Origin of the sequence: Nocardioides sp. Root1257 (assembly GCF_001425175.1) — a bacterium.
In the GTDB taxonomy this organism is placed as follows: Bacteria; Actinomycetota; Actinomycetes; order Propionibacteriales; family Nocardioidaceae; genus Nocardioides.
Genome location: NZ_LMDV01000008.1, coordinates 448,886 through 502,393 on the forward strand (window position 1 = coordinate 448,886; position 53,508 = coordinate 502,393).

At 70.3% G+C, this 53,508-nt stretch carries 65 protein-coding genes (2 of these 65 only partly in view); 48 read left to right on the plus strand and 17 right to left on the minus strand.

The genetic code is table 11. From position 1 onward, the window contains the following. The 8 genes from ASC77_RS10250 to ASC77_RS10285 form a co-directional block, all read left to right on the plus strand. Window positions 1–1,063, plus strand: the 3' portion of a protein-coding gene (locus tag ASC77_RS10250; RefSeq protein WP_056151786.1) for an RDD family protein. It extends 92 nt beyond the left edge of the window; the window shows 1,063 of its 1,155 coding nt (coding positions 93–1,155); its start codon lies off the left edge, out of view; the stop codon is at window positions 1,061–1,063. A 40-nt stretch (window positions 1,064–1,103) separates the two neighbouring features. Then, window positions 1,104–1,514, plus strand: a complete 411-nt coding sequence (locus ASC77_RS10255; protein WP_056151789.1) for an SRPBCC family protein — start codon at window positions 1,104–1,106, stop codon at window positions 1,512–1,514. 67 nt (window positions 1,515–1,581) lie between these two features. Beyond that, a complete protein-coding gene (locus ASC77_RS10260) occupies window positions 1,582–2,139 on the plus strand; it encodes a dihydrofolate reductase family protein (RefSeq protein ID WP_056151792.1) in 558 nt (185 codons plus the stop codon). Window positions 2,140–2,189: 50 nt separating this feature from the next. Next, window positions 2,190–3,806: an AMP-binding protein gene (locus ASC77_RS10265; protein WP_056151795.1), complete on the plus strand. Its 1,617-nt coding sequence runs from the start codon at window positions 2,190–2,192 to the stop codon at window positions 3,804–3,806. 40 nt (window positions 3,807–3,846) lie between these two features. Next, window positions 3,847–4,341: a SigE family RNA polymerase sigma factor gene (locus ASC77_RS10270; RefSeq protein WP_056151798.1), complete on the plus strand. Its 495-nt coding sequence runs from the start codon at window positions 3,847–3,849 to the stop codon at window positions 4,339–4,341. After that, on the plus strand, window positions 4,338–5,639 hold the full coding sequence (locus ASC77_RS10275) for a hypothetical protein (protein WP_056151802.1): 1,302 nt from the start codon (window positions 4,338–4,340) through the stop codon (window positions 5,637–5,639). The genes ASC77_RS10270 and ASC77_RS10275 overlap by 4 nt, the downstream gene beginning before the upstream one ends. Window positions 5,640–5,648: 9 nt before the next feature. Continuing rightward, complete coding sequence (gene larE / locus ASC77_RS10280) at window positions 5,649–7,064, plus strand: ATP-dependent sacrificial sulfur transferase LarE (protein ID WP_056151804.1); 1,416 nt, start codon at window positions 5,649–5,651, stop codon at window positions 7,062–7,064. A 44-nt stretch (window positions 7,065–7,108) separates the two neighbouring features. Next, window positions 7,109–7,507, plus strand: coding sequence for a cold-shock protein (locus ASC77_RS10285; RefSeq protein WP_056151806.1), 399 nt, complete (start codon window positions 7,109–7,111; stop codon window positions 7,505–7,507). Window position 7,508: 1 nt separating this feature from the next. Here ASC77_RS10285 and ASC77_RS10290 read toward each other — a convergent pair whose 3' ends face one another. Then, window positions 7,509–8,867: an MFS transporter gene (locus ASC77_RS10290; RefSeq protein WP_056151809.1), complete on the minus strand. Its 1,359-nt coding sequence runs from the start codon at window positions 8,865–8,867 to the stop codon at window positions 7,509–7,511. A gap of 51 nt (window positions 8,868–8,918) precedes the next feature. Here ASC77_RS10290 and ASC77_RS10295 point away from each other — a divergent pair, with 51 nt between their 5' ends. Then, window positions 8,919–9,713, plus strand: a complete 795-nt coding sequence (locus ASC77_RS10295; protein WP_056151813.1) for a DUF3027 domain-containing protein — start codon at window positions 8,919–8,921, stop codon at window positions 9,711–9,713. Between the two features lies 1 nt (window position 9,714). Here ASC77_RS10295 and ASC77_RS10300 read toward each other — a convergent pair whose 3' ends face one another. Beyond that, window positions 9,715–10,029 (minus strand): DUF2530 domain-containing protein, encoded by a 315-nt coding sequence (locus tag ASC77_RS10300; protein WP_235547571.1) that lies wholly within the window; start codon window positions 10,027–10,029, stop codon window positions 9,715–9,717. A 35-nt stretch (window positions 10,030–10,064) separates the two neighbouring features. Between ASC77_RS10300 and ASC77_RS10305 the strand changes: the two genes are divergently transcribed. From ASC77_RS10305 to ilvA, 8 genes are all read left to right on the plus strand, one after another. Continuing rightward, the gene (locus ASC77_RS10305) at window positions 10,065–11,513 is read left to right on the plus strand and encodes an NCS2 family permease (protein WP_056151815.1); all 1,449 of its coding nucleotides are present in this window, start codon (window positions 10,065–10,067) and stop codon (window positions 11,511–11,513) included. Between the two features lie 104 nt (window positions 11,514–11,617). Next, on the plus strand, window positions 11,618–12,067 hold the full coding sequence (locus ASC77_RS10310; RefSeq protein WP_235547572.1) for a MarR family winged helix-turn-helix transcriptional regulator: 450 nt from the start codon (window positions 11,618–11,620) through the stop codon (window positions 12,065–12,067). Between the two features lie 12 nt (window positions 12,068–12,079). Further along, on the plus strand, window positions 12,080–13,345 hold the full coding sequence (locus ASC77_RS10315; RefSeq protein ID WP_056151820.1) for an MFS transporter: 1,266 nt from the start codon (window positions 12,080–12,082) through the stop codon (window positions 13,343–13,345). 242 nt (window positions 13,346–13,587) lie between these two features. Beyond that, window positions 13,588–13,962, plus strand: coding sequence for a 30S ribosomal protein S12 (gene rpsL / locus ASC77_RS10320; protein ID WP_028636428.1), 375 nt, complete (start codon window positions 13,588–13,590; stop codon window positions 13,960–13,962). A 1-nt stretch (window position 13,963) separates the two neighbouring features. After that, window positions 13,964–14,434, plus strand: a complete 471-nt coding sequence (gene rpsG, locus ASC77_RS10325) for a 30S ribosomal protein S7 (protein WP_056151822.1) — start codon at window positions 13,964–13,966, stop codon at window positions 14,432–14,434. 80 nt (window positions 14,435–14,514) lie between these two features. Further along, entirely contained in the window at window positions 14,515–16,626 is a 2,112-nt protein-coding gene (fusA, locus tag ASC77_RS10330; RefSeq protein ID WP_082574623.1) for an elongation factor G, read from the plus strand. A gap of 69 nt (window positions 16,627–16,695) precedes the next feature. Further along, a complete protein-coding gene (gene tuf, locus ASC77_RS10335) occupies window positions 16,696–17,889 on the plus strand; it encodes an elongation factor Tu (RefSeq protein WP_056151825.1) in 1,194 nt (397 codons plus the stop codon). A gap of 226 nt (window positions 17,890–18,115) precedes the next feature. Next, window positions 18,116–19,372: a threonine ammonia-lyase IlvA gene (gene ilvA, locus ASC77_RS10340; RefSeq protein ID WP_056151828.1), complete on the plus strand. Its 1,257-nt coding sequence runs from the start codon at window positions 18,116–18,118 to the stop codon at window positions 19,370–19,372. 3 nt (window positions 19,373–19,375) lie between these two features. On the opposite strand, the gene ASC77_RS10345 is transcribed toward ilvA, so the two are convergent. Beyond that, window positions 19,376–20,719: an aspartate aminotransferase family protein gene (locus ASC77_RS10345; RefSeq protein WP_156391024.1), complete on the minus strand. Its 1,344-nt coding sequence runs from the start codon at window positions 20,717–20,719 to the stop codon at window positions 19,376–19,378. Window positions 20,720–20,736: 17 nt separating this feature from the next. On the opposite strand from ASC77_RS10345, the gene ASC77_RS10350 reads away from it, so the two are divergent. Both ASC77_RS10350 and trmB read left to right on the plus strand, forming a co-directional pair. Continuing rightward, window positions 20,737–21,189, plus strand: a complete 453-nt coding sequence (locus tag ASC77_RS10350) for a hypothetical protein (protein WP_056151834.1) — start codon at window positions 20,737–20,739, stop codon at window positions 21,187–21,189. Between the two features lie 22 nt (window positions 21,190–21,211). Further along, window positions 21,212–21,943, plus strand: coding sequence for a tRNA (guanosine(46)-N7)-methyltransferase TrmB (trmB, locus tag ASC77_RS10355; RefSeq protein WP_056151837.1), 732 nt, complete (start codon window positions 21,212–21,214; stop codon window positions 21,941–21,943). Here the strand turns inward: trmB and ASC77_RS10360 are convergent. Next, window positions 21,928–22,935: a LacI family DNA-binding transcriptional regulator gene (locus ASC77_RS10360; RefSeq protein WP_056151840.1), complete on the minus strand. Its 1,008-nt coding sequence runs from the start codon at window positions 22,933–22,935 to the stop codon at window positions 21,928–21,930. The two genes, trmB and ASC77_RS10360, sit on opposite strands and share 16 nt — an antisense overlap. Window positions 22,936–22,982: 47 nt before the next feature. Between ASC77_RS10360 and ASC77_RS10365 the strand changes: the two genes are divergently transcribed. Further along, window positions 22,983–24,341 (plus strand): GH1 family beta-glucosidase, encoded by a 1,359-nt coding sequence (locus ASC77_RS10365; RefSeq protein WP_056151843.1) that lies wholly within the window; start codon window positions 22,983–22,985, stop codon window positions 24,339–24,341. Between the two features lie 15 nt (window positions 24,342–24,356). Here the strand turns inward: ASC77_RS10365 and ASC77_RS10370 are convergent, their stop codons facing one another. The 3 genes from ASC77_RS10370 to ASC77_RS10380 all read right to left on the minus strand — a co-directional run bounded on the left by ASC77_RS10370 (window position 24,357) and on the right by ASC77_RS10380 (window position 27,759). After that, a complete protein-coding gene (locus ASC77_RS10370; protein ID WP_056151846.1) occupies window positions 24,357–25,280 on the minus strand; it encodes a carbohydrate ABC transporter permease in 924 nt (307 codons plus the stop codon). Further along, window positions 25,277–26,239 (minus strand): carbohydrate ABC transporter permease, encoded by a 963-nt coding sequence (locus ASC77_RS10375; RefSeq protein ID WP_056151851.1) that lies wholly within the window; start codon window positions 26,237–26,239, stop codon window positions 25,277–25,279. Before ASC77_RS10375 ends, ASC77_RS10370 begins: the two co-directional genes overlap by 4 nt. 167 nt (window positions 26,240–26,406) lie before the next feature. Beyond that, a complete protein-coding gene (locus tag ASC77_RS10380; RefSeq protein WP_235547573.1) occupies window positions 26,407–27,759 on the minus strand; it encodes an ABC transporter substrate-binding protein in 1,353 nt (450 codons plus the stop codon). Between the two features lie 473 nt (window positions 27,760–28,232). On the opposite strand from ASC77_RS10380, the gene ASC77_RS10385 reads away from it, so the two are divergent. Together ASC77_RS10385 and ASC77_RS10390 are read left to right on the plus strand one after the other, a co-directional pair. Continuing rightward, window positions 28,233–28,736, plus strand: coding sequence for a SigE family RNA polymerase sigma factor (locus ASC77_RS10385; protein WP_056151856.1), 504 nt, complete (start codon window positions 28,233–28,235; stop codon window positions 28,734–28,736). Then, the gene (locus ASC77_RS10390; RefSeq protein ID WP_056151859.1) at window positions 28,733–29,851 is read left to right on the plus strand and encodes a hypothetical protein; all 1,119 of its coding nucleotides are present in this window, start codon (window positions 28,733–28,735) and stop codon (window positions 29,849–29,851) included. Before ASC77_RS10385 ends, ASC77_RS10390 begins: the two co-directional genes overlap by 4 nt. On the opposite strand, the gene ASC77_RS10395 is transcribed toward ASC77_RS10390, so the two are convergent. The 3 genes from ASC77_RS10395 to ASC77_RS10405 are packed head-to-tail and all read right to left on the minus strand — an operon-like array spanning window position 29,841 to window position 31,546. Then, complete coding sequence (locus tag ASC77_RS10395; protein WP_056151862.1) at window positions 29,841–30,272, minus strand: VOC family protein; 432 nt, start codon at window positions 30,270–30,272, stop codon at window positions 29,841–29,843. The two genes, ASC77_RS10390 and ASC77_RS10395, sit on opposite strands and share 11 nt — an antisense overlap. 9 nt (window positions 30,273–30,281) lie before the next feature. Next, on the minus strand, window positions 30,282–30,731 hold the full coding sequence (locus ASC77_RS10400) for a helix-turn-helix domain-containing protein (protein ID WP_235547575.1): 450 nt from the start codon (window positions 30,729–30,731) through the stop codon (window positions 30,282–30,284). An 8-nt stretch (window positions 30,732–30,739) separates the two neighbouring features. Beyond that, the gene (locus tag ASC77_RS10405; RefSeq protein ID WP_056151868.1) at window positions 30,740–31,546 is read right to left on the minus strand and encodes an RDD family protein; all 807 of its coding nucleotides are present in this window, start codon (window positions 31,544–31,546) and stop codon (window positions 30,740–30,742) included. A gap of 24 nt (window positions 31,547–31,570) precedes the next feature. Here ASC77_RS10405 and ASC77_RS10410 point away from each other — a divergent pair, with 24 nt between their 5' ends. After that, window positions 31,571–32,566 (plus strand): stage II sporulation protein M, encoded by a 996-nt coding sequence (locus ASC77_RS10410; RefSeq protein ID WP_056151872.1) that lies wholly within the window; start codon window positions 31,571–31,573, stop codon window positions 32,564–32,566. Window positions 32,567–32,678: 112 nt separating this feature from the next. Here the strand turns inward: ASC77_RS10410 and ASC77_RS10415 are convergent, their stop codons facing one another. The 7 genes from ASC77_RS10415 to ASC77_RS10445 are packed head-to-tail and all read right to left on the minus strand — an operon-like array spanning window position 32,679 to window position 39,424. After that, complete coding sequence (locus ASC77_RS10415; protein WP_056151875.1) at window positions 32,679–33,965, minus strand: DUF58 domain-containing protein; 1,287 nt, start codon at window positions 33,963–33,965, stop codon at window positions 32,679–32,681. Between the two features lie 2 nt (window positions 33,966–33,967). After that, on the minus strand, window positions 33,968–34,936 hold the full coding sequence (locus ASC77_RS10420) for an AAA family ATPase (protein WP_056151877.1): 969 nt from the start codon (window positions 34,934–34,936) through the stop codon (window positions 33,968–33,970). Beyond that, window positions 34,933–36,069, minus strand: a complete 1,137-nt coding sequence (locus ASC77_RS10425) for a DUF4350 domain-containing protein (protein WP_056151882.1) — start codon at window positions 36,067–36,069, stop codon at window positions 34,933–34,935. The genes ASC77_RS10420 and ASC77_RS10425 overlap by 4 nt, the downstream gene beginning before the upstream one ends. Continuing rightward, window positions 36,066–36,665 (minus strand): DUF4129 domain-containing protein, encoded by a 600-nt coding sequence (locus ASC77_RS26985; RefSeq protein WP_056151884.1) that lies wholly within the window; start codon window positions 36,663–36,665, stop codon window positions 36,066–36,068. Before ASC77_RS26985 ends, ASC77_RS10425 begins: the two co-directional genes overlap by 4 nt. Next, window positions 36,662–37,765 carry a hypothetical protein gene (locus tag ASC77_RS26990; protein WP_162249815.1) on the minus strand — a complete coding sequence of 368 codons (1,104 nt, stop codon included), beginning with the start codon at window positions 37,763–37,765 and terminating at the stop codon, window positions 36,662–36,664. Before ASC77_RS26990 ends, ASC77_RS26985 begins: the two co-directional genes overlap by 4 nt. Window positions 37,766–37,793: 28 nt before the next feature. Next, a complete protein-coding gene (locus ASC77_RS10440; RefSeq protein WP_056151889.1) occupies window positions 37,794–38,297 on the minus strand; it encodes a carboxymuconolactone decarboxylase family protein in 504 nt (167 codons plus the stop codon). Continuing rightward, window positions 38,294–39,424 carry a dihydrodipicolinate reductase gene (locus tag ASC77_RS10445; protein WP_056151892.1) on the minus strand — a complete coding sequence of 377 codons (1,131 nt, stop codon included), beginning with the start codon at window positions 39,422–39,424 and terminating at the stop codon, window positions 38,294–38,296. Before ASC77_RS10445 ends, ASC77_RS10440 begins: the two co-directional genes overlap by 4 nt. Window positions 39,425–39,902: 478 nt before the next feature. Here ASC77_RS10445 and rpsJ point away from each other — a divergent pair, with 478 nt between their 5' ends. From rpsJ to ASC77_RS10570, 25 genes are all read left to right on the plus strand, one after another. Further along, window positions 39,903–40,211: a 30S ribosomal protein S10 gene (rpsJ, locus tag ASC77_RS10450; protein WP_008360994.1), complete on the plus strand. Its 309-nt coding sequence runs from the start codon at window positions 39,903–39,905 to the stop codon at window positions 40,209–40,211. A 10-nt stretch (window positions 40,212–40,221) separates the two neighbouring features. Then, window positions 40,222–40,881, plus strand: a complete 660-nt coding sequence (gene rplC, locus ASC77_RS10455; protein WP_056151896.1) for a 50S ribosomal protein L3 — start codon at window positions 40,222–40,224, stop codon at window positions 40,879–40,881. Then, the gene (gene rplD / locus ASC77_RS10460; RefSeq protein ID WP_414813181.1) at window positions 40,878–41,585 is read left to right on the plus strand and encodes a 50S ribosomal protein L4; all 708 of its coding nucleotides are present in this window, start codon (window positions 40,878–40,880) and stop codon (window positions 41,583–41,585) included. The genes rplC and rplD overlap by 4 nt, the downstream gene beginning before the upstream one ends. Next, window positions 41,582–41,887, plus strand: coding sequence for a 50S ribosomal protein L23 (gene rplW, locus ASC77_RS10465; RefSeq protein ID WP_056151898.1), 306 nt, complete (start codon window positions 41,582–41,584; stop codon window positions 41,885–41,887). The genes rplD and rplW overlap by 4 nt, the downstream gene beginning before the upstream one ends. A 28-nt stretch (window positions 41,888–41,915) precedes the next feature. Next, window positions 41,916–42,752, plus strand: a complete 837-nt coding sequence (gene rplB, locus ASC77_RS10470) for a 50S ribosomal protein L2 (protein ID WP_056151903.1) — start codon at window positions 41,916–41,918, stop codon at window positions 42,750–42,752. 5 nt (window positions 42,753–42,757) lie between these two features. After that, complete coding sequence (rpsS, locus tag ASC77_RS10475) at window positions 42,758–43,039, plus strand: 30S ribosomal protein S19 (RefSeq protein WP_056151906.1); 282 nt, start codon at window positions 42,758–42,760, stop codon at window positions 43,037–43,039. Then, complete coding sequence (gene rplV, locus ASC77_RS10480; protein WP_082574625.1) at window positions 43,036–43,476, plus strand: 50S ribosomal protein L22; 441 nt, start codon at window positions 43,036–43,038, stop codon at window positions 43,474–43,476. Before rpsS ends, rplV begins: the two co-directional genes overlap by 4 nt. Continuing rightward, complete coding sequence (gene rpsC / locus ASC77_RS10485; RefSeq protein WP_056151909.1) at window positions 43,476–44,315, plus strand: 30S ribosomal protein S3; 840 nt, start codon at window positions 43,476–43,478, stop codon at window positions 44,313–44,315. Before rplV ends, rpsC begins: the two co-directional genes overlap by 1 nt. Window positions 44,316–44,318: 3 nt before the next feature. Next, a complete protein-coding gene (gene rplP / locus ASC77_RS10490; protein WP_056151911.1) occupies window positions 44,319–44,738 on the plus strand; it encodes a 50S ribosomal protein L16 in 420 nt (139 codons plus the stop codon). Beyond that, the gene (gene rpmC / locus ASC77_RS10495; RefSeq protein ID WP_056151915.1) at window positions 44,738–44,983 is read left to right on the plus strand and encodes a 50S ribosomal protein L29; all 246 of its coding nucleotides are present in this window, start codon (window positions 44,738–44,740) and stop codon (window positions 44,981–44,983) included. The genes rplP and rpmC overlap by 1 nt, the downstream gene beginning before the upstream one ends. After that, window positions 44,980–45,249 (plus strand): 30S ribosomal protein S17, encoded by a 270-nt coding sequence (gene rpsQ / locus ASC77_RS10500; RefSeq protein WP_056151918.1) that lies wholly within the window; start codon window positions 44,980–44,982, stop codon window positions 45,247–45,249. The genes rpmC and rpsQ overlap by 4 nt, the downstream gene beginning before the upstream one ends. Window positions 45,250–45,317: 68 nt before the next feature. Continuing rightward, window positions 45,318–45,686 (plus strand): 50S ribosomal protein L14, encoded by a 369-nt coding sequence (gene rplN, locus ASC77_RS10505; RefSeq protein ID WP_056151920.1) that lies wholly within the window; start codon window positions 45,318–45,320, stop codon window positions 45,684–45,686. Window positions 45,687–45,704: 18 nt separating this feature from the next. After that, the gene (rplX, locus tag ASC77_RS10510) at window positions 45,705–46,055 is read left to right on the plus strand and encodes a 50S ribosomal protein L24 (protein ID WP_156391085.1); all 351 of its coding nucleotides are present in this window, start codon (window positions 45,705–45,707) and stop codon (window positions 46,053–46,055) included. After that, the gene (gene rplE, locus ASC77_RS10515) at window positions 46,055–46,645 is read left to right on the plus strand and encodes a 50S ribosomal protein L5 (RefSeq protein ID WP_056151926.1); all 591 of its coding nucleotides are present in this window, start codon (window positions 46,055–46,057) and stop codon (window positions 46,643–46,645) included. Before rplX ends, rplE begins: the two co-directional genes overlap by 1 nt. A 1-nt stretch (window position 46,646) precedes the next feature. After that, the gene (locus ASC77_RS10520; protein WP_056151931.1) at window positions 46,647–46,832 is read left to right on the plus strand and encodes a type Z 30S ribosomal protein S14; all 186 of its coding nucleotides are present in this window, start codon (window positions 46,647–46,649) and stop codon (window positions 46,830–46,832) included. Window positions 46,833–46,901: 69 nt separating this feature from the next. Beyond that, complete coding sequence (rpsH, locus tag ASC77_RS10525) at window positions 46,902–47,309, plus strand: 30S ribosomal protein S8 (protein ID WP_056151934.1); 408 nt, start codon at window positions 46,902–46,904, stop codon at window positions 47,307–47,309. 29 nt (window positions 47,310–47,338) lie between these two features. Continuing rightward, window positions 47,339–47,878, plus strand: coding sequence for a 50S ribosomal protein L6 (gene rplF / locus ASC77_RS10530; RefSeq protein WP_056151937.1), 540 nt, complete (start codon window positions 47,339–47,341; stop codon window positions 47,876–47,878). Window positions 47,879–47,880: 2 nt separating this feature from the next. Then, the gene (gene rplR / locus ASC77_RS10535; RefSeq protein ID WP_056151939.1) at window positions 47,881–48,264 is read left to right on the plus strand and encodes a 50S ribosomal protein L18; all 384 of its coding nucleotides are present in this window, start codon (window positions 47,881–47,883) and stop codon (window positions 48,262–48,264) included. Window positions 48,265–48,301: 37 nt separating this feature from the next. Then, window positions 48,302–48,922 (plus strand): 30S ribosomal protein S5, encoded by a 621-nt coding sequence (gene rpsE, locus ASC77_RS10540; protein ID WP_056151942.1) that lies wholly within the window; start codon window positions 48,302–48,304, stop codon window positions 48,920–48,922. Next, complete coding sequence (gene rpmD / locus ASC77_RS10545) at window positions 48,922–49,104, plus strand: 50S ribosomal protein L30 (protein WP_028644811.1); 183 nt, start codon at window positions 48,922–48,924, stop codon at window positions 49,102–49,104. Before rpsE ends, rpmD begins: the two co-directional genes overlap by 1 nt. Before the next feature lies 1 nt (window position 49,105). Next, window positions 49,106–49,546, plus strand: coding sequence for a 50S ribosomal protein L15 (rplO, locus tag ASC77_RS10550; RefSeq protein WP_056151945.1), 441 nt, complete (start codon window positions 49,106–49,108; stop codon window positions 49,544–49,546). A gap of 165 nt (window positions 49,547–49,711) precedes the next feature. After that, complete coding sequence (secY, locus tag ASC77_RS10555) at window positions 49,712–51,016, plus strand: preprotein translocase subunit SecY (RefSeq protein ID WP_056151948.1); 1,305 nt, start codon at window positions 49,712–49,714, stop codon at window positions 51,014–51,016. Further along, on the plus strand, window positions 51,016–51,591 hold the full coding sequence (locus tag ASC77_RS10560) for an adenylate kinase (protein WP_056151951.1): 576 nt from the start codon (window positions 51,016–51,018) through the stop codon (window positions 51,589–51,591). The genes secY and ASC77_RS10560 overlap by 1 nt, the downstream gene beginning before the upstream one ends. 16 nt (window positions 51,592–51,607) lie before the next feature. Next, entirely contained in the window at window positions 51,608–52,426 is an 819-nt protein-coding gene (gene map / locus ASC77_RS10565) for a type I methionyl aminopeptidase (RefSeq protein WP_056151953.1), read from the plus strand. A 146-nt stretch (window positions 52,427–52,572) separates the two neighbouring features. Next, window positions 52,573–53,508, plus strand: the 5' portion of a protein-coding gene (locus tag ASC77_RS10570; RefSeq protein ID WP_056151956.1) for a TerC family protein. The gene runs 60 nt beyond the window's last position; the window shows 936 of its 996 coding nt (coding positions 1–936); the start codon lies at window positions 52,573–52,575; its stop codon lies off the right edge, out of view.

A 53,508-nucleotide genomic window follows, 5' to 3' on the forward strand; every position in this document is an offset into this window, starting at 1 on the left:
CGACGCCGCCGCAGCGGTCGTGCTCGTCCAGGTGCTCATCCAGCCGGGCCACGTGTGGGCCGGCGTGGCAGCGATCCTCGGCGTCGTGCTCGTCGTGGGTGCGGTCTTCGCGGTGCTGCTCGGACTGACCGGCAGCTCGCCCGGGATGGCGGTCTCCGCGATCCGCGTCGTCCACGAGGGCAGCGGTACGCCGATCGGGGTCCGCGCCGCGCTGCTGCGCCAGCTGATCCTGGGCGTCGCCGCGCTGCCCACCCTGGGACTCGGGATCGCGACCCTGGCCTGGACCGCTGTGATGGATCCCGCCGGCCGCCGCCGGGGCTGGCACGACCACGTCACCCACTCCGTCGTCGTGGACGTGCGTCCCGTGCCCGAGGAGGAGCCCGAGCCGGACGTCGGCCCCCGTCACGTCGTCAACCTCACCGCGCTCCGGCTGGTCCCCGCCCCGCCTCCCGAGCAGGTCAGCGCCACCGCCCGGGTGTCCCGACCGGCCAGCCCGCCGCCGGTCGGTCCGCCCGCCCAGGCGCCGGTCCCCAAGCACGCCGCCGTCGCGACCGCTCCCGCGCCCGCGCCTAGCCCGCCACCGGTGGAGCAGCCGACCCCCGAGCCGATCCAGGAGCCGGTCCGGGAGCCTGTCGCGTCGGGGCGCCAGCAGCTCGGCTACCCCCTGGTGCCCGAGCCGCGACCCGACGCCGAGCCCGTCGGCGGTGCGCACGCCGCACGCGCCGTACCCCCGACGTGGCGGGTCAGCTTCGACACCGGGGAGTCCTTCGAGGTGGAGGGGCTGGCCCTGGTCGGCCGGCGTCCCGAGGGCCGCCCCGGCGAGCAGGTGCGCCACCTCGTCGAGCTGCCGTCGACGGACATGTCCCTGTCCAAGACGCACGCGCAGGTGCAGGTCGCAGCCGACGGCGCGCTGGTGGTGATGGACCGCGGATCGACCAACGGCTCCTTCCTGGTCCGCCAGGGCGTGCCGCGCGGGCTCCCGCCCGGCAAGGCGGCGACGCTCGTGGACGGCGACCACGTCCGGTTCGGCGATCGCGAGATGACCGTCGTACGCGACGGCTGAGGGGCTCCCGGCCGCGATCGAAACGCTCTAGATTGCGGTCATGACCTTCGAGTACGAGCGCACCGTGACCACCACCGCGTCGCCGGCCGACGTCTGGGCCCTGTGGAGCGACATCGGCACCTGGCACTGCTGGGACCCGTCGATCGAGCGGGTGGCGATGGAGGGTCATTTCGCCGAGGGCGCGGCGGGCACGATGGGCCTGGCGGGCGGCATCGAGGCGCCGTTCGTGCTCGACGTCGTGGAGCCGGGTGCCCGGTTCGTCGACCGGCTCACCATCGGCGACCTGGTGATCAGCATCGACCACGTGGTCGCTGCGGCCGACGGGGGTGCGGAGGTCACCGTCCGGACGGTCGTCAACGGGCCCGGCGCGGACGACGTCGGGCCGATGGTCACCGGCGACACCCCCAAGGCCCTCGAGGCGCTCGTCGGCATGGCGGAGCAGAAATCCTGAGCGGACCTGTCGTAGCAGCCCTTGCCCGTTCGTGGAGAGGGCGAGAGAACCGACGAGAGGAATCCCCATGCGCACCCTGGTCACCACCCACTTCATCTCGCTCGACGGCGTCGCGGAGGCGCCCGGCGGCGAGCCCGGCTACCGGCACAGCGGCTGGACGACGGACTTCGAGCCGGACCCCGCGCAGTACGAGCGCAAGGGCCAGGAGCAGGAGGAGGCGACCGCCTTCCTGATGGGCGGGCGCTCGTACGACGCGTTCGCCGAGGTCTGGCCGACGATGGACTACTTCGCCGGCTGGAACGCGATGCCGAAGTACGTCCTCTCCAGCACCGTCACCGACCCGCAGTGGAACAACACGTCCGTGCTGTCCTCGCTCGACGACGTCGCGGCGCTCAAGGAGACCGACGGCGGTCCGATCTTCGTGCAGGGCAGCATGCTGCTGACCCAGAACCTGCTCAAGGCCGGCCTCGTCGACGAGATGCGGCTGATGGTCTTCCCGGTCGTCCTCGGCAGCGGCCGCGGGCCGTTCCCCACCGACGCCGAGGACAAGGTCACGCTGCGGCTCGTCGACTCCACGACGTACGCCAACGGGGTCCAGTACCAGGTGCTCCGCACCCAGGGTTGAGTCTCCGCACGCAACGTTGAGCCAACGTCGCCGGGCGTAGGTTCGGTCGCATGGAGTCGTATGCGAAGGGTGAGTCCGAGCCGGCGCTCCTCGAGGAGACGATCGGCGCCAACCTCGAGCGGACCGTCGCGGCGCATCCCGACGGCGAGGCGCTCGTGGAGTTCGCGAGCGGGCGACGCTGGACCTGGGCCGAGTTCGACCGCGACGTCGACGCGGTCGCGCGTGGCCTGATGGCCGCCGGCCTGGAGAAGGGCGACCGAGCCGGCATCTGGGCACCGAACTGCGCCGAGTGGACCCTCACCCAGTACGCCGCGGCCAAGGCCGGCGTCGTGCTGGTCAACGTCAACCCGGCGTACCGCACGCACGAGCTCGCGTACGCCGTCAACCAGTCCGGCATGAAGCTGCTCGTCGCGGCGACCCGCTTCAAGACCAGCGAGTACCGCCAGATGGTCGAGGAGACCGCGGGGGAGTGCCCGACGCTGGGTCGCACCGTCTACCTCGACACCGACGACTGGGCGGAGCTGGTGGCGAGCGGCGAGCAGCTGCCCGACGGTGCGCTGGCCGAGCGGATGGCGACGCTGGCGCCGACCGACCCGATCAACATCCAGTACACGTCCGGCACCACCGGCCGGCCCAAGGGCGCGACGCTGAGCCACCGCAACATCCTCAACAACGGCTACTTCACGACCGAGCTGATCAACCTCGGACCCGACGACCGGCTCTGCATCCCGGTGCCCTTCTACCACTGCTTCGGCATGGTGATGGCCAACCTCGGCTGCACCTCGCACGGCACCACGATGGTGATCCCGGCGCCCGGCTTCGACCCCGAGATCACCCTGCGTGCGGTCGCCGAGGAGCGGTGCACCGGGGTGTACGGCGTGCCGACGATGTTCATCGCGATGCAGCACCACCCGACCTTCGCCGACCACGACCTCTCGTCGCTGCGCACCGGGATCATGGCCGGCTCCATCTGCCCGGTCGAGGTGATGAAGCGCTGCGTCAACGACATGCACATGGCGGAGGTCTCGATCGCCTACGGCATGACCGAGACGTCGCCGGTGTCCTGCCAGACGCGCGCGGACGACGACCTCGAGCGCCGTACCGCGACCATCGGACGGGTCCACCCGCACGTCGAGATCAAGGTGGTCGACCCGGTGACGGGGGAGACGGTCGAGCGCGGCAAGCCCGGAGAGTTCTGCACCCGCGGCTACTCCGTGATGCTCGGCTACTGGGACGACGACGAGAAGACCGCCGAGGCCATCGACGCCGACGGCTGGATGCACACCGGCGACCTCGCCGAGATGCGCGAGGACGGCTACTGCAACATCGTGGGCCGGATCAAGGACATGGTCATCCGCGGTGGCGAGAACGTGTACCCCCGCGAGATCGAGGAGTTCCTCTACCAGCACCCCGACATCGAGGACGTGCAGGTGATCGGCGTCCCCGACGAGAAGTACGGCGAGGAGCTCTGCGCCTGGATCAAGATGCGCTCCGGCGCCGACCCGCTCGACGCCGGCGCCGTCCGCGAGTACGCCACCGGCAAGCTCGCGCACTACAAGATCCCGCGCTACGTGCTGGTCGTCGAGGAGTTCCCGATGACCGTCACCGGCAAGATCCGCAAGGTGCAGATGCGCGAGGAGAGCGCCCAGACCCTCGGACTCTCCTGAACCCCCACCCGAACCGTGCCCGTCCTGCGTCAATAGGGGCGTGGAGGACTTCGAGGCCTGGGTGCACGCGCGCGGCGGCGCGCTCGCCCGTACGGCGTACCTCCTGACCGGCGACGTCCACCTCGCCGAGGACCTGGTGCAGGACACCCTCGCGCGGGTCGCCCAGCACTGGCGCAAGGTCGGCGAGGAGCCGGACGCCTACGCCCGCCGGGTGTTGCACAACCTCGCGATCGACCGGTGGCGCCGACGGTCCGTGCGTCCGCGCGAGGTCGGCGGAGCGCACCCCGAGATCGGGGCCACCGGGCCCGACGTGGAGCGTCGTCTCCTCCTGCGCGACGCCCTCCTCCGGCTGACCCCGAAGCAGCGGGCGGTGCTCTCGCTGCGGTTCTACGAGGACCTGACCGAGGTCCAGACGGCGGCCGTCCTCGGCTGCTCGCCCAACACGGTGAAGTCCCAGACCCGGACGGCGCTCGAGCGGCTGCGCGTCCTCGCGCCCGACCTGCTCGCCGAGCTCACCGAGGAGGCGCGGTCATGACCCAGGACCTGCACGAGCAGCTCGACGACCTGGTCGTCGCCGTCCCGACGTACGTCGTGCCCGACGCCCGCGCCGCCTGGACAACGGGGGCACGGCGGCGTACCCGTCACCGGATCGCGGTCGGCGCCACGGCGATCGCCGTCTTGGCCGTCCTCGCCAGCGCCGTGTCGTGGCTGCCCCACACCCTCGACCCGGCTCCCGCCGACCCGGACGGTGCCGGCGTCGACGGCTACCCCACGCGCGTCGACGACCCCTGGCTGCACCGGGACCTCCCCAGCCAGGCCGGTGCGTTGGCCGGCCTCGTCCGGGGCGGGAACGGGACGGTCGGCGCGGTGTCCCCGCGCGGCCGCGTCTGGGACGTGCCGCAGGACACAGGGCTCCACGACTTCCCGGTGGCGCTGTCGGCCGACGGCACGAAGCTCGGGTACCTGGAGGCGGACGACCGGTTCGTGCTGCGCGACCTGGTGACCGGGGAGACCACGGTCGCGCAGGGTGTCGACGACGGCAGCCTGGCTGGCTCGGGGTCGGTGGGGGCGCCGTACGCGGTCCGGCCGGGGCCTTGGGGCTACTGGTCGCCGGACGCCACCCACCTGTTCGTCGATGGAGGTGCGGTCGCCGAGGGCGACGCCACCGGTGCGCTCCTCATCGACGCCGACGGCGCCACGACCGGGGTGTCCGGCCCGGCGATGCGCGGCGACCGCCGGCTCTCTCCGGCCGGGTGGACGTCGGACGGCAACCTGGTCTGGCTGGCGATGAACTCAGACGGCGGCACGGCCGCGCGTGCGACGGTCGTCGTCACGACGACGAGCGGTCAGGAGGTGCGCCGCGTGCCGCTCCAGCTCCACGCCGCCAAGGGTTCGAGCCCGATGTACGGGTACGTGTCGCCCGCCGGCACCCGGATCGTCCTGGTCGGAACCCCTGACGTGTCTGCGCCGGTCTTCTCCCTCGCCGACGGACGGCAGGTCGGTGAGGTCGTCGCAGAGCTCCTCCAGTGCCCGGTGTCCTGGGCGGGCGAGAGTCCTCGGCCCGCGTTCCAGGGGAGCAACGTGGTCGCCGTGCGCGACGGCGGAGGACGTCCGCTGATCACGGTCGACCCAGCCTTCGGGGCGACCTGTGCGACCTGGGCCAGCGACGCCCTGTCGGGGGACGCCCGTCGAGGCGTGGTCGGCCGGGTGCTCGGGTCGAGCAACGCGTGGGCCGCCTGGCACTGGCAGGAGATCGGCCTCGGACTCCTGGTGCTGGGCGTCGCCCTGCTCGTCTTACGACGCCGCCGAAGGCGACTGGTGCCCACCTCCTAGGCTGAGCACATGGCAGATCAGCTGGTCGTGGGCTTCGACCTCGACATGACGCTGATCGACACCGCGCCCGGCTTCCGCGACGTGCTGACGGCGCTGGGCGGCGAGCTCGGCGTCGAGTTCCCGGTCGAGGAGATGACGAAGCAGCTCGGGCCACCGCTCGACCTGCTGCTGGAGCCCTATCTCGACCCCGAGGCGATCCCGGCCGCGGGTGACCGGTTCCGCACGCTCTACCCCGACCACGCGATCGTCGGGACGCCCGCCTTCCACGGCGCCCACGAGGCGATCGCCGCCGTACGCCGGCACGCGGGCCGCGTCGTGGTCGTGACCGGCAAGTTCCCGGCGAACGCCCAGCTCCACCTCGACCACCTCGCCTTCGACGTCGACCACCTCGAGGGCTGGGTGTGGGGTGTCGGCAAGGCCGACGCGCTGCGCCGCGAGGGGGCGTCGATCTACGTCGGCGACCACGTGCACGACGTCGAGGGGGCGCTCGCCGCCGGCGCCCTCAGCGTCTCGGTGCTCACCGGTGGCTGCACGCGCGAGGAGCTCGAGGCGGCCGGCACCCAAGTCGTCCTCGACAGCCTCGAGGACTTCCCGGCCTGGCTCGACGACCACCTGCTCGACCTGCGCCTGGCCGCCCTCGACGCGGACCTGAAGCAGCGCGGCTCGGTGCTGGTCGCCTACAGCGGCGGCGCCGACAGCGCCCTGCTGCTCGCCGCCGCCGTCCGTGCCCTGGGCGCCGACCAGGTCGCCGCCGCCACCGGATACTCCCACTCGCTGCCGATGTCCGAGCGCGACCCGGCCCGCGAGTTCGCCGAGAGCCTCGGCGTCGAGGTGCTCACCCCGGAGACGCACGAGATGGAGCGCGAGGGCTACCGCGCCAACGCCGGTGACCGCTGCTACTTCTGCAAGGCCGAGCTGCTCGACGTGCTCACCCCGATCGCCGCCGAGCGCGGCCTCGCCCACGTCGCCACCGGCACCAACGCCGACGACCTCGTGGCCGGCTTCCGGCCCGGCATCCGCGCCGCGGCCGAGCGCGACGCGATCACGCCGCTCGCCGACGCCGGCCTCACCAAGGAGCAGGTGCGGGCCGCCTCGCGGCGCTGGGACCTCCCCACCTGGGACAAGCCCGCCGCCGCCTGCCTCTCGTCCCGGATCGCGTACGGCGTCGAGGTGACGCCGCACCGCCTCGGTCGCGTCGAGCGTGCCGAGGTCGCCGTCCGTGCCGCCCTGGCGGACGCCGGCCTGACCAACCTCCGCGTCCGCGACCTCGGCGACCGCGCCTCGGTCGAGATCGACGCCGCTCTCCTGCCGCTGGCCGCCGAGGTCGAGGCCGGGCTGCTGGACGCCGTACGTGCGGCCGGTTTCGACGGGGCCTCCGTCGACCCCCGCGGATTCCGTTCGGGATCCATGAACGAGTCCCTCTAGACTGCACGCCGCAGCATCCGAGCAACGAAGAAGAGGTCAGACCCGTGCCCACTGGCAAGGTGAAGTGGTACGACGCCGAGAAGGGATTCGGCTTCCTGTCCCAGGAGGACGGTCCCGACGTCTACGTGCGCGCCGAGGCGCTCCCGGAGGGCGTCGCCGCTGGTCTGAAGGCCGGCACGCGGGTCGAGTTCGGGATCGCGCAGGGTCGCAAGGGCGACCAGGCGCTGCAGGTGCGCGTCCTCGACCGGCCGGCGTCGGTCTCGCGCAACCAGCGCGACGCCAAGCGCAAGAAGCCCGACGAGATGGCCACCATCGTCGAGGACCTGATCCGCCTGCTCGACGGCGTCGGCGAGGCCTACCGCCACGGCCGGCAGCCCGACCGTCAGGCCGCCAAGCCGGTCGCGAGCCTGCTCCGCGCCGTCGCCGACGAGCTGGAGTCCTGACCTAGTTGCCCGTCCGCACGTCCCGGTTCATCCGACGGGGCGTGCGTGCCAGCACGAAGACCGACCACGCGACGAGCACGGCGGTCGCCACCCCGAGGCCGAGCCGGGGCGGGTCGATCGGCATCCCGATGCCGATGAAGCCGCCGATCACCCACGCCAGCTGGAGGGTGGTGTCGCTGCGCGCGAACGCGCTGGCCTGCACGCGGTGGGGTACGTCGCGCTGGATGGTCGCATCGAGGGAGAACTTCGCGAGCGCCTGACCGAGGCCCGCGACCAGGCCGAGCAGGGCGAGCGCGAGCACGCCGTAGAAGACGAAGCCGAACGTCACCACGGCGACGTCGGCGACCAGGACTGCCGACACCGTCACGGCCGGGTTGATCCGCTTCAGCACCGACGCGGCGATGACGCCGAGGAAGTTGCCGGACGCGGCGCCGCCGACGACCAGCGCCGTCAGGAGCTCGGTGCTCCAGCCCTCGATCGGGTTCTCGCGCAGCTGGAACGCCATGAACATGATGAGGAAGCCCGACATCCACCGTGGCCCGCAGTTCGCGCGCAGCGCGTAGGCGACGGCCGGCGGGATCCGGACGCTGCCCTGCCGGGCCCGTCCCTCGGCGCTCCCGCGGAGCACCAGGTCTCCCTCGCCCTCGCTGGAGTCGACGCGCGACGGCAGCCGGACGGCCGCGATCGTCGCCGCCACGAAGAGCAGGAACGCGTAGCGCAGCACCCACTCGGGTCCCGCCAGCGAGGCGAGCCCGGCGATCGGCCCGGACACGGCGACACCCACGATCCCCGACATCGAGACCCGGCCGTTGGCCTTGACCAGCGTGAAGTCCCGGGGGAGCAGCCGCGGTACGGCGGCGGCCCGCGTCACGCCGTACGCCTTCGACGCGACGAGCACGCCGAGCGCGGCCGGGAAGATCCAGGGGGAGTCCGTGACGACGGCTCCGGCGAGCACCCAGCAGAGGAAGGCGCGGATCGCCATCGTCGCGCCGATCGCCCAGCGGCGGCCGTGCGCGAAGCGGTCCAGGAACGGACCGAGGAGCGGCGCCACGATCGCGAACGGCAGCATCGTCAGGCCGAGGAAGAGCGCGACCTGACCGCGCGCCTCGCCCGACGGCACCGTGAAGAAGAGGGTGCCCGCGAGCGAGATCGCCACCGCGGCGTCGCCGGCGGTGTTGAAGAAGTGCATCTGGATCAGCCGGGAGAGCCCGGACTCGCCGGCTCCCTGGGCCTCGGCGGCGCGCCGCGCCTGCCGCATCGTGTAGCGACCGGCCCGTCCGGTCGCCCGTGCCGCACCCCCGAGCCCCCGCGTGACCCGGGCCCCACGACCCGTGGTCGGGGGACTGCCGGGCTCGTTCATGGGCCCATCCTGCCCGGTCGGACCAGCCCCGACCTGACATCGACGGGCCCGATGCGTCATGATTTCACTGTGATCACCATCGCGCGCCCGAAGTCCGACTCCGCCACCGTGGCGGCGGTCGACCTCGCCCGCGCCGCCCTCGTCGAGGAGGTCGGCGCTGCCGACGTCGGCGAGCACCTCGGCCACGTGGTCGAGGGGGAGCGGGTCGTCACCCACCTCTTCGCCTGCAACCGCGCCGGCTACGTCGGCTGGCAGTGGTCCGTCACGGTCGCCCGGGCCAGCCGCACCAAGGACGTCACGGTCGACGAGATCGTCCTGGTGCCCGGCGACGGCGCGATCGTGGCTCCGTCGTGGGTGCCCTACCGCGAGCGGATCAAGCCCGGCGACCTGTCGCCCGGCGACCTGCTGCCCGTCGACGACGAGGACCCGCGGCTGGTCCCGACGTACTCCTTCGGCGACGACCCGCTCGACGCCGACGAGAAGGCACAGGTCCGCGCCGTCGCGAAGGACCTCGGCCTCGGCCGGGTCCGCACCCTCGCGCCCGAGGGTCGCGAGCTCGCCGCGCAGCGGTGGTACGACGGCGACGGCGGCCCCGACGCCCCGATCGCGCGCTCGGCCCCGGACCAGTGCACGACCTGCGGCTTCCTGGTGCGCATCGCCGGGCCGCTGTCCGAGATGTTCGGCGTCTGCGCCAACGGCGACGCCAACGACGACGGCCGCGTCGTGTCGTTCGACCACGGCTGCGGCGCGCACTCCGAGGTGCGGCTGGCCAAGAAGCACGAGCCGCTGCCGCCGCCCGTCCCGGTCATCGACACGATGACGCCGGACGACGTCGAGACGTTCTGAGCTAGACGGGCTCCTCGCCCTCGATCTCGGCGATCGCGGCGTCCCGCTCGGTGCGCGCGACCCGGCGGCGCCGGCAGTACTCGAGCCCGATCAGGCCCAGGCCGACGCCGGCCATGCAGGTCCACAGCCACCACAGCCGACCGGATTCGTCGAGGCGCCCGTAGAACGGGAGCAGGGCGAGGAAGCCGATGAACCACAGGGCGGTGCCGACCTCGACGGTGCGTACGCCGTCGACGTCCAGCGGCTCGACGTCCGCGATGAAATAGGTGCGGTTGCCGAACTCGTGCTGCAGCGGCTGCGCGTCGTCGTACTCCACGCGAGACACGCTAGTCGACGCCTGCCGGGTCTGGAATGCTGCGCCCCGTGAGCACAACGAACACCACCTCAGCGAACGGCCTGGACCGTTACTTCAAGATCACCGAGCGCGGCTCGACGGTCGGCCGGGAGGTCCGCGGCGGCCTCGTCACGTTCTTCACGATGGCCTACATCATCGTGCTGAACCCGCTGATCCTCGGCTTCGCCACCGATGAGGACGGCAAGGTCCTGGGCGGCGGGACCGAGCCCAACCTCGCCATGATCGCCGCCGGCACCGCGCTGGTCGCCGGCATCATGACCATCCTGATGGGCGTCGTCGCCAACTACCCGTTGGCGCTCGCGACCGGACTCGGTCTGAACGCGTTCGTCGCCTTCTCGATCGCCAGCCAGATGACCTGGGCCGACGCCATGGGCCTGGTCGTGATCGAGGGCCTGGTGATCCTGGTGCTGGTCCTGACCGGCTTCCGGGAGGCGGTGTTCCACGCCGTGCCCGCCCAGCTCAAGGTCGCGATCTCGGTCGGCATCGGACTCTTCATCGCGCTGATCGGCTTCGTGGACTCCGGCTTCGTCCACCGCATCCCGGACGCCGCGAACACCACCGTGCCGGTCCAGCTCGGCGCGACCGGGCAGCTGTCCGGGTGGCCCGTGGTGGTCTTCGCCTTCGGCCTGCTGCTGGTGATCGCCCTCTGGGTGCGCCACGTGAAGGGCGCGATCCTGATCTCCATCATCGCGACCACCGTGCTCGCGATCATCGTCGAGGCGGTCGGCAGCCCGAAGGCGTGGAGCCTCACCACGCCGGCGTGGCCGGACAAGATCTTCGACACCCCCGACTTCGGGACGCTCGGCCACTTCAGCCTGCTGGGCTCCTTCCAGAACGTCGGACTCGTCACCTCGGTCCTGCTGATCTTCACGCTCCTGCTGGCCGACTTCTTCGACACCATGGGCACGATGACGGCGATCGGCGCCGAGGCCGGACTGCTCGAGGAGGACGGCACCCCGCCGAACACCCGCCGGATCCTGGTGGTCGACTCGCTGGCGGCGGCCGCCGGCGGTGCGGCGGGCGTCTCGTCCAACACGTCGTACATCGAGTCCGCCTCGGGCGTCGGCGAGGGTGCCCGCACCGGCCTGGCCTCGATCGTCACCGGAGTGCTGTTCCTGTTCGCGATCTTCCTGGCGCCCCTCGTCGCGATCATCCCGTCCGAGGCCGCGGTCCCCGCGCTGGTCCTGGTCGGCTTCCTGATGATGCAGCAGGTGAAGGGCATCGACTGGGACGACCTGGAGATCGCCATCCCGGCGTTCCTCACGATCGTGCTGATGCCGTTCACCTACTCGATCTCCGTCGGCATCGGTGCCGGCTTCATCGTGTACGTCGTCATCAAGATCGTCCGGGGCAAGATCGCCGACATCCACCCGCTGATGTGGGTCGTCGCGGCGCTCTTCGTCGTCTACTTCTGCATCAACCCGCTCACCAGCTGGCTGACCTGACCTGCGGGGTCGTCCGCCTCTCGAAGGTCTCCACACCCTCCTGAGGCGGACGACCCCTCTCTTTGGCGGAATAGTTAGCAGAGGTAATGAGTTATGCTAACGACATGCCCACCGTGGAGAAGGTCGCCCGCACCGATGCCGGGCTCGCCGCCGAGCTGCGCCTCGGCGTGATGCGGCTGCGCCGGCGCCTGGCCGGCGAGCGGCACCCCGACAACGAGCTGAGCCTCAACCAGATGGGCGTCCTCGGCGTCCTGGCCCGTCGGGGCGAGCTGACCGTCGGCGAGCTCGCCGCCGCCGAGAAGGTCCAGCCGCCGTCGATGACCCGCACGGTCAACTGCCTCGAGGAGAGCGGCGACGTCGTCAAGAGCCCGCACCCGACCGACGGCCGCCAGGTCGTCGTCGGCCTCTCCGACCAGGGCCGGGACCGCGTGCTCGCGGACCGCGCGCGCCGCGACGCCTGGCTCGCCCAGCGGCTGCGCGAGCTCACCCCCGAGGAGCGCGCCGTGCTCCGCCAGGCCGCCCCCATCCTCGACCGCCTCGCCCAGCAGGACTGACCAGAAAGCAGCATGAGCCCCACCTTCCGAGCCCTCCGCAACCCGAACTACCGGCTCTACCTCGCCGGTAGCGTCGTGTCGAACACCGGCACCTGGATGCAGCGGGTGGCCCAGGACTGGCTGGTGCTGCACCTGCCCGGCAACAGCGGCACCGAGCTCGGCATCACGACCGGTCTCCAGTTCCTCCCGATCCTGCTGCTCTCGCCGTACGCCGGCGTGATCGCCGACCGCTTCCCGAAGCGCCGTCTGATGCAGCTGACCCAGGCGACGATGGCGCTGACGTCGCTGCTGCTGGGTGTGATCGCCGTGCTCGGCGTCGCGCAGACCTGGCACGTCTACGTGCTGGCCCTGCTGTTCGGAGTCGGGGCGGCGTTCGACACCCCGGCCCGTCAGGCGTTCGTCTCCGAGATGGTCGGCCCCGACGACCTCACCAACGCGGTCGGCCTCAACTCCGCCAGCTTCAACGCGGCACGCATCGTCGGCCCGGCCGTCGCCGGCCTGATGATCGGGGCGCTCGGCGGTGGACCCGAGGCCACGGGCTGGGTGATCCTGATCAACGCGTTCTCCTACCTCGCGGTCATCTGGCAGCTCGAGCGCATGGACGTGACCCTGCTCCAGTCGCCGAAGCGCCGGCCGCGCGAGCCCGGCATGCTGGTCGAGGGCGTGCGCTACGTCCGCAGCCAGCCGAAGATGATCCTGATCCTGGTGATCGTCTTCTTCGCCGGCACGTTCGGCATGAACTTCCAGATCACCTCGGCCCTGATGGCCACCGAGGTCTTCGGCAAGGGTGCCGGCGAGTTCGGCCTGCTCGGCTCCGCGATGGCGGTCGGCTCGCTGACCGCCGCGCTGCTCAACGCGCGCCGGACCCGGATCCGGCTGCGGCTGGTGATCATCGCCGGCGTCGCGTTCGGACTGGCCGAGATCGTCGCGGGCCTGCTCCCGACGTACCTGACCTTCGCGCTCTTCGCCCCGGTCATCGGCTTCGCGGCGCTGACCATGCTCAACTCGGCCAACGCCACGATGCAGACCGAGTCCGACCCCGCCCTGCGGGGCCGTGTGATGGCGCTCTACTTCACCGTGGTCATGGGCGGCACGCCGCTCGGCGCACCCGTGATCGGGTGGATCGGGCAGCATCTGGGGGCCCGCTGGACCCTGGTCGTCGGCGGGGCGCTGTGCGTGGTCGGAGTGCTCCTGGCGGTGGCGATCTACGAGCGGCTGCGACACGGCGCGGACGCTCCGCTGGAGCCCCACGACGAGGCTGCGCTCGCGCTCCGCTGAGCGTGCCGTCGGCGTTTTGACCGGGGTAGGGGCCCCGGGTAGTCTTTTTCCTTGTGTCTGGGACAACCGGACCGCTGTGCGTGCCCGGAATCGTTCGGGCGATCACGATGTTCCTGTCAGGCGACACGCCCGACCTCGGGGGCTAGCGCAGCGGGTTGACCTAGCACCGCCCGGACACACAGCTCCAACACCGTGCGAGCAGGGCGCTCGCACTGATAGCAAACCAGAAGGGGAACCACCCGGTGCCCACTATTAACCAGCTGGTCCGCAAGGGCCGCCAGGACAAGGTGTCGAAGAACAAGACGCCTGCCCTGAAGGGATCTCCGCAGCGCCGTGGCGTCTGCACCCGCGTCTACACCACCACCCCGAAGAAGCCGAACTCCGCCCTCCGCAAGGTCGCCCGCGTGCGCCTGTCGAGCGGCGTCGAGGTCACGGCCTACATCCCGGGCGTCGGTCACAACCTCCAGGAGCACTCGATCGTGCTCGTTCGCGGCGGCCGGGTGAAGGACCTCCCCGGTGTCCGCTACAAGATCATCCGCGGCACCCTCGACACCCAGGGCGTCAAGAACCGCAAGCAGGCTCGCAGCCGCTACGGCGCCAAGAAGGAGAAGAGCTGATATGCCGCGCAAGGGTCCCGCTCCGAAGCGGCCTATCGACATCGACCCGGTCTACGGGTCGCAGCTGGTCTCCCAGCTCGTCTCGAAGGTCCTCCAGGACGGCAAGAAGCAGGTTGCTCAGCGCATCGTCTACACCGCGCTCGAGGGCTGCCGCGAGAAGACCGGCACCGACCCGGTCGTCACGCTGAAGCGTGCGCTCGACAACGTGAAGCCGACCATCGAGGTCAAGTCCCGCCGCGTCGGCGGTGCGACCTACCAGGTCCCGATCGAGGTCAAGGGCACGCGCGGCACCACGCTCGCGCTGCGCTGGCTCGTCGGCTACGCCTCGGACCGTCGCGAGAAGACGATGCACGAGCGGCTCATGAACGAGATCCTCGACGCCTCCAACGGCCTCGGTGCCGCGGTGAAGAAGCGCGAGGACACGCACAAGATGGCCGAGTCCAACAAGGCCTTCGCGCACTACCGCTGGTGACCACGGGCGGGCGGCGTGCTCCGGCACGCCGCCTCGCTCCCACCGCACTTCCCAAATCTTTCTAAGGAACGCTGACAACAGTGGCTGTCGACATCACCACGGACCTCAACAAGGTCCGCAACATCGGCATCATGGCGCACATCGACGCCGGCAAGACCACCACCACCGAGCGCATCCTGTTCTACACCGGCATCACCTACAAGATCGGTGAAGTCCACGAGGGCGCTGCCACGATGGACTGGATGGAGCAGGAGCAGGAGCGCGGCATCACGATCACGTCCGCCGCGACGACCTGCTGGTGGAAGGCCCACCAGATCAACATCATCGACACCCCCGGCCACGTGGACTTCACCGCCGAGGTCGAGCGCTCGCTGCGCGTCCTCGACGGCGCCGTCGCGGTGTTCGACGGTGTTGCCGGTGTCGAGCCCCAGACCATGACCGTGTGGCGCCAGGCGAACAAGTACTCCGTGCCCCGGATGTGCTTCGTCAACAAGCTGGACCGCACCGGCGCGGACTTCTTCCGCTGCGTCGACATGATGGTCGAGCGCCTCAACTCCACCCCGCTGGTCCTCCAGCTGCCGATCGGTGCCGAGTCCGACTTCATCGGCGTCGTCGACCTGGTCGGCATGCGCGCGCTGGTGTGGCGCGGCGAGACGACGATCGGCGAGGACTACGTCGTCGAGGAGATCCCCGCGGAGCTGGCCGAGCAGGCCGCCGAGTACCGCGAGAAGCTGCTCGAGACGCTGTCCGAGGCGGACGACGAGATCATGGAGAAGTACCTGGAGGAGGGCGAGTTCTCCGTCGAGGAGCTGGAGGCCGCGATCCGTCGCGCCACCCTCGCCGACAAGCTCAACCCGGTCCTCTGCGGTACGGCGTTCAAGAACAAGGGCGTCCAGCCCCTGCTCGACGCGGTCGTCAAGTACCTGCCGTCGCCGCTCGACATCGACGCGATCATCGGTCACGACCCGCGCGACGAGGAGAAGGAGATCAAGCGTCTCCCCTCCGACGACGAGCCGTTCTCCGGTCTGGCCTACAAGATCGCGACCGACCCGCACCTCGGCAAGCTGATCTACGTCCGGGTCTACTCGGGCAAGCTCGAGGCCGGCTCGACCGTGGTCAACTCGGTCAACGGCCGCAAGGAGCGGATCGGCAAGGTCTACCAGATGCACGCCAACAAGCGTGAGGAGATCGCGTCGGTCGGCGCCGGCCAGATCGTGGCCGTCATGGGTCTGAAGGACACCAAGACCGGTCACACCCTGTCTGACCCGCAGAACCAGGTCATCCTCGAGTCGATGACGTTCCCGGCCCCGGTGATCGAGGTCGCGATCGAGCCCAAGACGAAGAGCGACCAGGAGAAGCTGGGCACCGCGATCCAGCGCCTCTCCGACGAGGACCCGACCTTCACGGTCAAGTCCGACGAGGAGACCGGCCAGACGATCATCGCCGGCATGGGCGAGCTCCACCTGGAGATCCTCGTCGACCGGATGAAGCGCGAGTTCCGCGTCGAGGCCACCGTCGGCAAGCCGCAGGTCGCCTACCGCGAGACCCTCCGCAAGGAGGTCAAGGGCCACAGCTACACGCACAAGAAGCAGACCGGTGGCTCTGGTCAGTTCGCGAAGGTCGTCGTCTCGCTCGGCCCCAACATCGACCCCGAGACGGGCACCGGTGCGGGCTACGAGTTCGTCAACAGCGTGTCCGGTGGTCGCGTCCCGCGCGAGTACATCCCGTCGGTCGACCAGGGTGGTCAGGACGCCATGGAGTTCGGCGTCCTCGCCGGCTACCCGATGGTCGACGTGAAGTTCACGCTCGAGGACGGCGCCTACCACGACGTCGACTCGTCGGAGCTCGCGTTCAAGATCGCCGGCAACCAGGCCTTCAAGGAGGCCGCCCGCATGGCCAAGCCCGTGCTGCTGGAGCCGATGTTCGCGGTGGAGGTGACGACCCCCGAGTCGTTCCTCGGCACCGTCATCGGTGACATCAACAGCCGGCGTGGCCAGATCCAGGCACAGGAGGAGCGTCACGGTGACATGGTCATCAACGCCCTCGTGCCGCTGTCAGAGATGTTCGGGTACGTTGGCGACCTGAGGTCCAAGACCTCCGGCCAGGCTTCGTACTCGATGGAGTTCGACTCGTACGCCGAGGTTCCCACGAACATCGCCGACGAGATCATCAAGAAGGTTCGCGGCGAGTAACCCTCGTCCGGACCCTCGGCTGCAACAACTTGTACGAGTCAAGTAACAACCCACACAGGAGGAGCCCCAGTGGCTAAGGCGAAGTTCGAGCGGACCAAGCCGCACGTCAACATCGGCACCATCGGTCACATCGACCACGGTAAGACGACGCTGACGGCGGCGATTACCAAGGTGCTGCATGACAAGTACCCGGATCTCAACGCTGCTTCGGCGTTCGACGAGATCGACAAGGCTCCCGAGGAGCGTCAGCGCGGCATCACGATCTCGATCGCGCACGTCGAGTACCAGACCGAGGCGCGCCACTACGCGCACGTCGACTGCCCTGGTCACGCCGACTACATCAAGAACATGATCACCGGCGCGGCCCAGATGGACGGCGCGATCCTCGTGGTCGCCGCCACCGACGGCCCGATGCCGCAGACGCGTGAGCACGTGCTGCTCGCCCGCCAGGTCGGCGTGCCGGCCCTGGTCGTGGCGCTCAACAAGTGCGACATGGTCGACGACGAGGAGCTCATCGAGCTCGTCGAGATGGAGGTGCGCGAGCTCCTCTCCGAGTACGAGTTCCCGGGCGACGACATCCCGGTCGTTCGCGTGGCCGCCTTCCCGGCGCTGCAGGGCGACGCCAAGTGGGGCGAGTCGATCCTCGAGCTCATGAACGCGGTCGACGAGGCGATCCCGACCCCCGAGCGTGAGACGGACAAGCCGTTCCTCATGCCCGTCGAGGACGTCTTCACGATCACCGGTCGTGGCACCGTCATCACCGGTCGTATCGAGCGCGGCATCGTCAAGGTCGGTGAGGAGGTCGAGATCATCGGCATCCGCGAGGTCGCCCAGAAGTCGACCGTCACCGGCGTCGAGATGTTCCGCAAGCTGCTCGACGAGGGCCAGGCCGGTGAGAACGTCGGTCTGCTGCTTCGTGGCACCAAGCGCGAGGACATCGAGCGCGGCATGGTCGTCATCAAGCCGGGCACCACGACCCCGCACACCAACTTCGAGGCCTCGGTCTACATCCTCTCGAAGGAGGAGGGCGGCCGTCACACGCCGTTCTTCAACAACTACCGCCCGCAGTTCTACTTCCGTACGACGGACGTGACCGGCGTCGTGACCCTCCCCGAGGGCACCGAGATGGTCATGCCCGGCGACAACACGGAGATGGTCGTTGAGCTGATCCAGCCCATCGCCATGGACGAGGGTCTCCGCTTCGCGATCCGGGAGGGTGGCCGCACCGTCGGCGCCGGCCGGGTCACCAAGATCACCAAGTGATCACCGCCGGTCGCTGACCGGCTGAAGCAACCAGGACGGCCCCGGACCTCACGGTCCGGGGCCGTTCTGCATCCGGTCGCTGTGGCGGAGCGGCCACCCAGGGGTGGCCGGCTCCGCCCGATGCCGGCCGGGTCACCAAGATCACCAAGTGATCTGATCTAGCGAGCAACTGAGCGGCCCCGGACCTCACGGTCCGGGGCCGTTCTGCATCTCCTAGGGTCTACTCGTGACCGATCCCCGAGTTGATGCCGCCGCCGTCGAGGCGGCAGCCGAGCTGCTGCGCCCCGTCGTACGGCGGACCGAGCTCGAACACAGCGTCCGGCTCAGCGAGATCGTCGGCGCGCCGGTGCTGCTCAAGCGGGAGAACCGCCAGCTGACGCGGTCCTACAAGGTGCGCGGCGCCTACCACCTGATCAACGGACTCACCGACGCCGAGCGCGCCCGCGGCGTGGTCTGCGCGAGCGCCGGCAACCATGGCCAGGGGCTGGCCTGGAGCTGCGCCCGGCTCGGTGTCGAGGGTCGGGTCTACGTGCCCGGCAACACCCCGCGCCAGAAGCGGCAGCGCATCCTCGCCCTCGGCGAGGGGCGGGTCGAGCTGATCGTCGAGGGCAGCACGTACGACGTCGCGGGGGCCGCCGCGCTGGCCGACTCGCAGCGCACCGGAGCGGTCTACGTGCCGCCCTTCGACGACCTGCGCACCATCGCCGGCCAGGGCACGGTCGCCGTCGAGCTCATGGACCAGGCGATCCTTCCGATCCACACGGTCGTGGTGCCCCTCGGCGGTGGCGGGCTCATCGCCGGGATCGCGACCTGGCTGCGCGAGCGGCACCCGCAGGTGCGCATCGTCGGGGTCGAGCCCCAGGGCGCGGCCAGCATGACGGCCGCCCTCGCTGCCGGCGGTCCGGTGCTGCTGCCCGACGTCGACACGTTCGTCGACGGTGCGGCCGTCGGGCGGGTCGGTGACCTGACGTTCCCGATCGTGCGCGACCTCGTCGACGAGGTCGTCACCGTCGAGGCGGGCGCGGTGTGCACCGAGATGCTGGACCTCTACCAGGTCGAGGGCATCATCGCCGAGCCCGCCGGTGCGTTGGCGAGTGCCGCCGTACGCGATCTGGCAGGCTCGTTCCCCGCCGACGGCGCCGTGGCCTGCATCGTGTCCGGCGGCAACAACGACGTCAGCCGGTACGGCGAGATCGTCGAGCGCTCGCTGGTCCACCAAGGGCTGCGGCACTACTTCCTGGTGTCGTTCCCGCAGGAGCCGGGCGCGCTGCGCCACTTCCTCGACGAGGTGCTCAGCGAGACCGAGGACATCGTGGTCTTCGACTACGTCAAGAAGAACAACCGGGAGACGGGTCCCGCGCTGGTCGGGGTCGAGCTCGACACGGCCGCCGGCCTCGCGGGTCTGCTCGACCGCATGGAGGCCAGTCCGCTCACCATCGAGCGCGTGCCTCCCGGGTCACCGCTCTTCACCTTCCTGATGTGAGCCTCACCCGACCAGTGCCGAGACGGCCTGCCCGAACACCTCGGTGTGCCGGTCGACGTCGGCCTCGGTGTGGTGCGGGCTGAAGAGTGCCATGTTGTGGAACGGCGTCAGCAGCACGCCACGGTTGAGGCACCACAGGTGCAGCAGACCCTCGAGGTCCTCGTCCACCGCGGCGGCAGCCGCGGCGCCGTCGCGCGGCGGCGGGCAGAACCAGTACTCCGCCCGGCAGCCGAGCCGCTGCACGTGCCAGGGCAGCCCGTGCTCGGCGATCACGCCGGCCACACCCGCGGTGAAGCGCTCGGCGAGCGGGACCGCGACCGCGAAGTCCTCCTCGCGCAGGCAGGTCGACAGGGTGGCCCGGATCGCGGCGAGCGCCAGCGCGTTGCCGGTGAGGGTGCCGCCCACGCCGGCGACGTCGATCTCGTGCCCGAGCATCGGCCCGGACAGCCGCTCGGCCAGCTCGGCGCTGAGTCCGTACGCCGCGCACGGGATGCCGCCGCCGATCGGCTTGCCGACGACCACGATGTCCGGGTCCAGTCCCCAGGCGACGGTGGCGCCGCCCGGTCCTGCGCACAGGGTGTGCGTCTCGTCGTTGACCAGCAGGACGCCGTGGCGCCGGGTCACCTCGCGCACGCCCTCCAGGTAGCCCGGGTCGGGCAGCACGATGCCGATGTTGGTCAGCGCCGGCTCCATGAGCAGGCAGGCGACGTCGCCGACGGCGAGGCGGCGGTCCAGCGCATCGAGGTCGTTGAACGGCACCACGGCCGTGGTCTCGGCGACGTCGACCTGGGGGCCGAGGGCGCCGGGTCGCGCGACGACCCGGTCCCCGTCCAGCACGGCGAGGGTCTCGTCGACGGTGCCGTGGTAGCACCAGTCCATCACCGCGATCCGGGCCCGGCCGGTGAGGTGGCGCGCGAAGCGGAGCACGAACCGGTTGGCGTCGGTCGCCGACATCGCCAGCTGCCACGACGGCAGGCCGAAGCGCCGGGCCAGCTCCTCGCCCACCCAGATCGCGTCGGCCGACGGGAGCATCGTCGTGATGCCGCGCGAGGCGCGCGCCGTGAGTGCCTCGGTGACCTGGGGGAGTGCGTGGCCGGTCATCGCACCGGTGTCGCCGAGGCACAGGTCGACGTACTCGACCCCGTCGACGTCGGTGAGCCGGGCGCCGGACGCCGACTCGAAGAAGAGCGGGAAGCGGCCCGGCCAGCGGGTCATCCACGGCATCGGCACGCCGGCCAGCAGCGGGCCGCGGGCGGCGTCGGCGAGCTCGGCCGACCGTGGGTGCGAGTCGGCGAAGCGCTCCTCCTCCGTGGCCCGGAGCGACGACAGGAGTGTGCGGTCGATCATGTGGGCAATCTAGCGGCGTGGACGACGACCAGGCACGCACCCTGATCGCCGAGCGGACGGGATGGTCACCGACCGTCGCCGAAGGGGTGCGCCGCTACCTGCGCGACCGGGGCGTAGGCGCCTGGCAGCTGCTCCGCATGATCGACTCGCCACAGGTCGCCGAGCGTGAGCTGAGCCGCCTGGCCGGCATCGGCGGGTACGACGACCGGGACACGGCGTGGCTGGTCGAGCACGTGGAGGCGGTCTCGGCCGCCTTCGCGCGGGCGCACACGACAGCCCAGGCGCGCGAGCGTGAGGGGATGGAGCCGGCCGACTGGACGGCCGCGGCGGACCTCGCCCGCGAGGGGGTCGCCGCCTGGCAGGCGCTGGCCGGGCGGCGTGGGGAGCCCGACCAGGTGTGCGCGGCCCTGCACGCAGCCGCGCGGTTCCAGGAGCTCCAGCGCTCCGTGGCCCGATGGCAGCCCGGCTGAGCTGCCAGGAGAAGATGGCCGCATGCCCGACCCCGACGACCGAGTACGACCCGCGCGCCCGCACCACAAGCTGACCGACGATGGCCGCCGGATGCGCGAGGTGCTCACCTACTCCCGGCGGGGCAGCCGGTTCACCCCGCGTCAGCAGGAGGCCTGGACGGCGTACGCCGAGCGCTGGTGGCTCCCCGACGAGGCCGTCGACGACCCGGCGTTCACGCTGGCCGGTCTCTTCGGACGCGAGGCGCCGCTGATCATGGAGATCGGGTCGGGGATCGGTGAGTCCACCGTCGAGCTCGCGAGGACGCGACCCGACCACGACGTCGTCGCGTTCGAGGTCTGGCGCCCGGGCGTCGCCGACACCCTGGGACGGATCGGTGACGCCGGCCTGACCAACGTGCGGATGCTGAGCGTCGACGCGGTCTGGTCGATCGAGCACCTGGTCCGCCCGGACAGCCTGGCGGGCCTCTGGATCTTCTTCCCCGACCCGTGGCACAAGGCCCGTCACCACAAGCGCCGGCTGATCACCCCGGCGTTCGCGAGGCTCGCCGCCGAGCGGTTGGCGCCCGGAGCCGAGTGGCGGCTGGCGACGGACTGGGCGGACTACGCCGAGCAGATGGTCGAGGTCCTCGACGCCGAGCCGCTCCTCGAGGGCGGCGTCGTCGAGCGCTGGTCGGAGCGCCCGGTCACGAAGTTCGAGCGCAAGGGCATCGCGGCGGGCCGCGACATCGTGGACCTGGCCTACGTGCGCGGCTGAGTGGTGGTCCCGCGCACCACCAGCGCGGTCGGCAGGATCACCTGCTCGGGCCTCCAGTCGTCGTCGGTCAGCGCGGCGAGCACCTGGGTGGCCGCGACCCGACCCTGCTCGTGCACCGGTTGCGAGACCGTCGTGAGGTCGAAGTAGCTGGCCATCTCGTGGTCGTCGATCCCGATCACCGAGAGGTCCTCGGGCACGCGTACGCCGAGCTCGCGCGCGGCCCGCAGCGCGCCGATCGCCATCTCGTCGGAGGCCGCGAAGATCGCGGTAGGCGGCGGGTCGAGCCCGAGCAGCTGCTCGGCCGCCCGTTGGCCGCCGGTGACGGTGAACTCGCCGTCGGCCTCGAGGTCGGCCCGCAGCTCCACGCCCGCCTCCTCCAGGGTGCACCGGTAGCCCGCCAGGCGGGCCGACGGCGCCGTGAAGTCGAGCACGCCCTCGGTCGCACCGCCGAGGTAGGCGATCCGCCGGTGCCCGAGCTCGAGCAGGTGTCGCGTCGCGGTCGCGGCCGCCTCGTGGTCGTCGATGCGCACCGTCGCCCACCCGGGCATGTCGGCGCCGATGACCGTGACCGGGCGGCCGAGCTGCCTGAGGCGCTCCAGCTCGTCGGGGCTCGGCTTGAGGCTGAGCACGAGCACCGCGTCGACCCGCTTGGTCAGCAGGCTGGTCTCGAAGACGCGGTGCCGGGCCGAGGGGTCACCGGCGAGGTTGTAGAGGAGCAGGTCGTAGCCGCGCTCACGGAGCACCTCCTCGGCGCCCTGCACGATCGCGGCGAAGAACCACTGCGTCACCCGCGGGACGATCACGGCGACGGTGCGGGTCTGCCCGCTGGCCAGCCCGGCCGCGCTGGGGGAGGGCACGTAGCCCAGCCGCCGGGCCGACTCCATGACCCGCTCGCGGGTCTCGTCGGACACCCCCGGGAGCCCGCGCAGCGCGCGCGAGACGGTCGCCGTGGACATCTCCACGTCGCGGGCCACGTCCTTGATGCTCGTCACAGCGGGAGCGCTCCCACTTTGCCGTCCCAGGCACTACGGTGGTGCCCATGACTCTGCACCTCCCGGACGGATCCACCCTCGCCTTCGGCGCCGCGACGGCGGCGTACCAGATCGAGGGAGCGAGCACCGAGGACGGTCGCGGCGCGTCCATCTGGGACACGTTCGCTGCGCGTCCGGGCGCGACCAGGGACGGGCGGGACGGGTCGGTCGCCTGCGACTCCTACCACCGCTACGAGGAGGACCTCGACCTGGTCGCCGGCATGAACGCCGGCTGGTACCGCTTCTCGGTCGCCTGGCCGCGGATCGTCCCGACCGGCACGGGCGCCGTCGAGACGCGCGGGCTGGACTACTACGACCGCCTCGTCGACGCCGCCCTCGCGCGCGGCGTGCAGCCGACCGCCACGCTCTACCACTGGGACCTGCCGCAGGCGCTCGAGGACCGGGGTGGCTGGCAGGAGCGCAGCACCACGGAGGCGTTCGCCGACTACGCGATGGTCGTCCACGACCGCCTCGGCGACCGCGTCAAGGTCTGGGCCACGCACAACGAGCCCTGGTGCGCCGCCTACCTCGGGTACGCCGCGGGCATCCACGCGCCTGGTCGCAAGGAGGGCGCTGCCGGACACCGCGCCGCCCACCACCTCAACCTCGCCCACGGACTCGCAGCCGCCCGCCTCCACGAGGCCGGCGTCCGCGACGTCGGCATCGTCCACAACCTGGCGCCGTTCTGGCCCGAGACGCCGGAGGCCGCGCAGGCCGCGGACGAGCTCGACGCGGTGCGCAACCGCATCTGGACGGGACCCCTCGTCGACGGTGCGTACGACGAGGTGCTGCTCCGCGTCGCGCCCGTGCTCGCCGACGAGACGCTGGTCCGCGACGGCGACCTCGCCCTCGTGCAGGGCTCGGCCGACTGGCTCGGCGTCAACTACTACACGCCGTTCCGGCCCACCCTCGCCGACCCCGGCCTCGAGGTGCACCCCGAGGTCGAGGCCTACCCGGGCGTGACCCCGGTGTCCTTCGTGGTCCGCGAGCCCCGCACCGACATCGGCTGGGAGGTCGACGGCTACGGCCTCGAGGAGCTGCTCGTCGACACCCACAAGCGCACCGGGCTGCCGATCGTGGTGACCGAGAACGGCGCGGCCTACCCCGACCCGGTCGTCGACGGGTTCGTCGACGACCAGGACCGGATCGGCTACCTGCGTGACCACATCGCCGCCACCGAGGCCGCCCGCGCCGCCGGCGCGGACGTCCGCGGCTACATCGTCTGGACCCTGCTCGACAACTTCGAGTGGGCCGAGGGCTACACGAAGACCTTCGGCGTCGTGCACATCGACCCCGAGGACCTCACCCGCACCCCGAAGGCGTCCTACCACTGGCTGAGCGAGCACTTCGGCCCCGCTTCGTCCTGACCGCCGGGTCGTCGCTCAGCCCTTGACGCTGCCGGCCAGGAGTCCGCGGACGAAGTAGCGCTGCAGCGACAGGAAGACGATCAGCGGCACCACCAGCGACACGAAGGCGCCTGCGGAGAGCAGGTACCAGTCCTGCCCGCGGGTTCCGGAGAGCTCCGCCAGCCGCACGGTGAGCGGGGAGACGTCCGGGCTGCCGCCGCCGAACACCAGGGCGACGAGCAGGTCGTTCCAGACCCACAGGAACTGGAAGATGCCGAACGCCGCGATCGCGGGCGCCATCAGGGGCAGCATGATCCGGCTGAAGATCTGCACGTGCCCGGCGCCGTCGACCCGCGCGGACTCGATCAGCTCTCCGGGGATCTGCGACATGAAGTTGTGCAGCAGGTAGATCGCCAGTGGCAGTGCGAAGATCGAGTGCGACAGCCAGATCGTGTAGAAGCCACCGCCCGGGGCGTCCGAGCCGGCCAGGCCCTGGTCGACGTAGAGGCTGAGCAGCGGGATCATCGTCACCTGGATCGGGACGATCTGCAGGGCGAAGACGGCCACGAACAGGAAGTCGCGGCCGGGGAACTTCATCCAGGCGAAGGCGTACGCCGCCATCGTCGCGATCGACACGGGGATCAGCACGGACGGGATCGTGATGACGATCGAGTTCACGAAGTACGTCGCGAGGTTGGTGTCCGTGCCGTGCAGCACCTCGTCGTAGTTGTCGAGGGTGAAGCTCGGGTTGGTGAAGATCGTCCACCAGCCGCTGGTCTTGATGTCGCCCTCGGGTCGGAACGAGGTGACGAAGAGGCCGATGGTCGGGATCGTCCAGAGGAAGGCGATCAGGATGGCGGCGATGGACGCCCACGGGGAGGTCAGTGCCTTGTGCGCGTTGCCCGACAGCGACTCCTGCTGGGCGACGGTCGCCTCGACGTCGGTGATTGCGGTGGTCATCGTGCCTCCAGCTTGCGCATCTGACGGACGTTGTAGATCACGATCGGCATGACCAGGACGAAGATCAGCACGGCGAGCGCCGCGCCGAGGCCCTGGTCGAAGGAGCGGAAGCTCTGCACGTAGAACTCGTAGGCCAGCACGCTGGTGTCGAAGTTGCCGCCGGTGGTGGTCCGCACGACGTCGAACGCCTTGAGGGTCGTGATGCTGATCGTGGTGAGCACGACGATCAGGGAGGGCCGGATGCTGGGGATCGTGATCTGGCGGAAGAGCTGCAGCGGGCCGGCGCCGTCGAGGCGGGCCGCCTCCGTGATGTCGTCCGGGATGGCCTTGATCGACGCGGACAGGATCGTCATCGCGAAGCCGGCCTGGACCCAGATCATGATCACGATCAGGAAGAAGGTGTTCCAGGGCTGCTCCTGGAGGAACCGGTAGGTGTCGAACCCGAGCAGCTTGAGGAAGGCGTTGGCGATGCCGATCTGGTCGTCGGACGTCTGCCGGTAGTCGTAGACGAACTTCCAGATGATCGAGGCGCCGACCAGCGAGATCGCCATCGGCAGGAAGATCAGGGCCTTCGCGAACTTCTCGAACTTGGCGCGGTCGATGAGGACGGCGTAGATGAGGCCGATCGCCGTCGAGACCGTGGGCACCACGATCACCCAGATCGCGGTGTTGATGAGCACCTGGATGAGGGCGCTGTCGGTGAAGATCTTCTGGTAGTTGTCGAGCCCGATGAACTCGTTGCCCGCCGCGTTGCGGAAGGACTGGTAGATCGTGTCGATCGCCGGGTAGAGCAGGCCGAGGGCGATCAGGAGGATCGCGGGCAGCACGAAGGCCGCGGACTGGATCAGCTCCCCGGTGCGGGACCTCAATCGCTGCGTCAGCAGCAGGATCACCGCGACGACCCCGAAGAACAGGCCGATCGCGATGAACATCTGGACGAACTTCTCACCTGCGGACATGACGCACTCCCGGTGGTCGGGCGGCGGAGCGGCGGCTCGCGCGGCCGGGTGGACAGGAGAAGGGTGCCGGGCCGCGAGGTCCCCGTCCAGGGGACGGGGTGACCTGCGCGGCCCGGCGGGGTGTGGCTGCCCGCCGGCCGGTCAGCGACCGGCCGGCGAGCGGTCGATCACGGCCAGGACGCCTCGATGTTGTCGAGGGTGTCCTGCGTGCTCTGGTTCTCGCCGATCCACGCAGTCATCTCCTTCCAGAACGACCCGGCGCCCACGGCGCCCGGCATCAGGTCGGAGCCGTCGAAGCGGAAGACCGCGTCGGGGTTCTGCAGGATCTCGACCGACGTCTTGTCGATCGGGCTGGCCACGTTGGCGATGTCCAGGTTCTTGTTCGCGCTGACGAAGCCACCGTTCTTGGTGGCCTTGCCCTTCTCGTTGACCCACTCGCCACCGGAGATGTAGGTCATCAGGGCCTGCGTCTCGATGCTGTCGGTGAACGCCGTCACGAACTCGCCACCGCCGAGGACCGGGCTGCCGAACTCGTCGCCCATCGGGGGCAGGTAGAACGCGTAGGCGTCGCCGTTCTCGGAGACGTCCGTGCCCTCGGGCCAGTTGGCGGCGTAGAAGCTCGCCTGGCGGTGCATCGCGCACTTGCCGTCGAGGATCGGGAGACCCGCGTCGGTGAACTCCGTGCTGGCGATCGACTTCGAGTCGCCGAAGCCACCGTTGACGTAGTCCTCGTTCTTGAGGATGCCGCCGACCTTGTCGAGGGCGTCGACCACGGCCGGGTCGTTGAACGGGATCTCGTGGTTGACCCACTGGTCGTAGACGTCCGGACCGGCGGAGCGCAGGAGCGTGTCCTCGAGCCAGTCGGTGGCCGGCCAGCCGGTGGCGTCGCCGGAGCCGATGCCGGCGCACCAGGGCTTCATGCCGCTGGCCGCGATGGTGTCGGAGAGCGTCAGCATCTCGTCCCACGTGGTGGGGACCTTCCAGCCCTTCTCCGCGAACATCTTCGGGGAGTACCAGACGAAGGACTTCACGTTGGCGGTGAGCGGCGGTGCGTAGAACTTGCCGTCGACCGTGCCGTAGGCCTTCCAGTCCGGGCCGTAGAACTCGTCCACGTTGTCGGACACCGTCTTCGGCGCCTCGACGACCTTGCCCGTGTCCTGGACCAGGGTCTTCAGCAGACCCGGCTGCGGGATGAACGCGATGTCCGGCGGGTTGCCGCTCTTGACGCGGACGACGAGCTGGGCCTCGAACTCCTTCGAGCCCTCGTAGTCCACCGCAGCACCGGTGCAGTCGGTGAAGAGCTTGAACGAGTCCTTGTAGGGCTGGTCCTCGGGGGCGACGATCGAGGTGTAGATCTTGACCGACTTGCCGCTGAGGTCACCGAACTGCGTCAGCTGCTCGCATTCGGCCTTGCCCTCGCCGGGCGAAGTGCCGCTGGCCTTGTTGCTGCCTTCTGAGTCGCTGCCGCCACAGCCAGCGAGGACGAGTCCTCCGCTGACGAGAACGGCAGCGACTGCCATTCCGCGACGCGTGTTGCGTGATCGCATGCGTGCATTCCTCTCTGGGTTGTCAGCAGGTCCGTCTAGTCCGCGCGCCTTCAAACCCGCTCCGTCGAGGACGATGCAAACGTTTACGCGCGTGTCCGTCAAGGACTGCCGATCACGATTCTGTAACGCAGGTCACATTTCAATGGGAACGCTCCCATAACCGGATGATAGCCACACCACTCGGGGTCGCGCCGCAGGATCTCCGAGTTTGTTTCGAGCACATGACAGCCGGTCTGGGCCACCGCCGGGGCGCTCGGTCCGTCCGGCAGGGTGCTCCGATCGCCGCAGAACTTGCGGGCCGCACCCGGTTTCGGGTCACAACAGGGTGTTGCGGCCTCCTCCCATGACGAGGCCCCGGCCCCGAGATCCCGCTGCCGGTCTCAACCTTTCGGGCCCTTGGGTGCTCTTCTTCTCCTGACGGCACCGACAGCTCGGAGGGTGGAGACGTGACAGGCACGGAGCTCGGGTTCAGCGAGTTCATGGCCGCCCGGTGGGCGCCTCTCTACCGCACGGCGTACCTGCTGTGCGGCAACCCGCACGAGGCCGAGGACCTGCTGCAGGGTGCGCTCGCCCGCACCTGTGTGCGCTGGGACTCGATCCGCGACAAGGGAGCCGCCGACGCCTACGTACGCCGCGCGATGGTGCACGCCGCGTCGCGGCAGTGGGGCCGGCGCGGTCGCGAGGTCGTCACTGACGAGGTGCCCGACCTGGGACACCTCGGTGGGCTCGACGTGCGCGCCGACCACCTCGCGCTGTGGGCGGAGATCCGCAGGCTGCCGCCGCGGATGCGCGCCACCCTCGTGCTGCGGTACGTCGAGGACCTCACCGAGGCCGCCACCGCACACGAGCTGGGCTGCTCCGTCGGAGCCGTCAAGAGCCAGACCCACCACGCCCTGAAGCGGCTGCGCGCCGCGCTTCCCGACCTTCAGCTCGCCGAGGAGAAGTCATGACCGACACCGAGATCCGCGCAGCCCTGACCGAGGTCCGCGACGCCGTCGTGGTCCCGCCCGTCGACCGGCTCGCCTTCGAGCGGCGCGTCCGCACCGAGCGGCGCCGTCGTACGACGGGCCGGACCCTCGGCGCGAGTGCGGCGGCCGCGGTCGTCGTCGCTGGCGCCGCTCTGTGGGCGGTGCAGTCCCGGGGGCCGGAGGCTCCCGACCCGACGCCGGCCGCGGTCGATCCGACGCCGACCTCGCCGCAGCTCGCGGTGGTCACGCTCGAGGGCCAGCTCGTCAGCATCGACCCGACGGGCACCGGCAGCCACGCGCCGGGCATCGTGATCGAGCAGGTGCTCGGTCGCACCCGCGACGGAGTCGCGGTGCTGCGCCAGTCCTCGCCGGGCAGTCGGGTGACCGTGGTCCCGATGGAGTCGGACGGTGAGCTGGGCCGGGACCGGTCCACGTGGACGGAGTACGGCGGCCCGGACGTCACGCAGGCCTGGCTGTCCGCCGACGGCACGACGATCTCGACCGAGGAGCTGGACGGCACCCTCCGGGTGCGCACCATCGGCTCGGCGGACGACACGGTCGTCGCCCACCTCGCCGTCGGGGCGCAGGTCGCGGCCGCGGACGGCGAGCGCTGGGTCGAGCGACTCGGGGACGACACCCTGCGCCTGCACACCGGGAGTGCCGCCCACGACCTCGAGGTGAGCGGGTCGCCGGCCGCGGTGGGCATCGTCCAGGTCGCAGGTCCGACCGTGGCCGTGCACACGCGCCGCGGGGTGGACCTCTTCTCCGCCGACGACGGCACCCGGCTGGCCGTGGATCCCGACGGCGAGGCGGGGGCGCTGTCGCGCGACGGTCGCCTCTACGCGGCCGCCGGCAGCGACACGGCCTCCGTCACCGACCTCGGCACCGGCACCGTCGTCCGCCTCCGCGGTCTCGACGGCACGCCGCTCGACGCCTCGGTGCCGGTGCGCTGGCAGGACCGGGACCACTTCCTGGTCGTCGGCACCGACGCCGTCCGGACCGGCAACCACATCCTGTGGGACTGCTCCTACGCGCTGCGCCGGTGCACCGAGCGGTACGACGACCCGACGGGCTCGCTCGGGCTGCCTACGAGCTGACGTCCTCGGGGGTGAACGCCCGCGGTTCGACGAGCACGATCCAGTTGCCCGAGTTGTCACGGCACAGCGCCTCGACGCCGTACGGCCGTTCTTCGGGCTTCTGGAGGAACTCGACACCCTTCGCGCTGAGCTCCTCGTAGGTCTTCTGGCAGTCGTCGACGCTCATCCCGAGACCGTTGAGGCCGCCGTCGGCCTGGGCGCGGTTCATCGCCTCGACCAGCTCGGCCGAGAACGGCGGGCCGGCCACGGTGAGGTGGACGGAGAGCTCGGGCTGGTTGGGGTGGTTGACGGTGCACCAGCGGTAGCCGTCGCCGAGGGTGATGTCGTCCTTGAGGTCGAAGCCGAGCACGTCGACGTAGAAGTCACGGGAGGCGTCGATGTCCTGGACGAAGACCGACGCGATGGCGATGTGGGTGATCATGCGACCACGCTAGGAGCCGGTGACCTCGCCTGGCTTCTCCTGCCTTGCGCGTTCCTGGCCGGACCGTTCGGCCAGGCCCCACTGGAAGATGTAGCAACCGGGGATGCGCGGGGCGCCGTCCGCGGCCCACCGCCGCTGGAACTCGCTGGGGCTCTCGCCGACCAGGGCGCTGAACCGGGTGCTGAACGAGCCCAGGCTCGAGTAGCCGACCGCGTGGCAGACCTCGGTGACGGTCAGGTTGGTGGCGCGCAACAGGTCCTGGGCGCGCTCGACGCGCCGCTCGGAGAGGTACGCCGCGGGCGTGCGGCCGTACGTCGCCTTGAAGAGCCGCTGGAAGTGGAACTTGCTGAGCCCGGCGACCGCGCCGAGCGTCTCGAGGTCGAGCGGCTCGGTGTAGTGCCGGTCGATGTGGTCGCGGGCCTGCCGCAGGTGCACCAGGACGTCGCCGGGTGCACGCACCGGAGAGCTCATCGCCGGGCGACCAGCCGGTGCCGGAGCTGGGTCTCCCGGGCCAGCCGCGCGCTGTCGCGCTCACGGCGGGCCGCGACGACCGCGGCGAGGAAGGCCTCGGGCGGGGTGCCCGGTGGCGGCGCCGGCGCGACGTACTCGCTGACGGCGTGGGCGAGGCGCTCGCCGATCGCGGCCCGGGCGGCGGGGTCGATCTCCTGGCGCCCGAGGAACTGGCGCACGGCGAGGGCCAGGCCGGTCGGGAGCCGGGCCATGTCCGCCTGGGCGGCCCAGGCGGCCAGCGGCGGCGGCATCGCCGCCGGTGGCGCGAGGCTGAGCCGCACCCGGTCGCGCACGACGTACGTGCCGGCGGCGTAGTCGCCGAGCCGCTTGCCGCGGGAGCTGAGGAGGGCCGAGAAGAACGCCGGTGCACCGAAGAACAGGTAGATCTCGACGACCCCGACCAGCGCTCGGACGAACGCGTGCTGGAAGGAGATCGGGCCCGCGTCGTCGCGGACGGTGCGCAGGCCGAGGGCCAGCTTGCCCAGCGACTTGCCGTGCGTCAGCGTCTCGATCGCCGTGGGGAAGACGAGCCAGGACACGATGACCGAGGCCAGCATCGCGACGGAGATCAGCGCGGCATCCGCCTGGAGGGCTGCGATGACCAGACCCAGCACGAGCCCGATGAGCAGGCTGAACGTGACGACGACGTCGATCAGCCCGGAGGCGATCCGGGTGCCGAGGCTGGCGGGGGGCAGGTCGAGCGCCACCGCCTCGCCGGTCACGAGGTCGTCGGTGGTGAGCGTCGCGAACTCCGGTGTCGCCATCGTCGGTGAGTCTAGGGTCGGGGCATGGACCTCGACGCGTACGTCGCGGCGCACGTCGCCGAGTGGCGTCGGCTCGAGGACCTCTCGCGGCGCCGCCGGTTGTCGGGACCGGAGTCGGACGAGCTGGTCGAGCGCTACCAGCAGGTCGCGACCCACCTGTCCGTGGTCCGTACGTCGGCGCCGGACGCCCACGTCGTCGCCTACCTGTCCACGCTGCTCGCGCGCGCCCGCAACCGCGCGTCCGGGACCCGCACCAGCACCTGGCGCGGGGTGCGCGGCTTCTTCGTGGACCGGTTCCCGGCGGCGCTCTTCCGGCTGCGCTGGTGGTGGCTCGGCACGCTCGCCGCCAACGTGGTCGTGACCGGCGTGATGATGCTGTGGCTGCTCGGCCACCCCGACGTCGAGCAGAGCCTGCTCTCGCCCGAGCAGGTGGACCAGCTGGTCAGCCACGACTTCGAGGACTACTACTCCGAGTACGCCGCCAGTCACTTCGCGGCGCAGGTGTGGGTCAACAACGCCTGGGTGGCCGCGCTCTGCATCGCGCTCGGCGTGCTCGGGCTGCCGGTGATCTACCTGCTCTTCTCCAACATCGCCAACCTCGCGATCATCGGCTCGATCATGATCCGCCACGACCACGGCGCGCACTTCTGGGGGCTGATCCTCCCGCACGGCCTGCTCGAGCTGACCGCGGTCTTCGTCGCGGGCGGCACCGGGCTCAGGCTCTTCTGGTCGTGGGTCGAACCCGGGGCGCTGACGCGCACCCACTCCCTGGCCCGGGAGGGCCGGACCGCCGGCACGATCGCTCTCGGCCTGGTCGCGGTGCTGCTCGTCAGCGGCATCATCGAGGCCTTCGTGACGCCGTCGGGCCTGCCGACCTGGGCGCGCATCGGCATCGGCCTGCTGGCCGAGGGCGTCTTCTTCGCCTACGTCTTCGTCCTCGGCCGCGACGCCGCCCGCCGCGGCCAGACCGGCGACCTCGACGCCGTCCTCCTCGAGGACCGCGTCGCCACCCAAGCCTGACGGTTGAGTCGAGACTTCTGACGCTTCAATCGAGAGTTTCGTCCGTCGAGTCCGGACTCTGGAGACCAGAACTCCGGACTCAACCGTCAGAAGTCTCGATTCGACGTGGCGGCTAGAGAAGCCCGCGGGCCTTCAGCGACAGGTAGTGGTCGGCGAGAGCGGGGGGCAGGTCGTCCGCGTCGACCACGTCGACGCCGAGCGTGCGCAGCAGGTCGGCGGTGTAGCGCCGACGTCCGATCACCTGCTCGGCGGCCGCGGCGTCGTACACCTCGTCGAGGCTCGTGCGGGTGCCGGAGAGCTGCTCCAGCTCGGGGTCGCGCACCGACGCGAGCACCACCCGGTGGTGCCGGGTCAGCACGGCGAGCACGGGGAGCAGCCCCTCGTCCACGGCCGAGGGCTCCAGCGGCGTCAGCAGTACGACGAGCGCGCGCTGCCGCCCCAGCCCGTTGACCGCGCCCGCGAGCGTGTCCCAGTCGGCCTCGGCGATCACCGGGTCCAGCTCGGCCATCGCCTCCAGGAGGCGCGCGGCGATGTCGCGGTCGCCGGCGAAGCGGAGCCGGCGGCGGACCCGACGGTCGCCGGCCACGAAGTCGACCCGGTCGCCGGCCCGGGTCGCGAGCGAGGCGAGCAGCAGGGCGGCGTCCATCGCCGAGTCGAGCCGGGGTACGTCGCCGATCCGGCCCGCCGACGTACGCGACGTGTCGAGCACCAGCACCACCCGGCGGTCGCGCTCCGGCTGCCAGGTGCGGACGACGACGCTGCGGCTCCGGGCGCTGGCTCGCCAGTCGATGGAGCGTACGTCGTCGCCCCGGACGTACTCGCGCAGCGAGTCGAACTCGGTGCCCTGTCCGCGCACCCGGATCGCGGCGCGGCCGTCCAGGTCACGCAGCCGGGCCAGGYGGCTGGGCAGGTGCTTGCGCGAGTCGAAGGGCGGCAGTGCCCGGACGCTGCCCTCGACGACCCGGGTGCGCTGCCGGGCCGCGAGCCCGAGCGGCCCGCGCAGCCGCACGGTCACGCCGATCGCGCGCAGGTCGCCGCGGCGCTGGGGGAGCAGCGGCGTCGTCAGGACGACCCGGTCGCCCGGCGGCAGCGAGAGTCGGTGCCGGTTGGGACCGGCGCCGGCGGTCGGCTGCCACGCGTCGCGTACGACGCCGTGCAGCCCTCGACGCGATGCGTTGGTCGCCACCAGCGCGGTCGAGGTCGGCTCGCCGAGCCGGACCGCCCCGACCGGCGGGCGCGTGAGCGTCAGCGTCGCGGGCGACGGAGCGAGCAGCAGGTCGGCGCCGACCAGGAGCAGCACGGCCAGCACCCACAGCCACACCGTGCTCATCTCGGGGCGCAGCAGCACCGCTCCCACCCCCAGGAGGAGCAGCAGCGGGACGCGTCCGGAGATCGACACCGCTACCTCGGCACCGGCACCGAGCCGAGCGCGGAGGCCAGCACCTGCGCGACGTCGACGCCCTCGAGCTCCGCTTCGGGACGCAGCCCGAGCCGGTGCACGAGGGTCGCGTGCGCGAGCGACTTCACGTCGTCCGGCGTCACGAAGTCGCGGCCGGTGAGCCAGGCCCACGCCCGTGCCGAGCGCAGCAGCGCCGTGGCGCCGCGGGGGCTGACACCGAGGCTGAGCGACGGCGACTCCCGGGTCGCGCGGGCGATGTCGACGATGTAGCCGGCCACCTCGGGGCTGACCTGCACCTGGCCCACCGCCGCCCGGCCGGCCGCGATGTCGTCGGCTCCCGCCACCGGTCGTACGCCGGCGCCCGCGACGTCGCGCGGGTCGAACCCGGCCGCGTGGCGACGCAGGATCTCCAGCTCGCTCGCGCGGTCCGGCACGGGCAGCACCACCTTGAGCAGGAAGCGGTCGAGCTGCGCCTCGGGGAGCGGGTAGGTGCCCTCGTACTCGACCGGGTTCTGGGTCGCGGCCACCAGGAACGGCGCCGGCAGCGGCCGCGACACCCCGTCGACGGAGACCTGGCCCTCCTCCATCGCCTCGAGCAGGGCGGACTGCGTCTTCGGCGGCGTCCGGTTGATCTCGTCGGCCAGCAGCAGGTTCGTGAAGAGCGGCCCCTCGCGGAAGCTGAGCTCGCCCTGCCGGCTGTCGATCACCATCGAGCCGGTGATGTCGCCGGGCATCAGGTCGGGCGTGAACTGCACGCGCCGGGTGTCCACGGAGAGCGCGCCGGCGAGGGTCCGCACGAGCAGCGTCTTGGCGACCCCGGGCACCCCCTCCATCAGCACGTGGCCGCCGCAGAGCAGCGCGACGAGCAGGCCGGAGACCGCGGCGTCCTGGCCGACGACGGCCTTCGCGACCTCGGTGCGCACGGCGGCCAGGCGCTCGCGGGCGTCGTTGCCGGTGGGGGACTCGCTCATGGGCGGCGTACCTCTTTCTCGAGCTCGGCCAGCTGGTCGGCCAGCGTGATCAGGTCGTGGTCGGTGGTGGGTGCGGGTGCGTGCGGCCCGAGCAGGGCATCGACCTCGGCGACCGGGCGACCGGTGTGCCGCGCGACGTCGCGGACCAGTGCCTCCGGGTCCGGGTGTGCCCCGAGACGGAGCAGCTCCGTCGCCCGCCCGCGAGCGGCCGCGCGCAGCACGGTGGCGGCGTGCGCTCGGTCGCCGGCCTTGCGGTAGAGCCGGCCGCGGCTGCGGGTGGTCTCGATGGCCTTCACGGCGACCGGCAGCGGCTCGATCGCGAGCGGGCCCAGCCGTCGCGCACGCCAGACGAGCAGGCCGAGCGTGGCGACCGCGACCAGCCACAGGGCCGGGCGCAGCCAGGGCGGCAGCAGCGTCGAGACGCTGACCCCGTCGTCTCCGACCAGGTCGTCGAGCGACGGGACGTACCAGACCAGCCGGTCGGACCGGCCGAGCAGGCGCAGCCCGACGGCCGCGTTGTCGGCGTGCAGGACCTGGTCGTTGCGCAGCGCGTCGCCGGCACCGAGGAGCACGGTCCCCGGTCGCGGCTCGACGAGCAGGGCGCCGTCGTCGGTCGGGAAGCACCCGTCGTCGACCGCGTAGGCGAGCGCGCGGTCGACGTCGATCGTCAGGCCGGCGTACGTCGGGTCCGCGCAGCCCGACTCGACCGGGTCCTCCAGGGCGAGGCTGCTCGGGAGCTCGGTGACGCCGAGGGCGTCGGTCGTGCCCGGGCCGGGCTCGACGACCACCAGTCGACCGGGCGCCGCGTCGTCGAGCAGGCGGTCGGTGGTGCTCCGCCCCAGCAGATCCGCCGAGGTGACGAGCACGGTCGTGTCGCCGTCGACGCCGGCGGCATCGAGGGCGTCGGCACTGCGGACCACGGTCAGGTCGACGCCCTGGTCGTCGAGCACCCGGGCCAGGGCCTGGGCGCCGTTCGGGCCCGGGTTGTCGGGGTCGAGCGCCGCGGTGCGGCCCGAGTCCTGACCGGCGAGCACGATCGCCGTGACCACCGCGGCGACCAGGCCGCCGGCGACCAGCAGCGTCGACCCGCTCGGACGTCGGCGGGCGGTGCGCTCGAGGGTGGGCGCGCTCATCGGTGCCCCGCGAGCGCGTCGTCGAGCGCCAGGACGTCGGCGGCCTGGTCGCGCGTGGCCGGCCGGTCGCCGTACCGGACGGCGTCGAAGAGGGCCGCGCTGCTGGCCACCGGGGCCTGCTGGTCGGGGTACGTCGTGGCGAGCGCGCCGGCGACCTCGCGGGCCGTGGCGCCGGGTCGGTCGTCCAGCCGGCCGCGCTCGACCTGGCGGACGGTCAGCGCGCGGAACCCGTCGACCAGGGCTGCCGCGTTGCGGCCCTCGGCGAGCGCCCGCTCCGCCGCGTCCCGCAGCTGGTCGGCGGTGACCGTCGCGTCCTCGACCACCGGGCCGGGCCGACCCGCCGCGCGCGCCGTACGACGGACCCGCGACAGCAGCCAGGCGAGTCCGACACCGAGCAGCAGGAAGGCGACGATGGCGGCGAACGTCGACAACGGCGGTGCCTTCGCGGCCGAGTCGATCAGCCCGTTGAGGAGTCCGTCGAGCCAGTCGAGCACCCGCAGGAAGAGGTTGGTGTCGTGGTACTCCGGGTGCGCCAGCTCGCGCCGGAGGAGGGAGTGCGCCTCCTCCGAGGACGGGTCGAGCGGCGGCGTGATCACGACGCGGTGATCCCCGCCTGCGCCATCAGCTCGACGTCGTACGCCTCCTTGCGCATCCGCTGGTCGAGGTACTGCAGCGAGCTGACCGCGGAGGTGAACGGCGCGACGAAGGCCGTCGCCAGCACGGTGCCGAGCGCGTTGACCGTGACCAGGATCAGCACGGCCGCGCCCTCGTCGGAGACCGCGAGGCTCGCCAACGGGCCGACGATGGCGAACGGGATGGTGATGATCGAGGAGGCCACCGACGTGACGACGACGGTGAGCAGGGCGATCCCGAAGGTCCGCCAGAACTGCCGGCGGGTCAGCCGGTAGCCGCGGCCGATCGCCGCGAAGACGCCGAGCCGCTCCACCATCAGCGCGGGCACGGGCAGGTAGGTGACCCGGATCCAGATCCACCAGGTCGCCGCGACGATCACCGGTGCGGTGACGACGAACCACACGAGCACGGGGACCCACGAGCTCGCGACGACGACCACGACGACCGACAGGAGGGCGTAGACGCCGAAGAGCCCGACCCAGACCAGCCCGATGATCGCGGTCAGGCCGAGCAGCCGCCAGCGCGAGCCGCGCGTCGCCGCCCACGCCTCGCCGAGGGACAGGCGGCGGCCGATCGCGGCGGCGGCGGTGACGTGGGCGACCATCCCGGTCACGAAGATCAGGCCGACGTACTGGAGGACGGAGCCGACGATGGTCGTGGCGTACAGCGCGCCGACGCCGACCAGGTCGGCGGAGTCCTCGCCGAACGTGTCCCCGGAGAGGTCGACGAGCGAGGTCACGACCGCGGTGACGAGCACCGGGATGGCCATCGCGATCGCGGCCACCAGCACGGCCGACCCGACGGTCGCCTTCGGGTTGAAGCGGATGATCCGGAACGCTGCGTCGTAGAAGTCGCCCAGTCCGAGTGGGCGCAGCGGCATCGCGCCCGGCTTGTGGGCCGCGCCCAGCATCCCGGGCGCCCACTGCGGAGGTGGCGGGCCGGCGCCGTACCCCGGAGGCGGTCCCCACGCCGAGGGCGCCGGCTGCGGAGGTGGGGCCCAGCCGGGTGGGGGAGGCTCGACGGGGCCGCCGCCCGGCGGTGGGAACGGCTGGCTGCCCGACATGGGCACATCCTGTCAGGGCCGCCGGGGATCAGTGCCCCGTCTGCTGCGGCACGGCGTGGCTGGGCAGCACGCACGCGGCGTCCAGGCCGAGCACGTGGTTGAGCCGGCCGAACGCCAGCCACGAGCCGAGGCACATGGAGATCTCGACGATCTCCCGGTCGGAGTAGTGCTGCTTCATCCGGGTCCAGAAGCCGTCGTCGAGCCCGTGGTGGTCGAGCGCGTACCGCTCGGCGTACTCCGCGGCCAGGCGGGTGCGGTCGTCGAAGCTCGGCGTCGTGCGCCACGCGGTCACCGCGTCGGCGAAGGTGTCCTCGACCGTCGCCCCGTCCCGCTCGGTGCGCCAGTCCTGGCAGAAGAGGCAGCCGTTGATCTGCGCGATCCGCAGCCGGGCGGCCTCGAACTCCCGCAGGCCGAGGGTGGTGTGCTCGTAGACGCTGCCCGCGAACTTCGAGGCGGCGATGCCGATGCCGGGCACCATCTCCCCCCACACGTACATGATCGGGTCCTTGTCCTCGGGCAGGTCGATGATCACGGTGTGCTCCTTCCGATGCGGCCGTGCGCGGGGGTGAGAGGTACGTCGAGCCCGCCGTACAGGCCGGGCTCGGCGGCGGTCAGCCACGGGATGGCGTTGACCAGGCGGTTGGCGGCCGTGGCGTTGCCGCCCGCGGCCCGGTTGTCGCCCTCGTCGGTGGCCTCCAGGCTCACCTCGATCCGGGGACGACCCTCGATCACGACCCGGTGCGCGCCGGCGCCGCCGTCGGGAGGCAGTGGCCAGTCCGGGGCGCAGGCGGGGGAGATGCGGGTGACGTGCTCGACCACGATGCGGGGCACGCCGTCGACGACGCCCTGGACCTCGAAGCGCAGCGCGCCCTGCGTGCCCGCCTCGAAGGTCCCCATCGCGTTCGTGACGTCGGTGTCCAGGGGACGGCGCTCGAGCGTCTCGCGGATCTCGTCCAGCTCGACCCCCAGCGCGCGGGCGATCATCCGCACCTGGCCGCCCCAGACCATCGTCGGCACGCCGGGCGACACCATGGGCGGCTCGTAGTCCATCGGCTGGCCCATGCCGACCAGCAGCCGCACGGAGTCCGGCTGGTCGTACGTCGAGTAGTCGAAGATCTCCTGGCAGCGCACCTCGTCGATCGTGCCGGCGACGCCGGAGATCAGGGCGGGCAGCACGTCGTTGCCCCAGCCGGGGTCGACCCCGCTCGCGAAGAGGGCGCTGGCCCCCTCCTTCGCGGCGTCGAGCAGCGGCCCGGTGAGCTCCGGCGGCGCGCTGCGGTGGTCGTAGAGGGCGTAGAGCGCCGGCGTCACGACCACGGCGCCGCGCCGCAGGCAGCGCTGGACGTCGGCGGCCGCGGCATCGGGCCGGATGTCGCCGGACGCCGTGTAGGCGACGGCACCGGCACCGCCGAGTGTGGCCAGGGCCGCCTCGACGTCGGTCGTCGCGGCCACCCCGAGGGCCCGGTCGAGCCCCGCCAGCTCACCCGCGTCGCGACCGACCTTCGCGGGGGAGGAGACGACGACGGCGGCGAGCTCGAGCTCGGGGTGCGCGTCGATCGAGCGGATCGCCGCGCGGCCCATGTTGCCGGTTCCCCAGACGGCCACGGGTACCCTGGCGCCGACGCGGGCGGCCGGGTAGAACGTGTTCTCGTCCTGCATGTGGGGACGATAGCCGAACTGGTCGGGTTTCGAGACGCGTCGCGAGCCCCGCGCTGGCGCGCGTGCCTCGCCGACGCTCCTCAACCTCCCCGGCTGAGCGCGGTCTCCTCGCAGGCTCGGAGTCCCCGGCCGGTGAATTTGGCGTGGTGGGAGATCTCTGTCAAGATAGTTCGGTTGCTTCGGTGGGTTGCCGGGGTGCACCGCACATCTTGACTTCTGAATCGCGTCTCTAGGACTTGTTCAGTGCTTGGCGTGTGTGGCCGCACCGAACCTGGAGACCCGATCTGCCTGACGAACCGTCGGGCGCCACCAACACCAAGTGCGAGATCCCGGTCTCGTGTTGTGCTCACCAGCACGACACGCCCGACCGCGGGGGTCGGAGCAGGCGGGGTGGACAGCAGCAGGGAGGGGCCGACTCAAGCCGGAGGACGCCTCGGAACACGCACGCGGTACAGATCGAGAAGGACGAGAGAGACCTATGGCGGGACAGAAGATCCGCATCAGGCTCAAGGCCTATGACCACGAGGTGATCGACACCTCGGCGCGCAAGATCGTGGACACGGTCACCCGTACGGGTGCCAAGGTCGCCGGCCCGGTGCCGCTGCCGACCGAGAAGAACGTGTACTGCGTCATCCGCTCGCCCCACAAGTACAAGGACTCCCGCGAGCACTTCGAGATGCGCACCCACAAGCGCCTCATCGACATCATCGACCCCACCCCGAAGACGGTTGACTCGCTGATGCGTCTCGACCTGCCCGCCGGTGTGGACATCGAGATCAAGCTCTGAGGTCGAGGACATGACTTTCGAACGCAATGTGAAGGGGCTGCTGGGCACCAAGCTCGGCATGACCCAGGTCTGGGACGAGAACAACAAGGTCGTCCCCGTGACCGTCATCGACGCCGGCGCCAACGTGGTGACCCTCGTCCGCACGCCCACCGTCGACGGCTACAACGCCGTCCAGGTCGGCTACGGCGAGATCGAGGGCCGCAAGGTGAACAAGCCGCAGGCCGGCCAGTTCACCAAGGCGGGCACCACCCCCCGCCGTCACATCGTCGAGATCCGCACCGCCCTCGCGACCGACTACACGGTCGGCCAGGAGCTGCCCGTCGACACCTTCGCCGCCGGCGAGGAGATCGACGTGACCGGCACCAGCAAGGGCAAGGGTTTCGCGGGTGTCATGAAGCTGCACGGCTTCCACGGCGTCTCCGCGTCCCACGGCGCGCACCGCAACCACCGCAAGCCCGGCTCGATCGGCGCCTGCGCGACCCCCGGTCGCGTCTTCAAGGGCACCCGTATGGCCGGCCGGATGGGTTCCGACACCGTGACCACGCAGAACATCACCGTCCACGCCGTCGACGTCGAGAAGGGCCTGATCCTCCTCAAGGGTGCCGTCCCCGGCCCCCGGGGTGGGCTCGTCGTCCTCCGCACGGCCGCCAAGAAGTCGCAGGAGGTCTGAGCATGCCGAACACTGACAAGACGGCCACTGAGAAGCCCGCGGCGAAGAAGACTGCCGCGAAGAAGACCACTGCGAAGAAGGCCGCCGCGCCCAAGAAGGCCAGCGTCGACCTGCCCGCCGAGATCTTCGACGTCGAGGTCAACATCCCGCTGATCCACCAGGTCGTCGTCGCCCAGCAGGCCGCGGCCCGCCAGGGCACGCACTCGACCAAGCGTCGCGGCGAGGTCCGCGGCGGTGGCCGCAAGCCCTACAAGCAGAAGGGCACCGGTCGCGCCCGTCAGGGCTCGACCCGCGCGCCGCAGTTCGCCGGCGGTGGCATCGTCCACGGCCCGAAGCCGCGTGACTACGACCAGCGCACCCCCAAGAAGATGAAGGCCGCCGCCCTGCGTGGCGCCCTCTCCGACCGGGCCCGCAACGACCGCGTCCACGTCGTCGACTCGCTGGTGAGCACCGAGGCCCCGTCGACCAAGGCGGCCATCGCCGCGCTGGCGACCCTCTCGGAGCGCGTCAACTTCCTGGTCGTGCTCGAGCGCACCGACTCGGTCACCTGGCTCTCGCTGCGCAACGCGCCCGAGGTGCACATCGTGGCGGTCGACCAGCTCAACACGTACGACGTGCTGGCCTCCGACGACGTCGTCTTCACCCAGGGTGCTTTCGACGCGCTGGTCAACGGCGGCAAGACCACTGAGGAGGATGCCAAGTGAGCACCCTGCACAAGGACCACCGCGACGTCCTGCTCGCGCCGGTCGTGTCCGAGAAGAGCTACTCGCTCCTCGACGCGAACAAGTACACCTTCCTGGTGCACCCGGACGCGAACAAGACCGAGATCAAGATCGCGGTCGAGAAGATTTTCAACGTCAAGGTGACCGCGGTCAACACGCTGAACCGCCCCGGCAAGACGCGGCGTACCCGCAACGGCCTGGGCAAGCGCAAGGACACGAAGCGGGCGATCGTCAGCCTCGCCGAGGGCGACCGGATCGACATCTTCGGAGGCCCGGTCTCCTGACCGGCGCGGACTAGAGGACTGAAGACACATGGCTATCCGTAAGTACAAGCCGACCACCCCGGGCCGTCGCGGCTCGTCGGTCGCCGACTTCGTCGAGATCACCCGGACCACTCCGGAGAAGTCGCTGACGCGTCCGCTGCCCAAGAAGGGCGGCCGCAACAACCAGGGCCGGATCACCACCCGGCACCAGGGTGGCGGTCACAAGCGTGCCTACCGCGTCATCGACTTCCGTCGCTACGACAAGGACGGCGTGCCGGCCAAGGTCGCGCACATCGAGTACGACCCGAACCGCACCGCGCGCATCGCGCTGCTGCACTACGCCGACGGCGAGAAGCGCTACATCATCGCGCCGAAGGACCTGACGCAGGGCACGCCGGTCGAGTCGGGTCCCAACGCCGACATCAAGCCGGGCAACAACCTGCCGCTGCGCAACATCCCCGTCGGTACGACGATCCACTGCGTGGAGCTGCGTCCCGGTGGCGGTGCCAAGATGGCTCGCTCCGCTGGCAACAGCGCCCAGCTGGTCGCCCGCGAGGGCTCGCGCGCCACGCTGCGTCTGCCCTCGGGCGAGATGCGGTTCGTCGACGTGCGCTGCCGCGCCACCATCGGTGAGGTCGGCAACGCCGAGCAGTCGAACATCAACTGGGGCAAGGCCGGCCGGATGCGCTGGAAGGGCAAGCGCCCGACCGTTCGCGGTGTCGTCATGAACCCGGTCGACCACCCGCACGGTGGTGGCGAGGGCAAGACCTCCGGTGGCCGTCACCCGGTCTCCCCGTGGGGCAAGCCCGAGGGCCGTACGCGCAAGCGCAAGGCCTCTGACTCCCAGATCATCCGTCGCCGCAAGTCCGGCAAGGGTAGGAAGTAACTGAGATGCCTCGCAGCCTGAAGAAGGGCCCCTTCATCGACGACCACCTTCAGAAGAAGGTCGACGCCGAGAACGCCAAGGGCTCACACAACGTCATCAAGACGTGGTCGCGCCGTTCCATGATCATCCCGGACATGATCGGTCACACGATCGCGGTCCACGACGGTCGCAAGCACGTCCCGGTCTTCGTGACCGACGCGATGGTCGGCCACAAGCTCGGGGAGTTCGCTCCCACCCGCACCTACCGCGGGCACGTCAAGGAAGACCGGAAGGGGCGTCGTCGATGAGCACCACCGAGCGTCAGCGCACCAGCGCCCGCCGCGACTCGCTGCTCGGCGACCAGCCCGGAGCCTTCGCGAGCGCCCGCTTCGTGCGGATCACGCCGATGAAGGCCCGCCGTGTCGTCGACATGGTCCGGGGCATGTCGGTCGAGGAGGCTCGCCCGCTGCTGCAGTTCGCGCCGCAGGCCGCCGCCGAGACCGTCCTGAAGGTGCTGAACAGCGCCGTCGCGAATGCTGAGACCACCGAGGGCCTCGCCACGAACGACCTGGTCGTCTCCGTGGCGCAGGTCGACGAGGGTCCGACGATGAAGCGGTGGCGTCCGCGTGCGCAGGGTCGTGCGACCCGGATCAACAAGCGCACCAGCCACATCACGCTGGTCGTCCAGCCGGCCGACGTCGTCGCTGCGGCGAAGACGGCCCCCAAGAAGAGGAAGAGTGCCTGATGGGCCAGAAGATCAACCCGAACGGCTTCCGCTTGGGCATCTCGACGGACCACAAGAGCCGTTGGTACGCCGACAAGCTCTACAAGTCGTACGTCGGCGAGGACGTCGCCATCCGCAAGCTGCTCTCCAAGGGCATGGAGCGGGCCGGCATCGCCAAGGTCGAGATCGAGCGCACCCGTGACCGCGTCCGCGTGGACATCCACACGGCCCGTCCGGGCATCGTCATCGGTCGCCGTGGCGCCGAGGCCGACCGCATCCGCGGCGAGCTCGAGAAGCTCACCGGCAAGCAGGTGCAGCTGAACATCCTCGAGGTCAAGAACCCCGAGATCGACGCGCAGCTGGTCGCCCAGGGCGTCGCCGAGCAGCTCACCGGTCGCGTGCAGTTCCGTCGCGCCATGCGCAAGGCCATGCAGACCTCGATGCGGTCCGGTGCCAAGGGCATCCGGATCCAGTGCTCCGGCCGCCTCAACGGCGCCGAGATGTCGCGCACCGAGTTCTACCGCGAGGGTCGCGTCCCGCTGCACACGCTGCGTGCCGACATCGACTACGGCTTCTACGAGGCCAAGACCACCTTCGGCCGCATCGGCGTGAAGGTCTGGATCTACAAGGGCGAGGTCGCCGGCACCCGTGCCGAGCGTCAGGCCCAGGCCGCCGCCCGCGCCGGTGTCCCCGGTCGCAGTGGTCGCCCGCAGCGTGACGGTGCCCGCGGTGGCGAGCGCCCGACCCGCGGCACCCGGTCCGACCGCCCGACGCGTGCGGACCGCGGCGACGCCGCTCCCGCCGCCGAGGCTCCGGCCGAGGCCGCGGCCCCCGCCGCTGAGACCCCGAAGGAGGCCTGAGCCATGTTGATGCCCCGTCGTGTCAAGCACCGCAAGCAGCACCACCCCAAGCGGACGGGTGCGGCCAAGGGTGGCACGAAGCTCGCCTTCGGCGACTTCGGCATCCAGGCGGTCGAGGGTCACTACGTGACGAACCGGCAGATCGAGTCGGCCCGTATCGCGATGACCCGCCACATCAAGCGTGGCGGCAAGGTCTGGATCAACATCTACCCGGACCGCCCGCTGACCAAGAAGCCTGCCGAGACCCGCATGGGCTCCGGCAAGGGTTCCCCGGAATGGTGGATCGCCAACGTGAAGCCCGGCCGTGTCATGTTCGAACTCTCCGGCGTCGACGAGACGGTTGCCCGCGAGGCCATGCGCCGCGCGATGCACAAGCTCCCGATGAAGTGCCGGTTCGTCTCCCGTGAGGCAGGTGAATTCTGATGGCAGTCAAGTCTCACGAGCTCGACGACCTGAACGCTCTGGACCTCGAGTCCAAGCTGCGCGAAGCCAAGGAGGAGCTCTTCAACCTCCGTTTCCAGGCGGCCACCGGCCAGCTGGAGAGCCACGGCCGTCTGCGGACGGTCAAGAAGGACATCGCCCGGATCTACACCGTGGTGCGTGAGCGCGAGCTCGGCATCCGGCCGACCCCGGGTCAGGACAGCAGCAACGAGGATGGTGACGCATGAGCGAGCAGACCGCTGAGCGGAACGCCCGCAAGACCCGCGAGGGCCTGGTCGTCTCCGACAAGATGGACAAGACCGTGGTCGTGTCCGTCGAGGACCGCGTCAAGCACGCCATGTACGGCAAGGTCCTTCGCCGGACCAGCAAGTACAAGGCGCACGACGAGAACAACGAGTGCGGCATCGGCGACCGCGTGCTCCTCATGGAGACCCGCCCGCTGTCGGCCACCAAGCGCTGGCGCGTCGTCGAGATCCTCGAGAAGGCCAAGTAATCCACCCGTTCGGCCAGGCTCGTCGTCTCTGAGACGTCGAGAACCGGCACGACAACCAGGAGAAATCAATGATTCAGCAGGAGTCGCGACTCAAGGTCGCCGACAACACCGGTGCGAAGGAGATCCTCTGCATCCGTGTTCTCGGTGGCTCGGGTCGTCGCTACGCCGGCATCGGTGACGTCATTGTCGCCACCGTCAAGGACGCGATCCCCGGTGGCAACGTGAAGAAGGGCGACGTCGTCAAGGCCGTCGTCGTTCGCACGGTCAAGGAGCGTCGCCGCCCGGACGGTTCGTACATCCGCTTCGACGAGAACGCCGCCGTCATCCTCAAGACGGACGGCGAGCCGCGAGGCACCCGCATTTTCGGCCCCGTGGGCCGCGAGCTGCGCGAGAAGAAGTTCATGAAGATCATCTCGCTCGCACCGGAGGTGCTCTGACTCATGGGCAAGAACAGCGTGAACATCAGGAAGGGCGACACCGTCAAGGTGATCGCCGGCAAGGACAAGGGCGCCGAGGGCAAGGTCATCCAGGTGCTCCGTGAGGAGCAGCGGGTGATCGTCGAGGGTGTCAACCGCATCAAGCGGCACACCAAGGTCGTCAACCAGGGCGGCCGCGCCGGCACCACCGGCGGCATCATCACCGCCGAGGCCCCGATCCACATCTCGAACGTGATGCTCGTCGACGGCGACGGCGTGACCCGGATCGGCTTCCGCCGCGACGAGGTCACCAAGCGGCGTCCCGACGGCTCGACCTACCAGGCTGAGCGCAGCGTTCGCATCTCGCGCAAGACCGGTAAGGAAATCTGATGACCGAGACCATCAACGAGTCCGGCACCACCGCCTCCGCTGCGGTCACCCCGCGTCTGAAGACCCGCTACCGCGAGGAGATCCTCCCCGCGCTCAAGAGCGAGTTCGACATCGCGAACGTCATGCAGGTGCCCGGCCTGACCAAGATCGTGGTCAACATGGGTGTCGGCGAGGCCGCTCGCGACTCGAAGCTGATCGAGGGTGCCGTCAAGGACCTCACCGCGATCACCGGCCAGAAGCCGCTCGTGACCAAGGCTCGCAAGTCGATCGCGCAGTTCAAGCTGCGCGAGGGCATGCCGATCGGCGCGCACACCACGCTGCGCGGCGACCGGATGTGGGAGTTCCTGGACCGCCTGCTGTCGCTGGCGCTGCCCCGGATCCGTGACTTCCGCGGCCTGAACCCGAACCAGTTCGACGGTCGTGGCAACTACACCTTCGGTCTGACCGAGCAGGTCATGTTCCACGAGATCGACCAGGACCGGATCGACCGGTCGCGCGGTATGGACATCACCATCGTCACCACCGCCACCAACGACGAGCAGGGTCGCGCGCTGCTGAAGCAGCTCGGCTTCCCGTTCAAGGAGAACTGACATGGCGAAGACCGCTCTCAAGGTCAAGGCGGCCCGCAAGCCGAAGTTCGCGGTGCGTGGCTACACCCGCTGCCAGCGCTGCGGCCGGCCGAAGTCCGTCTACCGCAAGTTCGGCCTGTGCCGGATCTGCCTGCGGGAGATGGCCCACCGCGGCGAGCTCCCCGGCGTGACCAAGTCCTCCTGGTAATCACCTCTACACGTTGAAGGTCGCCCGACTGCTGGTCGGCGCGAAACCACGGCGAGAAAGAACCACATCATGACGATGACTGACCCGATCGCAGACATGCTCACTCGTCTGCGCAACGCCAACCAGGCGTACCACGACGCGGTTTCCATGCCGTACAGCAAGCTCAAGCAGGGTGTCGCCGACATCCTCAAGCAGGAGGGCTACATCACGTCGTACGACGTGGCGGAGCCCGCCGAGGGCGAGGTCGGCAAGACGCTGACCATCACGCTGAAGTACGGCCGCAACCGCGAGCGCTCCATCGCTGGCGTGCGCCGCATCAGCAAGCCCGGCCTGCGGGTCTACGCCAAGCACACGGGTCTCCCGAAGGTGCTCGGCGGCCTGGGCGTCGCGATCATCTCGACGAGCCAGGGCCTGCTGACCGACCGCCAGGCAAACCAGAAGGGCGTGGGTGGGGAAGTCCTCGCCTACGTCTGGTAACGACGAGACCGAGAAGGAGAACTAACAGCATGTCGCGTATTGGCAAGCTCCCCGTCGCGGTCCCGTCCGGTGTCGACATCGCGATCGACGGTCCGCTGGTGACGGTCAAGGGCCCCAAGGGCACCCTGTCCCACACCGTTGCGGCGCCGATCACGGTCGAGCAGGGCGAGGGCGTCCTCGACGTCAAGCGTCCCGACGACGAGCGTCAGAGCAAGGCTCTGCACGGCCTCACCCGGACCCTGGTCAACAACATGGTCGTGGGTGTGACCGAGGGCTACGAGAAGAAGCTCGAGATCGTGGGCGTGGGCTACCGCGTCCTGTCCAAGGGTCCGACCCAGCTGGAGTTCCAGCTCGGCTACTCGCACCCCATCACGTTCAACGCCCCCGAGGGCATCACCTTCACGGTGGAGGGCCCGACCAAGCTCGGTGTCCAGGGCATCGACAAGCAGCTGGTCGGCGAGGTCGCCGCCAACATCCGCAAGCTGCGCAAGCCGGAGCCCTACAAGGGCAAGGGCGTTCGCTACTCGGGTGAGCACATCCGCCGCAAGGTCGGAAAGGCTGGTAAGTGACCATGGCGATCTCGCTTTCGAACAACAAGCACACCGCAGCGCGCACGAAGTCGCGCCTGCGTCGCCAGGTCCGGGGACGCAAGAAGATCTCCGGCACCGCCGAGCGTCCGCGCCTGGTGGTCACCCGCTCGACGAAGCACATCACCGTCCAGGTCGTCGACGACCTGGTCGGCAAGACGCTGGCCTACGCCTCCACCATGGAGGCGGACCTGCGCGGCTTCGACGGCGACAAGACCGCGAAGGCCACGAAGGTCGGCGAGCTCGTCGCCGAGCGCGCCAAGTCGGCCGGCGTCGACTCGGTCGTCTTCGACCGGGCCGGCAACAAGTACCACGGTCGCATCGCGGCCCTGGCGGACGGCGCTCGCGCCGGCGGCCTGACCTTCTGATCGCGATAGATACGAAGTAGAGAGAAGAGGAAGTCTCATGAGCGGAGCCCAGCGCGGACAGCGTGGTGGCGGGCGCCAGGGGGGCCGTGACGACCGTCGCGGCGGCCAGGGTGCCGAGAAGACCGCCTACATCGAGCGCGTCGTCGCGATCAACCGTGTCGCCAAGGTCGTCAAGGGTGGTCGTCGCTTCAGCTTCACCGCCCTGGTGATCGTCGGTGACGGTGACGGTCTCGTCGGCGTCGGCTACGGCAAGGCCAAGGAAGTCCCGGCTGCGATCGCCAAGGGTGTCGAGGAGGCGAAGAAGAACTTCTTCCGCGTCCCCCGCATCCAGGGCACGATCCCGCACCCGGTCCAGGGCGAGAAGGCCGCAGGCGTCGTCATGCTGCGTCCGGCCGCTCCCGGTACCGGTGTGATCGCCGGTGGCCCCGTGCGCGCCGTGCTCGAGTGCGCCGGCATCCACGACATCCTGAGCAAGTCGCTCGGGTCGTCCAACCAGATCAACATCGTCCACGCGACGGTCGAGGCCCTGAAGATGCTGGAGCAGCCCGAGGCTGTCGCCGCTCGTCGTGGCCTGCCCGTCGAGCAGGTCACCCCGGCTGCGCTCCTCAAGGCGCGCGTCGAGGTCCCCGCGGGCGTCTCCGAGGAGGTGTCCCACTGATGGCTCAGCTCAAGGTCCAGCAGAAGCGGGGCACCGTCGGCATCAAGGCCAACCAGCGCGAGACCCTGCGCACGCTCGGTCTGAAGCGCATCGGCGATGTTGTCGTGAAGGAAGACCGCCCGGAGATCCGGGGCATGGTCAACACCGTTCGTCACCTCGTGACGGTTGAGGAGGTCGAGTGACATGACGCTCAAGCTGCACCACCTGCGTCCGGCTCCCGGCGCCAAGACCGCGAAGACCCGTGTGGGTCGCGGTGAGGGCTCGAAGGGTAAGACGGCCGGTCGCGGTACCAAGGGCACCAAGGCCCGCTACCAGGTTCCGGTCGCCTTCGAGGGTGGCCAGATGCCGATCCACATGCGGCTCCCGAAGCTCAAGGGCTTCAAGAACCCGTTCAAGGTGGAGTTCCAGGTCGTCAACCTCGACCGCATCAACGACCTCTTTCCCGAGGGCGGCACCATCGGTGTCGACGACCTCGTGGCGAAGGGTGCCGTGCGCGACGGCCACCCGGTCAAGGTCCTCGGCCAGGGCGACCTGACCGTGTCCGTCCAGGTGAGCGCCAACGCGTTCTCCGGTTCGGCCAAGGAGAAGATCGAGGCTGCTGGCGGCACCACCACCGTGGTGTGACTCCGGTTTGATCTGTACCAGCGCTCTGGGCGCGGCGGTCCTGTCGTACGGCAGGACCTCCGCGCCCGATGCGCATTCTGGCCCCTCGCGGTGGCCTGTTAGGCTTCACCGGGTCCTTGCGAGTGAGTCGCAGGGGCCGCTTCACGCTTGGAGAAAGAGGATCTCGTGCTGAGCGCGTTCGCGAACGCTTTCCGGACTCCGGACCTGCGGCGCAAGCTGCTGTTCGTCCTGTTGATCATCGTGATCTTCCGCCTCGGGTCGCAGATCCCGACCCCCGGCGTCGACGTGGCCAACGTCCGCACGTGTGTCGACATCGCCAAGGACGGCGACAGCGCCGGTCTCTACAACCTGGTGAACCTGTTCTCCGGCGGCGCACTGCTCCAGCTGACGATCTTCGCGCTGGGGATCATGCCGTACATCACGGCCAGCATCATCCTGCAGCTGCTCGTCGTGGTGATCCCACGGCTCGAGGCCCTCAAGAAGGAGGGGCAGTCGGGTCAGACCAAGATCACCCAGTACACGCGCTACCTCACCCTCGGCCTCGCCGTGCTCCAGGCGACCGGCATCGTGGCGCTGGCGCGCTCCGGCAACCTCCTCGCCGGCTGCAACGAGAACCTGCTGCACAGCGACAGCACCGCGACCTTCCTGGTCATGGTCGTGACCATGACCGCCGGCACCGCGGTCATCATGTGGCTCGGCGAGCTGATCACCGAGCACGGCATCGGCAACGGCATGTCGATCATGATCTTCACCCAGGTGGTCGCCGGCTTCCCGGCCTCGCTGTGGGCCGTCCAGCAGTCGAAGGGCTACTGGGTCCTCGGCGTGGTGCTGGCCATCGGCATGGTGATCATCGCCGCGGTCATCTACGTGGAGCAGGCCCAGCGCCGCATCCCCGTGCAGTACGCACGCCGGATGGTCGGCCGCAAGATGTTCGGCGGCAGCTCGACGTACATCCCGCTGAAGGTGAACCAGGCCGGCGTCATCCCGGTCATCTTCGCCTCGTCGCTGCTGTACCTGCCCGCGATGATCGTCCAGTTCAACCAGAACTCGAGCAGCTCGGTGCTGGACTGGATCAACGCCCACCTGGTGCGCGGTGACCACCCGCTCTACATGGCGCTGTTCTTCGCACTGATCGTCTTCTTCACGTACTTCTACGTCTCCATCACCTTCAACCCGCAAGAGGTGGCAGACAACATGAAGAAGTACGGCGGCTTCATCCCCGGGATCCGGGCGGGCAAGCCGACCGAGGAGTACCTCTCCTACGTCCTGTCCCGCATCACGCTGCCGGGTGCTCTGTACCTCGGCCTCGTCGCGCTCATCCCGCTGATCGCGTTCGCCCTGATCGATGCCAGCCAGAGCTTCCCGTTCGGCGGCACCAGCATCCTGATCATGGTCGGCGTCGCGCTCGACACGGTGAAGCAGATCGAGAGCCAGCTCCAGCAGCGCAACTACGAAGGATTCCTCCGCTAATGCGCTTGATCATCATGGGTCCACCCGGGGCAGGCAAGGGTACGCAGGCGAAGTTCATCGCCGAGCACTTCAAGATCCCGGCGGTCTCGACCGGCGACATCTTCCGTGCCAACGTCTCCGAGGGGACGGAGCTGGGCCTCGAGGCCAAGCGCTACATGGACGCGGGTGAGTACGTCCCGGACGAGGTCACCAACCACATGGTGCGCAACCGCATCGACGAGCCCGATGCAGTCTCCGGCTTCCTCCTCGACGGCTACCCGCGCACGCTCGCGCAGGTCGAGGAGCTCGACGGCATGATCCGGTTCTCCGGACACCAGCTCGACGCCGTCGTCTGCCTCACCGTCGACCAGGACGAGATCGTCGCGCGGCTGCTGCAGCGCGCGCAGGTCGAGGGCCGCGCCGACGACACCGAGGACGTCATCCGGCGGCGGCAGGAGGTCTACCTCGAGCAGACCGACCCGCTGATCGAGGTCTACCGCTCCCGCGGGATCGTGCACGAGATCGACGGTCTCGGTGAGGTCGCCGACGTGACCGCGCGGATCTTCGACGCTCTCGACGTGATTCCGGAAAGCTGACCGAGCGGAGTTCCTGATGGGCCTCCTCGACCGCGGCGTCGAGATCAAGACGCCCGAGCAGATCGACGCCATGCGTCGGGCCGGCCTCGTGGTCGGGCGCACGCTCGAGCTGCTGCGCGGCCACGTCCGCGCGGGCATCACGACCGCCGAGCTCGACGGGATCGCCGAGGACAGCATCCGCTCCGCCGGTGCGACGCCGTCGTTCCTCGGCTACCACGGCTTCCCGGCCACCATCTGCACCTCGGTCAACGACGAGGTCGTGCACGGCATCCCCGGTGAGCGGGTGCTCGCCGAGGGTGACCTGGTCTCGATCGACTGCGGTGCCATCGTCGACGGCTGGCACGGCGACTCGGCCATCACGGTGTCGGTCGGTCCGGTGCCGGCCGAGGTCGAGGCGCTGATGGCCGTCACCGAGCAGGCGATGTGGCGCGGCATCGCCGCCGCCCACCTGGGTGGGCGGGTCACCGACATCTCGCACGCCGTCGAGCAGCACGTGCGCGCCCAGGGCGGCTTCGGCATCGTCGAGGACTACACGGGGCACGGCATCGGCTCGGCGATGCACCAGCCGCCCGACGTCCCCAACTTCGGCCGCGCCGGCAAGGGGCCGCGTCTCGTGCCCGGCCTGGCGCTCGCCGTGGAGCCGATGATCACCCTGGGCACCCAGGAGACCGACCTGCTCGCCGACGACTGGACGGTCGTGTCGACGGACGGCAGCTGGGCCGCCCACTTCGAGCACACCTTCACGATCACCCCCGAGGGCACCTGGGTGCTCACCGCCCTCGACGGCGGGGAGCAGCAGCTGTCCGAGCTCGGCGTGAAGTTCGGCGGACGCTGAACCTGTGACAGGATGAGTCCCGCAGGGGGGAGTATTCCTTCGCTGCGGGTTCGTCAACACGAGTGAGAGCTCCGGGCCCGCAGGTCGTCCTGGACGGCGGGAGAGACCTCTGACGACTCGTCGTCCCCCAACTGCAGGAGCTGTCCGTGGAGATCTCCACCCTCGAATGGACCGTCACGATCGGCATCACCGTCGCGGTGCTGCTCTTCGACGTCATCGTCATCGCCCGTGACCCGCACGAACCGTCGTTCAAGGAGTGCGCGATCGCGCTCAGCGTCTACATCGGCGCGGCGGTGCTGTTCGGTGCGTGGATCTGGGCCTCGCACGGGCACGACATGGGCATCCAGTTCTACGCCGGCTGGCTGACGGAGTACTCGCTGTCGATCGACAACCTCTTCGTCTTCATCATCCTGATGGCGGCGTTGCGGGTGCCTCGCGAGTACCAGCAGGAGGCCCTGATGGTGGGCATCATCCTGGCGCTGATCTTCCGCGGCATCTTCATCGCGCTGGGCTACCAGCTGATCAACAACTTCAGCTGGATCTTCTACGTCTTCGGCGCCTTCCTCGTCTACACCGCGGTGACGCTGGTGAAGAGCTACCGCAGCCACGAGGACGAGCACCCGGAGAACAACCGGGTCGTGAAGTTCGCCCAGAGCCACCTCAACGTCGGTGACGAGTACCGCGGCCTGAAGCTCTGGTACCGCGAGAACGGCGCCCGGGTCATCTCGCCGATGCTGATCGTCATCGTGGCGCTGGGCACCACCGACCTGCTCTTCGCGCTCGACTCGATCCCGGCGATCTTCGGCATCACCCAGGAGCCGTACCTGGTCTTCACGGCCAACGTGTTCGCCCTGATGGGGCTGCGCCAGCTCTACTTCCTGCTGGGTGGCCTGCTCGAGCGGCTCGTCTACCTGTCGCTCGGCCTGGCCTTCATCCTGGCCTTCATCGGCGTGAAGCTGGTCCTGCACGCCATGCACGAGAACGAGCTCCCGTTCATCAACGACGGTGAGCCGCTCCACGTCCCGGACATCTCCTCCCTGTTCAGCCTCGGCGTCATCATCGTGACGCTCGTGGTGACCGGC

What these genes read in the sequence shown, in the direction of transcription:
- ASC77_RS10255 (WP_056151789.1), top strand. Translation starts at nt 1,104, where the DNA reads ATGACCTTCGAGTACGAGCGCACCGTGACCACCACCGCGTCGCCGGCC.
- ASC77_RS10260 (WP_056151792.1), top strand. Translation starts at nt 1,582, where the DNA reads ATGCGCACCCTGGTCACCACCCACTTCATCTCGCTCGACGGCGTCGCG.
- ASC77_RS10265 (WP_056151795.1), top strand. Translation starts at nt 2,190, where the DNA reads ATGGAGTCGTATGCGAAGGGTGAGTCCGAGCCGGCGCTCCTCGAGGAG.
- ASC77_RS10275 (WP_056151802.1), top strand. Translation starts at nt 4,338, where the DNA reads ATGACCCAGGACCTGCACGAGCAGCTCGACGACCTGGTCGTCGCCGTC.
- larE (WP_056151804.1), top strand. Translation starts at nt 5,649, where the DNA reads ATGGCAGATCAGCTGGTCGTGGGCTTCGACCTCGACATGACGCTGATC.
- ASC77_RS10290 (WP_056151809.1), bottom strand. Translation starts at nt 8,867, where the DNA reads ATGAACGAGCCCGGCAGTCCCCCGACCACGGGTCGTGGGGCCCGGGTC.
- ASC77_RS10295 (WP_056151813.1), top strand. Translation starts at nt 8,919, where the DNA reads ATGCGTCATGATTTCACTGTGATCACCATCGCGCGCCCGAAGTCCGAC.
- ASC77_RS10305 (WP_056151815.1), top strand. Translation starts at nt 10,065, where the DNA reads ATGCTGCGCCCCGTGAGCACAACGAACACCACCTCAGCGAACGGCCTG.
- ASC77_RS10310 (WP_235547572.1), top strand. Translation starts at nt 11,618, where the DNA reads ATGCCCACCGTGGAGAAGGTCGCCCGCACCGATGCCGGGCTCGCCGCC.
- ASC77_RS10315 (WP_056151820.1), top strand. Translation starts at nt 12,080, where the DNA reads ATGAGCCCCACCTTCCGAGCCCTCCGCAACCCGAACTACCGGCTCTAC.
- rpsG (WP_056151822.1), top strand. Translation starts at nt 13,964, where the DNA reads ATGCCGCGCAAGGGTCCCGCTCCGAAGCGGCCTATCGACATCGACCCG.
- ASC77_RS10345 (WP_156391024.1), bottom strand. Translation starts at nt 20,719, where the DNA reads ATGATCGACCGCACACTCCTGTCGTCGCTCCGGGCCACGGAGGAGGAG.
- trmB (WP_056151837.1), top strand. Translation starts at nt 21,212, where the DNA reads ATGCCCGACCCCGACGACCGAGTACGACCCGCGCGCCCGCACCACAAG.
- ASC77_RS10365 (WP_056151843.1), top strand. Translation starts at nt 22,983, where the DNA reads ATGACTCTGCACCTCCCGGACGGATCCACCCTCGCCTTCGGCGCCGCG.
- ASC77_RS10370 (WP_056151846.1), bottom strand. Translation starts at nt 25,280, where the DNA reads ATGACCACCGCAATCACCGACGTCGAGGCGACCGTCGCCCAGCAGGAG.
- ASC77_RS10375 (WP_056151851.1), bottom strand. Translation starts at nt 26,239, where the DNA reads ATGTCCGCAGGTGAGAAGTTCGTCCAGATGTTCATCGCGATCGGCCTG.
- ASC77_RS10380 (WP_235547573.1), bottom strand. Translation starts at nt 27,759, where the DNA reads ATGGCAGTCGCTGCCGTTCTCGTCAGCGGAGGACTCGTCCTCGCTGGC.
- ASC77_RS10390 (WP_056151859.1), top strand. Translation starts at nt 28,733, where the DNA reads ATGACCGACACCGAGATCCGCGCAGCCCTGACCGAGGTCCGCGACGCC.
- ASC77_RS10395 (WP_056151862.1), bottom strand. Translation starts at nt 30,272, where the DNA reads ATGATCACCCACATCGCCATCGCGTCGGTCTTCGTCCAGGACATCGAC.
- ASC77_RS10405 (WP_056151868.1), bottom strand. Translation starts at nt 31,546, where the DNA reads ATGGCGACACCGGAGTTCGCGACGCTCACCACCGACGACCTCGTGACC.
- ASC77_RS10410 (WP_056151872.1), top strand. Translation starts at nt 31,571, where the DNA reads ATGGACCTCGACGCGTACGTCGCGGCGCACGTCGCCGAGTGGCGTCGG.
- ASC77_RS10420 (WP_056151877.1), bottom strand. Translation starts at nt 34,936, where the DNA reads ATGAGCGAGTCCCCCACCGGCAACGACGCCCGCGAGCGCCTGGCCGCC.
- ASC77_RS10425 (WP_056151882.1), bottom strand. Translation starts at nt 36,069, where the DNA reads ATGAGCGCGCCCACCCTCGAGCGCACCGCCCGCCGACGTCCGAGCGGG.
- ASC77_RS26990 (WP_162249815.1), bottom strand. Translation starts at nt 37,765, where the DNA reads ATGTCGGGCAGCCAGCCGTTCCCACCGCCGGGCGGCGGCCCCGTCGAG.
- ASC77_RS10445 (WP_056151892.1), bottom strand. Translation starts at nt 39,424, where the DNA reads ATGCAGGACGAGAACACGTTCTACCCGGCCGCCCGCGTCGGCGCCAGG.
- rpsJ (WP_008360994.1), top strand. Translation starts at nt 39,903, where the DNA reads ATGGCGGGACAGAAGATCCGCATCAGGCTCAAGGCCTATGACCACGAG.
- rplC (WP_056151896.1), top strand. Translation starts at nt 40,222, where the DNA reads ATGACTTTCGAACGCAATGTGAAGGGGCTGCTGGGCACCAAGCTCGGC.
- rplB (WP_056151903.1), top strand. Translation starts at nt 41,916, where the DNA reads ATGGCTATCCGTAAGTACAAGCCGACCACCCCGGGCCGTCGCGGCTCG.
- rpsS (WP_056151906.1), top strand. Translation starts at nt 42,758, where the DNA reads ATGCCTCGCAGCCTGAAGAAGGGCCCCTTCATCGACGACCACCTTCAG.
- rplV (WP_082574625.1), top strand. Translation starts at nt 43,036, where the DNA reads ATGAGCACCACCGAGCGTCAGCGCACCAGCGCCCGCCGCGACTCGCTG.
- rpsC (WP_056151909.1), top strand. Translation starts at nt 43,476, where the DNA reads ATGGGCCAGAAGATCAACCCGAACGGCTTCCGCTTGGGCATCTCGACG.
- rplP (WP_056151911.1), top strand. Translation starts at nt 44,319, where the DNA reads ATGTTGATGCCCCGTCGTGTCAAGCACCGCAAGCAGCACCACCCCAAG.
- rpmC (WP_056151915.1), top strand. Translation starts at nt 44,738, where the DNA reads ATGGCAGTCAAGTCTCACGAGCTCGACGACCTGAACGCTCTGGACCTC.
- rpsQ (WP_056151918.1), top strand. Translation starts at nt 44,980, where the DNA reads ATGAGCGAGCAGACCGCTGAGCGGAACGCCCGCAAGACCCGCGAGGGC.
- rplN (WP_056151920.1), top strand. Translation starts at nt 45,318, where the DNA reads ATGATTCAGCAGGAGTCGCGACTCAAGGTCGCCGACAACACCGGTGCG.
- rplE (WP_056151926.1), top strand. Translation starts at nt 46,055, where the DNA reads ATGACCGAGACCATCAACGAGTCCGGCACCACCGCCTCCGCTGCGGTC.
- ASC77_RS10520 (WP_056151931.1), top strand. Translation starts at nt 46,647, where the DNA reads ATGGCGAAGACCGCTCTCAAGGTCAAGGCGGCCCGCAAGCCGAAGTTC.
- rpsH (WP_056151934.1), top strand. Translation starts at nt 46,902, where the DNA reads ATGACGATGACTGACCCGATCGCAGACATGCTCACTCGTCTGCGCAAC.
- rplF (WP_056151937.1), top strand. Translation starts at nt 47,339, where the DNA reads ATGTCGCGTATTGGCAAGCTCCCCGTCGCGGTCCCGTCCGGTGTCGAC.
- rplR (WP_056151939.1), top strand. Translation starts at nt 47,881, where the DNA reads ATGGCGATCTCGCTTTCGAACAACAAGCACACCGCAGCGCGCACGAAG.
- rpsE (WP_056151942.1), top strand. Translation starts at nt 48,302, where the DNA reads ATGAGCGGAGCCCAGCGCGGACAGCGTGGTGGCGGGCGCCAGGGGGGC.
- rpmD (WP_028644811.1), top strand. Translation starts at nt 48,922, where the DNA reads ATGGCTCAGCTCAAGGTCCAGCAGAAGCGGGGCACCGTCGGCATCAAG.
- rplO (WP_056151945.1), top strand. Translation starts at nt 49,106, where the DNA reads ATGACGCTCAAGCTGCACCACCTGCGTCCGGCTCCCGGCGCCAAGACC.
- ASC77_RS10560 (WP_056151951.1), top strand. Translation starts at nt 51,016, where the DNA reads ATGCGCTTGATCATCATGGGTCCACCCGGGGCAGGCAAGGGTACGCAG.
- map (WP_056151953.1), top strand. Translation starts at nt 51,608, where the DNA reads ATGGGCCTCCTCGACCGCGGCGTCGAGATCAAGACGCCCGAGCAGATC.